Origin of the sequence: uncultured Clostridium sp. (genome assembly GCF_947036855.1) — a bacterium.
Classification (GTDB): domain Bacteria; phylum Bacillota; class Clostridia; order Clostridiales; family Clostridiaceae; genus Sarcina.
In genome coordinates this window covers 1-47,236 of sequence record NZ_CAMQRY010000004.1, presented here as the reverse complement: position 1 = coordinate 47,236, position 47,236 = coordinate 1, and the positions used below count along the sequence as shown (strand labels likewise).

At 29.4% G+C, this 47,236-nt stretch carries 50 protein-coding genes; 44 read left to right on the top strand and 6 right to left on the bottom strand.

The genetic code is table 11. From position 1 onward, the window contains the following. The first annotated feature begins 225 nt into the window (after positions 1–225). From Q0V15_RS01625 to eutH, 7 genes are all read left to right on the top strand, one after another. Positions 226–537, top strand: coding sequence for a PTS sugar transporter subunit IIB (locus Q0V15_RS01625; protein WP_297435345.1), 312 nt, complete (start codon positions 226–228; stop codon positions 535–537). 26 nt (positions 538–563) lie between these two features. Then, complete coding sequence (locus tag Q0V15_RS01620) at positions 564–863, top strand: PTS lactose/cellobiose transporter subunit IIA (RefSeq protein ID WP_297435343.1); 300 nt, start codon at positions 564–566, stop codon at positions 861–863. Between the two features lie 98 nt (positions 864–961). Then, positions 962–1,861, top strand: coding sequence for an N-acetylglucosamine kinase (locus Q0V15_RS01615; protein WP_297435341.1), 900 nt, complete (start codon positions 962–964; stop codon positions 1,859–1,861). Between the two features lie 34 nt (positions 1,862–1,895). Next, positions 1,896–2,984 carry a DUF871 domain-containing protein gene (locus Q0V15_RS01610; protein WP_297435339.1) on the top strand — a complete coding sequence of 363 codons (1,089 nt, stop codon included), beginning with the start codon at positions 1,896–1,898 and terminating at the stop codon, positions 2,982–2,984. Positions 2,985–3,005: 21 nt separating this feature from the next. After that, positions 3,006–4,343: a 6-phospho-beta-glucosidase gene (locus tag Q0V15_RS01605; RefSeq protein WP_297435338.1), complete on the top strand. Its 1,338-nt coding sequence runs from the start codon at positions 3,006–3,008 to the stop codon at positions 4,341–4,343. A 100-nt stretch (positions 4,344–4,443) separates the two neighbouring features. Further along, positions 4,444–5,004, top strand: a complete 561-nt coding sequence (locus tag Q0V15_RS01600) for a GNAT family N-acetyltransferase (RefSeq protein ID WP_297435336.1) — start codon at positions 4,444–4,446, stop codon at positions 5,002–5,004. 24 nt (positions 5,005–5,028) lie between these two features. Beyond that, a complete protein-coding gene (gene eutH, locus Q0V15_RS01595) occupies positions 5,029–6,114 on the top strand; it encodes an ethanolamine utilization protein EutH (RefSeq protein WP_297435334.1) in 1,086 nt (361 codons plus the stop codon). A gap of 50 nt (positions 6,115–6,164) precedes the next feature. Here the strand turns inward: eutH and Q0V15_RS01590 are convergent, their stop codons facing one another. After that, positions 6,165–7,295 (bottom strand): glycosyltransferase family 1 protein, encoded by a 1,131-nt coding sequence (locus Q0V15_RS01590; RefSeq protein WP_297435332.1) that lies wholly within the window; start codon positions 7,293–7,295, stop codon positions 6,165–6,167. Positions 7,296–7,418: 123 nt separating this feature from the next. On the opposite strand from Q0V15_RS01590, the gene Q0V15_RS01585 reads away from it, so the two are divergent. The 3 genes from Q0V15_RS01585 to Q0V15_RS01575 are packed head-to-tail and all read left to right on the top strand — an operon-like array spanning position 7,419 to position 10,148. Beyond that, positions 7,419–8,414, top strand: a complete 996-nt coding sequence (locus Q0V15_RS01585) for a CotS family spore coat protein (protein ID WP_297435330.1) — start codon at positions 7,419–7,421, stop codon at positions 8,412–8,414. 6 nt (positions 8,415–8,420) lie between these two features. Then, on the top strand, positions 8,421–9,104 hold the full coding sequence (locus Q0V15_RS01580) for a hypothetical protein (protein ID WP_297435328.1): 684 nt from the start codon (positions 8,421–8,423) through the stop codon (positions 9,102–9,104). A 9-nt stretch (positions 9,105–9,113) separates the two neighbouring features. Further along, a complete protein-coding gene (locus tag Q0V15_RS01575; RefSeq protein ID WP_297435327.1) occupies positions 9,114–10,148 on the top strand; it encodes a CotS family spore coat protein in 1,035 nt (344 codons plus the stop codon). Positions 10,149–10,188: 40 nt separating this feature from the next. On the opposite strand, the gene Q0V15_RS01570 is transcribed toward Q0V15_RS01575, so the two are convergent. Beyond that, positions 10,189–11,307, bottom strand: a complete 1,119-nt coding sequence (locus Q0V15_RS01570) for a glycosyltransferase family 1 protein (protein WP_297435325.1) — start codon at positions 11,305–11,307, stop codon at positions 10,189–10,191. Positions 11,308–11,413: 106 nt separating this feature from the next. On the opposite strand from Q0V15_RS01570, the gene Q0V15_RS01565 reads away from it, so the two are divergent. The 9 genes from Q0V15_RS01565 (at position 11,414) to rho (ending at position 21,669) form a co-directional block, all read left to right on the top strand. Further along, the gene (locus Q0V15_RS01565) at positions 11,414–12,418 is read left to right on the top strand and encodes a CotS family spore coat protein (protein ID WP_297435323.1); all 1,005 of its coding nucleotides are present in this window, start codon (positions 11,414–11,416) and stop codon (positions 12,416–12,418) included. 110 nt (positions 12,419–12,528) lie between these two features. After that, positions 12,529–13,416 carry a sporulation peptidase YabG gene (yabG, locus tag Q0V15_RS01560; protein WP_297435349.1) on the top strand — a complete coding sequence of 296 codons (888 nt, stop codon included), beginning with the start codon at positions 12,529–12,531 and terminating at the stop codon, positions 13,414–13,416. 174 nt (positions 13,417–13,590) lie between these two features. Continuing rightward, positions 13,591–13,827 (top strand): Veg family protein, encoded by a 237-nt coding sequence (locus tag Q0V15_RS01555; RefSeq protein WP_297435322.1) that lies wholly within the window; start codon positions 13,591–13,593, stop codon positions 13,825–13,827. Between the two features lie 333 nt (positions 13,828–14,160). Then, the gene (locus Q0V15_RS01550; RefSeq protein ID WP_297435320.1) at positions 14,161–15,723 is read left to right on the top strand and encodes an SPOCS domain-containing protein; all 1,563 of its coding nucleotides are present in this window, start codon (positions 14,161–14,163) and stop codon (positions 15,721–15,723) included. Between the two features lie 125 nt (positions 15,724–15,848). Beyond that, positions 15,849–17,588 carry a Mur ligase family protein gene (locus tag Q0V15_RS01545; RefSeq protein ID WP_297435318.1) on the top strand — a complete coding sequence of 580 codons (1,740 nt, stop codon included), beginning with the start codon at positions 15,849–15,851 and terminating at the stop codon, positions 17,586–17,588. A gap of 228 nt (positions 17,589–17,816) precedes the next feature. Further along, positions 17,817–18,668, top strand: a complete 852-nt coding sequence (gene ispE / locus Q0V15_RS01540; RefSeq protein WP_297435316.1) for a 4-(cytidine 5'-diphospho)-2-C-methyl-D-erythritol kinase — start codon at positions 17,817–17,819, stop codon at positions 18,666–18,668. A gap of 86 nt (positions 18,669–18,754) precedes the next feature. After that, positions 18,755–19,378 carry a stage II sporulation protein R gene (gene spoIIR, locus Q0V15_RS01535; RefSeq protein ID WP_297435314.1) on the top strand — a complete coding sequence of 208 codons (624 nt, stop codon included), beginning with the start codon at positions 18,755–18,757 and terminating at the stop codon, positions 19,376–19,378. 23 nt (positions 19,379–19,401) lie between these two features. After that, on the top strand, positions 19,402–19,818 hold the full coding sequence (locus Q0V15_RS01530; protein ID WP_297435312.1) for a DUF1934 domain-containing protein: 417 nt from the start codon (positions 19,402–19,404) through the stop codon (positions 19,816–19,818). Positions 19,819–20,055: 237 nt separating this feature from the next. Next, entirely contained in the window at positions 20,056–21,669 is a 1,614-nt protein-coding gene (gene rho, locus Q0V15_RS01525; RefSeq protein WP_297435310.1) for a transcription termination factor Rho, read from the top strand. Positions 21,670–21,695: 26 nt separating this feature from the next. Here the strand turns inward: rho and Q0V15_RS01520 are convergent, their stop codons facing one another. Both Q0V15_RS01520 and rpmE read right to left on the bottom strand, forming a co-directional pair. Next, on the bottom strand, positions 21,696–22,793 hold the full coding sequence (locus Q0V15_RS01520) for an MGDG synthase family glycosyltransferase (RefSeq protein ID WP_297435308.1): 1,098 nt from the start codon (positions 22,791–22,793) through the stop codon (positions 21,696–21,698). A 129-nt stretch (positions 22,794–22,922) separates the two neighbouring features. Continuing rightward, complete coding sequence (gene rpmE, locus Q0V15_RS01515) at positions 22,923–23,129, bottom strand: 50S ribosomal protein L31 (RefSeq protein ID WP_297435306.1); 207 nt, start codon at positions 23,127–23,129, stop codon at positions 22,923–22,925. A 160-nt stretch (positions 23,130–23,289) separates the two neighbouring features. Here rpmE and Q0V15_RS01510 point away from each other — a divergent pair, with 160 nt between their 5' ends. The 8 genes from Q0V15_RS01510 to wecB all read left to right on the top strand — a co-directional run bounded on the left by Q0V15_RS01510 (position 23,290) and on the right by wecB (position 30,238). Then, positions 23,290–23,871 (top strand): thymidine kinase, encoded by a 582-nt coding sequence (locus Q0V15_RS01510; RefSeq protein ID WP_297435304.1) that lies wholly within the window; start codon positions 23,290–23,292, stop codon positions 23,869–23,871. Positions 23,872–24,064: 193 nt separating this feature from the next. Then, positions 24,065–24,922: a peptide chain release factor N(5)-glutamine methyltransferase gene (gene prmC / locus Q0V15_RS01505; protein ID WP_297435302.1), complete on the top strand. Its 858-nt coding sequence runs from the start codon at positions 24,065–24,067 to the stop codon at positions 24,920–24,922. Between the two features lie 71 nt (positions 24,923–24,993). Beyond that, a complete protein-coding gene (prfA, locus tag Q0V15_RS01500; RefSeq protein WP_297435300.1) occupies positions 24,994–26,073 on the top strand; it encodes a peptide chain release factor 1 in 1,080 nt (359 codons plus the stop codon). 65 nt (positions 26,074–26,138) lie between these two features. Further along, positions 26,139–26,726, top strand: a complete 588-nt coding sequence (locus tag Q0V15_RS01495) for a hypothetical protein (protein WP_297435298.1) — start codon at positions 26,139–26,141, stop codon at positions 26,724–26,726. 28 nt (positions 26,727–26,754) lie between these two features. Continuing rightward, positions 26,755–27,807: an L-threonylcarbamoyladenylate synthase gene (locus tag Q0V15_RS01490; RefSeq protein ID WP_297435347.1), complete on the top strand. Its 1,053-nt coding sequence runs from the start codon at positions 26,755–26,757 to the stop codon at positions 27,805–27,807. A gap of 98 nt (positions 27,808–27,905) precedes the next feature. Further along, on the top strand, positions 27,906–28,355 hold the full coding sequence (rpiB, locus tag Q0V15_RS01485) for a ribose 5-phosphate isomerase B (protein WP_297435296.1): 450 nt from the start codon (positions 27,906–27,908) through the stop codon (positions 28,353–28,355). Between the two features lie 24 nt (positions 28,356–28,379). Continuing rightward, positions 28,380–29,009 carry a uracil phosphoribosyltransferase gene (upp, locus tag Q0V15_RS01480; RefSeq protein WP_297435295.1) on the top strand — a complete coding sequence of 210 codons (630 nt, stop codon included), beginning with the start codon at positions 28,380–28,382 and terminating at the stop codon, positions 29,007–29,009. Between the two features lie 74 nt (positions 29,010–29,083). Further along, on the top strand, positions 29,084–30,238 hold the full coding sequence (gene wecB / locus Q0V15_RS01475; RefSeq protein ID WP_297435293.1) for a non-hydrolyzing UDP-N-acetylglucosamine 2-epimerase: 1,155 nt from the start codon (positions 29,084–29,086) through the stop codon (positions 30,236–30,238). 51 nt (positions 30,239–30,289) lie between these two features. Here wecB and brnQ read toward each other — a convergent pair whose 3' ends face one another. Next, positions 30,290–31,582 carry a branched-chain amino acid transport system II carrier protein gene (brnQ, locus tag Q0V15_RS01470; protein WP_297435291.1) on the bottom strand — a complete coding sequence of 431 codons (1,293 nt, stop codon included), beginning with the start codon at positions 31,580–31,582 and terminating at the stop codon, positions 30,290–30,292. Between the two features lie 244 nt (positions 31,583–31,826). Here brnQ and Q0V15_RS01465 point away from each other — a divergent pair, with 244 nt between their 5' ends. From Q0V15_RS01465 to mreB, 16 genes are all read left to right on the top strand, one after another. Next, entirely contained in the window at positions 31,827–33,005 is a 1,179-nt protein-coding gene (locus Q0V15_RS01465; protein ID WP_297435289.1) for an acetyl-CoA C-acetyltransferase, read from the top strand. A 579-nt stretch (positions 33,006–33,584) separates the two neighbouring features. Then, on the top strand, positions 33,585–33,938 hold the full coding sequence (locus Q0V15_RS01460) for an ATP synthase subunit I (RefSeq protein WP_297435287.1): 354 nt from the start codon (positions 33,585–33,587) through the stop codon (positions 33,936–33,938). A gap of 61 nt (positions 33,939–33,999) precedes the next feature. Next, positions 34,000–34,674, top strand: a complete 675-nt coding sequence (locus Q0V15_RS01455) for a F0F1 ATP synthase subunit A (RefSeq protein WP_297435285.1) — start codon at positions 34,000–34,002, stop codon at positions 34,672–34,674. A 67-nt stretch (positions 34,675–34,741) separates the two neighbouring features. Beyond that, positions 34,742–34,960 carry an ATP synthase F0 subunit C gene (gene atpE, locus Q0V15_RS01450; protein WP_297435283.1) on the top strand — a complete coding sequence of 73 codons (219 nt, stop codon included), beginning with the start codon at positions 34,742–34,744 and terminating at the stop codon, positions 34,958–34,960. A 181-nt stretch (positions 34,961–35,141) separates the two neighbouring features. Further along, positions 35,142–35,621: a F0F1 ATP synthase subunit B gene (locus Q0V15_RS01445; protein ID WP_297435281.1), complete on the top strand. Its 480-nt coding sequence runs from the start codon at positions 35,142–35,144 to the stop codon at positions 35,619–35,621. 2 nt (positions 35,622–35,623) lie between these two features. After that, the gene (locus tag Q0V15_RS01440; RefSeq protein WP_297435279.1) at positions 35,624–35,869 is read left to right on the top strand and encodes a FoF1 ATP synthase subunit delta; all 246 of its coding nucleotides are present in this window, start codon (positions 35,624–35,626) and stop codon (positions 35,867–35,869) included. A 16-nt stretch (positions 35,870–35,885) separates the two neighbouring features. After that, positions 35,886–37,388: a F0F1 ATP synthase subunit alpha gene (gene atpA / locus Q0V15_RS01435; RefSeq protein WP_297435277.1), complete on the top strand. Its 1,503-nt coding sequence runs from the start codon at positions 35,886–35,888 to the stop codon at positions 37,386–37,388. Between the two features lie 51 nt (positions 37,389–37,439). Next, positions 37,440–38,345 carry an ATP synthase F1 subunit gamma gene (gene atpG, locus Q0V15_RS01430; protein ID WP_297435275.1) on the top strand — a complete coding sequence of 302 codons (906 nt, stop codon included), beginning with the start codon at positions 37,440–37,442 and terminating at the stop codon, positions 38,343–38,345. A 21-nt stretch (positions 38,346–38,366) separates the two neighbouring features. Then, positions 38,367–39,761, top strand: coding sequence for a F0F1 ATP synthase subunit beta (atpD, locus tag Q0V15_RS01425; RefSeq protein ID WP_297435273.1), 1,395 nt, complete (start codon positions 38,367–38,369; stop codon positions 39,759–39,761). Between the two features lie 13 nt (positions 39,762–39,774). Beyond that, a complete protein-coding gene (atpC, locus tag Q0V15_RS01420) occupies positions 39,775–40,173 on the top strand; it encodes an ATP synthase F1 subunit epsilon (RefSeq protein ID WP_297435271.1) in 399 nt (132 codons plus the stop codon). A 178-nt stretch (positions 40,174–40,351) separates the two neighbouring features. Beyond that, the gene (locus Q0V15_RS01415) at positions 40,352–40,954 is read left to right on the top strand and encodes a hypothetical protein (RefSeq protein WP_297435269.1); all 603 of its coding nucleotides are present in this window, start codon (positions 40,352–40,354) and stop codon (positions 40,952–40,954) included. 21 nt (positions 40,955–40,975) lie between these two features. Beyond that, the gene (gene murA, locus Q0V15_RS01410; RefSeq protein WP_297435267.1) at positions 40,976–42,241 is read left to right on the top strand and encodes a UDP-N-acetylglucosamine 1-carboxyvinyltransferase; all 1,266 of its coding nucleotides are present in this window, start codon (positions 40,976–40,978) and stop codon (positions 42,239–42,241) included. Positions 42,242–42,351: 110 nt separating this feature from the next. Continuing rightward, on the top strand, positions 42,352–43,470 hold the full coding sequence (spoIID, locus tag Q0V15_RS01405) for a stage II sporulation protein D (RefSeq protein WP_297435265.1): 1,119 nt from the start codon (positions 42,352–42,354) through the stop codon (positions 43,468–43,470). Between the two features lie 150 nt (positions 43,471–43,620). Continuing rightward, complete coding sequence (locus tag Q0V15_RS01400) at positions 43,621–44,343, top strand: M23 family metallopeptidase (RefSeq protein WP_297435263.1); 723 nt, start codon at positions 43,621–43,623, stop codon at positions 44,341–44,343. Between the two features lie 63 nt (positions 44,344–44,406). Next, positions 44,407–44,670: a sporulation transcriptional regulator SpoIIID gene (gene spoIIID, locus Q0V15_RS01395; RefSeq protein ID WP_297435261.1), complete on the top strand. Its 264-nt coding sequence runs from the start codon at positions 44,407–44,409 to the stop codon at positions 44,668–44,670. Between the two features lie 82 nt (positions 44,671–44,752). Continuing rightward, positions 44,753–45,787 carry a rod shape-determining protein MreB gene (gene mreB / locus Q0V15_RS01390; protein WP_297435259.1) on the top strand — a complete coding sequence of 345 codons (1,035 nt, stop codon included), beginning with the start codon at positions 44,753–44,755 and terminating at the stop codon, positions 45,785–45,787. Positions 45,788–45,818: 31 nt separating this feature from the next. Here the strand turns inward: mreB and yyaC are convergent, their stop codons facing one another. After that, on the bottom strand, positions 45,819–46,346 hold the full coding sequence (gene yyaC / locus Q0V15_RS01385; protein ID WP_297435257.1) for a spore protease YyaC: 528 nt from the start codon (positions 46,344–46,346) through the stop codon (positions 45,819–45,821). Positions 46,347–46,447: 101 nt separating this feature from the next. Between yyaC and Q0V15_RS01380 the strand changes: the two genes are divergently transcribed. Further along, entirely contained in the window at positions 46,448–47,041 is a 594-nt protein-coding gene (locus Q0V15_RS01380; protein ID WP_297435255.1) for a hypothetical protein, read from the top strand. Positions 47,042–47,236 lie beyond the last annotated feature (195 nt).

Here is a 47,236-nt window from a genome sequence, read left to right as displayed (position 1 = left end):
TTAATAAACATATATTTGTATAGATAAAACTTGTATTTTATTAAATTTTATCATGTGTATATATGTGTATATAAATTTTTGTTCAAAAGTATAAAGTTAAATTAAAAAAAACTTGAAAAATGAGTAATTCAGTTAGTTTTATTAAAAAGTTTTTTTGGCATATGAATTGCTTATAATAATTAGTGTATACAATTGGGCTTAATAATATTTAGGAGGAATTTATTTATGAAAAAAATATTATTAGTTTGTTCAGCAGGGATGTCAACTTCTTTATTAGTTTCAAAAATGAGGATTTCAGCTAAAGCAAAGGAAATAGATTGCGTTATAAATGCAATTGCTGAAACTGAGATTAATGATTATGATAAAGAATTTGATGTATTACTTTTAGGACCTCAAGTTAGGTTCTTATTAAATAAATTAAAAGAGGAATTTAGTGCAAATGGAGTACCAGTAAGTGTTATAAATACAGTTGATTACGGTACTATGAACGGAGCTAAAGTTTTAAAATATGCACTTGATTTAATAGAAGAAAAATAAAAGAATGGGGTAAAGGAGAGTTTGAAATGGAAGAAATTATCATGAATCTTATTATGTACAGTGGAGAGGCTAGAAGCTATTGTATGGAGGGAATCCAATTAGCTAAAGAGGGAAATGTAGAAGGCGCTAAAGAGTTAATCGAAAAGGCAGCTGCACAACTTGGAGAAGCACATCATTCACAAACAACTTTAATACAAAATGAAGCAGCTGGAAATAAAGCTGAGGTTTCACTATTATTAGTACATGCACAGGATCATTTAATGACATCAATGACTGTTAAAGATCTTGCAATTGAAATAGTTGAGATATATTCAAGAATAAGCTAATTATTAGCTAGATTAGGCTCTAATGGTATTTGCCATTAGGGTTTATTGTCTATAAATAGATAAAAATTTCAGTTTAATTTTAAGAGGGGTGAATTTGTATGATGTATGTTATTGGCGTTGATGGTGGAGGAACTAAAACTGAAACTGTTGCTTATGATTTAAAAGGTAATAAACTTATGTCTGTATTAACTGGATTTGGAAACCTTGTTAATGGTAAAGAGGAAGCTGTTAAAAATATTTTAGATGGTCTAAATAGTGTTTTTAAGAAGTTTTCAAAAGATCAGGTACAAGGGATTTATTTAGGTCTTGCAGGTTCAGAAGTTTCAGATAATGGAAACATAGTTTTTGAAGCTATAAAGAAAGAATTTGAAGTAAGTTCAATTATTATGAATGATAGTGAACTTGCACTTAAAGCCTTATTAAAAGGTGAAAATGGAATATTAACTATTGCAGGAACTGGTTCAATTGCTTTTGGTATTAATGGAGATAAGCAATGGAAAGCAGGTGGCTGGGGTCATCTTTTAGGTGATGAAGGTTCTGCTTATAAGATTTCTATTGAAGGAATCAAAAATATGATTTATGAGAATGATAACAATTTAGAGCATGGTGCATTATCAATTAAGCTTTTAGAAGCTTTAAATATAGATAAAGTTGATGATGTTATAGGTTTTGTTTATTCATCTACAAAGGATGAAATAGCACAACTTGCACAAATTGTTTCAGAACTTGCTGAAAAAGGGGACGAGAAGTCAATTTCAATTATGGTAGAAGAGGGAAAACTTTTAGGGGAAACAACTGTTCAGGTATTTAATAAACTTGGTTTTAATGAGTGCTCAGTAGGGCTTGTTGGTGGAGTTGTTAAAAAATCTAAATTAGTTAGAGAAACTTATGAGGCTTATGTTAGAGAAAAAGCTAATATAATTTCATTTATAGATGAAGATATATCACCAGCAAAGGGTGCGTATTATATTTATAATAAGGAAAATATTTTAGTTTAATATATAAATATATTTATTTTAGGGGGATTTAGAAATGAAAAGACTTGGTATATCAGTATATCCAAACCACACATCTATTGAGGAAAATATAGAGTATATAGAACTTGCTGCAAAATATGGGTTCGAAAGAATATTTACATGTCTTTTATCAGCTGCTGATAAGGAAGTAGAAGAAATAGTTGCAGAGTTTAAGGCAATGGTTGATGTTGCGAATAAACATGGAATGGAAGTTATAGCTGACCTTGATCCAACAGTTTTTAATACACTTGGAGCATCAATTACAGATTTAAAAGTATTTAAGGATATGGGGCTTTCAGGAATTAGACTTGATATGGGGTTTAGTGGAAGTGAAGAGGCAATAATGTCTTATAATAAGCATGGATTAAAGATAGAACTTAATGTTAGTAATGGTACTAAGTATGTTGATAATATACTTTCATATAAGGCTAATCTTCAAAATATTTATGGGTGTCATAATTTTTACCCACATGTTTATACAGGATTATCATATGACCACTTTATAAAGTGTAGTGAGCAATTTAAAGGATTTGGAGTTAAAACTGCTGCTTTTGTTAACTCACCAACAGCTAAATTTGGTCCATGGCCAGTTTCAGAAGGATTATGTACTTTAGAAGAGCATAGAGATATGTCTATAATTGTACAAGCTAAACATTTATTTGCTACAGAGATGATTGATGATGTTATAATAGCTAATTCATTTGCAAGCGAAGAAGAATTAAAAGCTTTAAGTGAATTAAATAAAGAAATGCTTGAGTTCACTGTAGAACTTGAGGATGAAATTAATGAAACAGAGAAGATTATAGTTTTAGATGAGTTCCACTATAATAGAGGAGATAACTCAGAATATATGGCTAGAAGTACTCAAAGTAGAGTTAAGTACAAAGGAACAGCTTTCCCACCTTATAATACACCAGATATTAAAAGAGGGGACATATTAATAGATTCAGACTTATATTCAAGATATGCAGGTGAACTTCAAGTTGCATTAAAAGATATGAAGAATCATGGTAAAACTAATGTTGTAGGGCATATTGTAGAAGAAGAAATTTTCCTTCTTGATTATATTCAGCCTTGGAGTAAATTCGGTTTTAAACTTAAGTAAGTAGTTAGTGGGGTAAAATAAATGAAAAATAGCATTAAGATAGTTACAATTGGGGGCGGTTCATCATATACACCTGAACTTGTTGAGGGATTTATAAAAAGATATGATGTTCTTCCAATAAAAGAACTTTGGCTTGTTGATATAGAAGAGGGAAGAGAAAAGCTTGAAATTGTTGGAGCACTTGCAAAGAGAATGGTTAAAAAAGCTGGAGTTCCTATGGAGATTCATTTAACTCTTGATAGAAGAGAAGCTTTAAAGGATGCAGATTTTGTTACAACTCAACTTAGAGTTGGACTTTTAGATGCAAGAATTAAAGATGAGAGTATTCCATTATCTCATGGAATGATTGGTCAGGAAACTAATGGAGCTGGTGGAATGCTTAAAGCATTTAGAACTATTCCTGTTATTCTTGATATTGATAAAGATATGGCAGAACTTTGCCCAAATGCTTGGATGATAAACTTTACTAATCCAGCAGGAATGGTTACAGAAGCTCTTGTTAGATATGGTATTAATAAAAAAGTTATAGGTCTTTGCAATGTTCCAATTGGAATGGAAAAGGCTGTAGCAAGTATTATGGATGTTGACCATAGCAGAGTTAGAGTTGATTTTGCAGGTCTTAATCATATGGTTTATGGAATGGATATGTATGTAGATGGAAAGAGTGTAAAAGCCGAAGTTATTGAGGGGATTGCACAGGGTAAGCTAGGACAGATTGTTAAGAATATTAAAGATTTTGAATGGGATGCAGAGTTTATAAGAGCGCTTGGTGTTATGCCTTGTCCTTATCATAAATATTATTATCAAAAAGAAGAAATGTTAAAAGATGAAATTGATGAGTTTAAAAAGGGTAAAGCAAGAGGAGAATTTGTAAAGGAAATTGAAAAAGAATTATTTGAACTTTACAAAGATGAAAATCTAACTATTAAGCCACCACAACTTGAAAAAAGAGGTGGGTCTTATTATAGTGATGCAGCTTGTAGACTTATAACTTCAATTTATAATGATACAAGAGATATTCAACCAGTTGATACTAGAAATAATGGAGCAATTCAAGGTATTTCAAATGATTCAGTTGTTGAGATTTCATGTATTATTACAAAGGATGGTCCAAAGCCTATAGTTGTAGGTAAACTTCCAGTAGGAGTTAATGGACTTGTTCAGCAAATCAAAACTTTTGAAAGATTAAGTGTTGAAGCAGCAGTTGAGGGGAATTATGGTAAGGCATTGCTTGCACTTGCAGGAAATCCACTTACTTCATCTGATAAAGTTGCAAAAATTGTTTTAGATGAACTTTTAGAAGCTCATAAAGAATATTTACCAACTTTCAAAAAGTATTTTGAAAAAAAGAATAGTTAAAATATTAGTGTGCTAGGGATTCTTAGTACACTTTTTTTGCAACTTTAAATATAAAATTACATATTTTAATAGTAGGAAATTAAGAGGAGATGATAAATTTATGCCAATAAGTACAAATTTATTTTTATGCTTTCCTACTATGGAGAGTGAGAAGTTTTTTATTAGAGAAGTTAAAGATTGTGACTATTTAGATATTAAAGAAATTTATGATAATCAATTTTTGCATATGTATAATAATGTTCCGTATATTGAAAATAGAGCTGATTCTAAGGATTTAATTTTTGGAGTTAGGGAGAGTTATTATAATAGTGAATCTATTCTTTGGGTTGTTGAGGATAAGACAACAGGTGAGTGTATGGGAATTATAAACTTATCAGAGATATCAGAACTTAGTAGTAAGGGGGAAATAGCTTTTGCACTTAAAGAAGAGAATATAAATAAGGGAATTATGGAAGAGGCTATGTTTGTTGTAACAGAGGAACTAATAAATATTTATTTGTTTAATAGGATAGAGGCAAATATTAACGTAGAAAATATACCACATATAGATGTTTATAATACAGTTTCTTTTGTTATAGAAGGTGAAAGAAATGATTATCTTTATAATGAAGAATTTGACGTTTATATGGATTGTTATATATTTGCGAGAGTAAAAGTTTAAGTTAAGTTGAAAGGTTAGTGTGGTATGGAAAAGTTGATTTTAGTTATTATGTGTATTTTTTTTCTTATGGGTGGAGTAGATTATATTTTAGGAAATAAGTTTGGTCTTGGTGAAAAGTTTAAAGAGGGGATAGAATCAATAGGGCTTTTAGTTTTATCTATGACGGGTATTTATGCTATATCACCTATCATAGGTAAAGTTTTAAGAAATATCTTTGTTCCGATTGGTGAAAAATTTGGTATGGACGTTTCAGTTTTCCCATCTATGTTTTTAGCTATTGATATGGGGGCACTTGGGATAAGTAGTGAGATTTCAAGCAGTGAAGAAATGTACATAGTTTCAGGAGTTATTATTGCATCAACACTTGGGGCAACTCTTAGTTTTTCAGTTCCTTTAGCACTTGGTCTTGTTAAAAAAGAAAGTTCAAGTTTCTTAACTAAGGGAATGATTTATGGAATTGCAACTATGCCTATTGCTCCATTATTTGCTGGGATATATTTAGGTGTAGATTTAAAAAGTCTGGTTGTAAATTTAATTCCTTTATTTATTTTAACTGGAATTTTGATTGTAGGTATACTTAAATATGAGCATATTACTCAAAAGATATTTTCATATTTTTCTAGGGGAATACTTATGATAAGTCTTATAGCGCTTATGCTTATGGGGATTAATTCAATTCTTGGTGTAGAGTTAATTAAAGGTATGATTCCTATAAATGATGCACTTTCTGTTGCTGGAAAGATTGGTATATTTTTAGCAGGGGCTTATCCATTTTTAGAAGTTATAACTAGATTCTTTGGGAAAATATTTTCAGGAATAGCAAAACTTTTAGGAGTTAATAATGATTCTGTTATTAGTATTTTTGCAGGAATGATTAGTAATATAATTATTTTTCAAAACTTTGAGAATTTAGATGATAAGGGGAAAATAATGTGTAGTGCTTTTAGTGTGAGTGGAGCATTTGTTTTAGGTGGGCAACTTGGGTTTGTTGCATCAGAAGTTCCAGATTATATAGGTGTGTATATTATCTCAAAATTACTTGCAGGAATTTGTGCAATTTTGATGGTTATACTTATGAGTTCAAAGAAAAAAGTATATAATAATGTATAGTTTTAAACATGAAAAAGCTCAACAACACTTCAAAATGTTGTTGAGCTTTCTTATTTTTTACCAAGTTTATAAATTTGAGCGTAAGCATCAAGTGTTGTTTTAGCTGTATTCTCCCAAGAAAAGTTTTTTGAAAGTTCAAAGCAAGTTTTAGCATAAGTTTCTCTAAGGGAATTATTATTTAATAGATTTATTAGTTTATCTTCTAAATCATTACTATCGGTTGGATTAAATAGTAAGTCTTTTATTTTCACAACTTCAGGTATTGATGTTAGATTAGATGCAAGTACAGGAGTTCCACAGCTCATTGCTTCTAGTGGTGGAAGTCCAAATCCTTCATAGAATGATGGATATACAAATAAAGTACAGGCACTATATATTGTTGGAAGGTATTCTTCTTCAAGAAATCCTGTGAAAATAATATTATCTTTATTTTTAAGTTTAGAAGCAAGTTCTTGTAGTCTAAGTCCTTCACCTCTTAGTCCACCAACAATTAGTAATTTAGTATTAGAGTTTAATTTTTTTAAGATTCTATCAAAGCTTTCTATAAGTCCTTGTACATTCTTTCTAGGACTAAAACCACCAATATACATTATATAATCACCAGTGAAATTAAACCTCTCCTGCACAGATTTTAAGTCCATAATTTTATTGGAAAGTTTATATTCAGAATTTGCAGCAAGTGGTGTTACAAAGATTCTCTCACTTGGAAAGCTTGGGAAAAATTTTAAGATATCTCTTTTAGAGTATTCTGAAACAGTAAGTATTCCATCACAAGCTTCTATTATGTGTGGAACTTTTTTTATAAAGTTTTTAAGGTAACCAGGTCCTGTTGTTTCAGGTAGAACATATGGTATAAGGTCATGTATTGTTGCTATGTTTAATGTATTTTGGTTATCAGATAGTCCTATACCATTTTGAGGTATATGGAATATGTTAATATTTTTATCATTCGCATATTTTGGCATATAAAATTCTTCAAAAAAAGTTTTATGTTTTTTTGAGCACATAAGTATTTTTGTATTTTCACTTTGGTAATCTTTATAATTTGGTCCTGAGCAAAATAAATGATATTCATTTGTTTTATCAATAGATACAAGTCCATTTAAAAGGTTATGAGTATAAGTGCCAATTCCAGTTCCTCTATACCAGCTAGCACCTCTTGAATCAATAAGTATTTTCATAAAGTGTTCACTTCCCATCTTACTTATAATATTAATAATATTATTAAAGTCCTTTAAGTGTGAATGTAACAAGGTAGAATTTTGCACATATAATGAAATAAATTGTTTTTAGGAGGTTATCTCATGGATTTTGAAATGGTTAAAAGATTAGTTCAAGATAACTATAGAATAACGGTAAGCAAAATTAGTAAGAAGAAAAATGTTTATAAAGTAACAGCAGGTTTTAGAGAGTATTGTTTGAAGGTAATAAAATATGAGTTTGATCATTTTAATTTTATTGTATCTGCAATAAAACATTTAGAAAAATCAGGTTTTAAGAATACACCTAAAATAATTAGAAATAAAAATCATAAAGATTATATAAAGTTTGATGATTGTTACGCTTATTTAACTGAATGGATGGATGTAAAAGAAGTAAGTTATGAGAATGATGATGAACTTTTAAAGACAGCTAAAAAGGTTAAAGAACTACATAGCTTTAGCAAGGGATTTGTTTTAAATGAATCTATGAAGCCTAGAGTTGGATGGGGAACTTGGGACACAGTTTTTGAAACTAGAATATCAGAAATTTTAGATTTTAAAAAAAGAATAGGTCAAAAGGCTCAAAAATCAAAATTTGATGAGTTATACCTTAGTGTGATTGATGAGGAAGTTAAAAAAGGAGAAGAGGCTATTTTAAAAATTAGGGAGAGTAATTATATTGATTATATGAATAAGGAAGTAATGAACCTTAGTTTTTGTCATCATGATTTAGCACATCACAATATATTAATTGGAAATGATGAGGAAGTTAATATAATTGATTTTGATTACTGTATTCTTGATTCACATTTGCATGATTTAGCGAGTCTTTGTATGAGAGCAATGAGAAATGGTAATTGGGAAATAGAGAAGTATGAGTTGATAACAGATGCTTATGGAGAAGTTACAAAAGAAGAAGAGAAAATTATGCTTGGATTTTTGAAGTTCCCACAAGATTTTTGGCAAGTTGGACTTCAATATTACTGGGAACAGTTATCTTGGAGTGAGGAAAGATTTCTTGGAAGACTAACAAATTATATTAGTGATAGAGAAAATAGAAATGATTTTCTTATAGCACTTGAGGAAAGGAGTAAGTAATTTTCTATGAGAAGAGAAGATTTACTACAAAAATTTCTTCTAAGTGAGGATATATATATATCTACGAAAGAAGAAACTAGGGAAAAGTTTGATATCTATAATAGTATTGATTGTATTTCAAGATTTCATAACAGTCTTAAGGGAAAGAAAAATTATACTATTGGTCTTATAAGTGAGGCTGGAAGAATTAGAAGTGAACAGAAAATCTTACTTAGAAGAGTTATAGAATTTTCAAGTGAGGTATCAATAGATTTAAGTGAGCTTATTAAATACTCAAGGGAATGCATTGAATATATTTCAGATGAGGAGTTTATATCTCTTATAGAAAGAGCTTACAAAAATTCAGAGATAACGCTTGGAAAAGTATATCCTAATATTGAGAATAGAGATGATAAGATTTTTGTTTGTGATGTTAGTAAAATTAGATTTGGAATGGTTGAGGATGATTTAATAAAGCTTTTGAGAAGAACTGCACATAAAAAACTAGAAAATGATAGAACTGATATGATAGAAGAATTTCTTTTAAAAGAAGATTTATCAGATATAAGTAGGCGATATATAAAATCTACTTTAGCATTTCCAACAAATATTTTAGTGTATATTTCTAATTGTTATCTTAGAGATTTTAAAGATGAAGAAAAGATAAGAGAAAATATATTAAAGATTAAAGAGCGTTATAGTGTTTTTTAGGAGGGGATTATGATTAGGGTTAAATATAGGGATGCAAAATATCTTTGTAAATATGATTTAGATGTAGAATTTTTTAATGAATTATCACTTAATATAAATGATTTGTGGCCAACACGAAATATTTTTATTTTAGATTGTGATGAAGGTAAAAAAATACTTAAAATAATTAATTATGATGAAGAAAAATTATCTTTTATAACAGAACTTTTAGATTATCTTAAAAAAGGGTATGAGGGTGTTTTAAGTATTAATAAGTTTGAAGATGGAAGGTATCTAGTTGAGAGAAATGGAAGTAAATATATTTTGTTAGATTTGATTGAGGGAATTGAGTGTAATTTAAATAATCCTTTAGATGTAGAAGCAGCATCTAAAGCAATAGCAAAACTTCATATAGCAGGTCTAGGGGTATTAAATAATCTAAGTGAAAGAAGTATGGAGAAAATTTCACTTGGGAATTTAGCAGAAAGATTCAATGAAGGGATTGTAAGTCTTAATAAGTGTAAAAAACTTGCACAGCTTAAAAAGTATAAGAATGAATTTGATGAAATGTTTTTAGCAAATGTTGATTATAATATAATTTCTATGGAACTTGCAGTAGAAAAGTTAGAAAAGAGTAAATATAAAAGTTTATGCTTAGATAAGTCTATTATAACTGTATGCCATAACGATCTTGCATATCATAATATGATAGTAAATGCTGGGTATGTTAATTTTATAGATTTTGATTATTCAAATGTTGACCTTAGGATATTAGATGTTTTTAACTTTACTATAAAAACACTTAAAAAGCATGCTTTCAGTTATGAAGTATATAAAGGAATAATAAGTGATTATAATAGTATTTCGAGGCTTTCAGAAGATGAGATAGAGATATTGAAAATACTAATATTATATCCAAGTGACTTTAATACTATTAGTAGAAATTATTATTTTGCATTAAAGGATTGGAGATATGAGAGTTACTTAAATAAACTTGAAAATAAAATTCTTTATAGAAAAGAGAAAGAACTTTTATTTAATAAAATAGAGCGTGATTCAAATTAGAAAAGTAGCTACTTTTAAAATTATTAAAAGTAGCTACTTTTTATTTTGCGATTTTAGAGTAGGCAAGTATAGTCTCTATCGCAGTACTTCTCCAATTATATTTTGAGGCTTGTTTTAAACCTTTATCTATGAGTATGTTTTTGAATTTTTCATCAGTAAGGATGTTATAAATATTGCTTGCTATATCATCTGAATCATAAGGATTTATAAGTATAGCAGCACCTTCTACGACCTCTGGAATAGATGTTATATTTGAAGTTATAACAGGTATACCAGATGCCATAGCTTCAAGTGGAGGAAGTCCGAATCCTTCGTAGAATGATGGATATACAAGAAGTGATGCAGCATTATAAATTGCAGGCATATGGTTAACTTCTATAAATCCTGTGAAAATAACTTTAGACTCAATACCTAGTTCTATTGCTTTGTTTTTATAAATTTCATATGAAATTCCTTTATGGCCAACTATAACAAGTTTTATATCTTTAGAAAGTTTAGAATAGATAAGGCTAAAAGCTTCAATAATTCCTATTATATTTTTTCGAGGACTAAACCCTCCAACATATAAAATATAATCATTTGAAATACCATAAGTATCACTTATAAATTTTTTACATGCAACTTTATCAAGAACTTTATACTGGCTCTCAGCAGCTAGATGCGTAACAAAAATTTTATCACGTGGGAATCCAAGTGTTTTATGAATATCTTCTTTAGAAAAATTAGAAACAGTTATAATCCCACTTGTGTTTTCTAATATTTTAGGCATTTCAGTATCAAAAAGTTTTAAGTAGTTATCACTAACAGTTTCACGCATTTTAAGTGGAATAATATCATGAAGTGTTATGATTTGTGGGACATCTATGTTTTCTATAATACCTATACCATTTTGTGGTGTGTGATAAATATTTGAATCAAGTTCAATATTGTTTGGTTCTTTTATATCATTCCAAAAATTTTTTTTCATTAGTTTTTCTGAAAAGGTTAATCTAAGATTAGAATTTAAATTAATATCAAGTTCTGAATTTTCAGAGATAAAAAGGTTATATTCATTTATTATATCTATATTATTTATATTGTTTAGCAGTTGATAAGTATAGTTCCCTATACCTGTTCCTCTATAAAGAGTTGATGCTCTGCCATCTATTGAAATCTTCATTATAAATCCTTTCAGTATAGCTATATATTCATTATATTATTTATTAGAAGAATTTGTTAATAAATAAAGGTAGATTGACATATAAATATATAGGGGGTGAATAATTATGATGAGGGAATTAGAAATTGAGCGACAGTTTGACATAAAAATAGAATCACAGAAGCCGAGCAAAGGGATTTATCACCTTAAAACTAATAAAGGGGATAGGTGTTTAAAAAGAATAAATTATGGAACTCAAAAATTATTATTTGTATATGGGGCTAAGGAACATCTTATAAGTAATGGGTTTGAGAATGTAGATAGATACTATTTAAATACAGAGGAAGAGCCATTTGCATTAGTAAATGAAGATTTATATACTTTATCAGAGTGGATTGAAGGTAGAGAGTGTGATTTTCACAGTCTTGATGATGTAAAACTTGCAGCAGAGCATTTAGCATTATTACATGAGGCAAGTAAAGGATATGATCCACCAGAAAATTCAAAACTTAAAACAGATATAGGCAGATGGCCTACTCTTATGGATAAGAGAATTAAAGCACTTTCAAAAATGAGAGATATGGCTAGAAAGAAGAACATAAAGCAAGATTTTGATTTAACTTATGTGAAAACAGTAGATTTTTATAGAAATTTAGCTATAAGAGCATCAAAGCTATTATTAAGTTCTGAGTATAATACAATTTGTGAAAAAAGTGAGGAAGAAAAAGTATTTTGTCATCATGACTACACATATCATAATATAGTTATAGATGCTAATAATAAACTTCATATTTTAGATTTTGATTATTGTAAAAGAGAAATAAGAACATTCGATATAGCTAATTTTATGATAAAAGTTCTTAAAAAAGTTGATTGGGATATTGAATATGCAAAGGCTATTATAGAAACATATAATAGTGTATCAAAAATTGAAGAAGCAGAATATAAAATTATATTAGTATTTCTACTTTTTCCACAAAGATATTGGAGACTTGCTAATAGACATTATTATAATGAAGTAACTTGGGCAAATAATACTTTTTCTAAGAAGATACAAAATATAATAAATGAGAAAGATTTATATATGCAATTCATTGATGATTTTAAAAAAGAGTACAATATTTTAGAATAGATTAAGAAAGTAATGAGAATGAAAATTTCTTATTACTTTTTTATTTTTAGAACAAAAAATATAGAGGTAGCATAGTATAATCTTATATGTTTAAAAAAGAGGTGATACTTATGGATGTTGGAGATTATGTTGTTAGAAAATCATATGGAAAAGATGTTATTTTTAAAATAATTGATATTAAAAAGAATGATGATGGCAGTGTTACCTATATATTAAAAGGCAATAGTATAAGAATACTTGCAGATGCTAGAGTAGATGACTTAGAAGAGGTTAATAACGATTTTGAAACAGATATGGATAAAATGTTTAATACTAGAGTTAATAAAGTTATAAAAAATGCTATAAGTAGAAGAGGTGATGGGGGAAAACCTCCCAGTATCAAAAAAGATAGAGGTGGAAAATCAGCAAAAATAGTTAAAAAAGACAATTTAGTTTTTGGTAGACCAGGAAAAATTCTTCATATTGATGGAGATGTTGATTATCTAGATAATTGTTTGAAGGTTTATAAGCAATTACAGCTTGAAGCCGAAGGGTTTGCTATTAGTGAAAGTGAGCAACCAATAAAAATTTTAGAAATTGTTAAGTTAGTTAAGCCAGACATAGTTGTGTTAACAGGACATGATGGTCTATTTAAACATAAAGGTGATTATTTAGATGAAAGCAGTTATAGAAATTCTAAGTTTTTTATAGAAGCTGTCAAAATACTTAGAGGATATAATTCAAGTTATGATGAACTTGTTATTTTTGCAGGTGCATGTCAATCTTTTTATGAGGGGATTTTAGATGCAGGTGCAAATTATGCTAGTTCACCAAGTCGTGTGCTGATACATTGTCTTGATCCAGTGTTTATTTGCGAAAAAGTTGCATATACAGGACTTGATAAGGTTGTAGCAATTACAGAAGTCATAGAGAATACTATTACTGGTATAAAAGGGATTGGTGGGCTTCAAACAAGAGGGAAATATAGAGAAGGTTACCCAAAATCTCAATATATATAATAGTTTAGGAAAAAATAGATTTTTTTGAATAAAATCCTGAAAAACGCTAATAATAACTGAGAAATGTTAAAAAAAATATATTGACAAAAATATTACTTTGGTGATAAAATATATAATTTGATTGACATCCAAAGATTTACAGTATATACTAAAATGAAGAAAGAGGGTGTTAAAATGGAGAAAAATAGAACAGTATCTTCTATAAAGAAAACATTAGAGAGCCATCTAGGTGAGAAAGTTATGCTTAAAGCTAACGGAGGCAGAAAAAGAGTTTTAGTCAATGAGGGAGTACTTGAGAGTGTTTATGCAAGTATTTTTGTAATTAGATTAGAAAAAGATACGCAAAGAACGGTAACATATAGTTATTCAGACGTACTTACAAATACAGTTCAATTAGATTTTGAAATTTAATAGAATATAGTAAAAAAAGCTCCTCTGGCGAACAGGGGTTTTTTTTTGCGTAAAAAAAGAAAGATGGTGGGTTTCCATCTTTCAACTATGGTATAAAAGGGTATTGAGAATTTATGAGAGGTTATATGGTCAATAACCACCTTAATAATACGACATTTTCTGATAAGTGTCAACTGAAAAAGAGTTAAAATTCGACAAAAAATGATATAAGATTTGTAATGTGAAAGTTTAGTTATAAAAAAATCGATATATTCTAAAAAAAATTTCAAAAAAGTGGAATTAAAATAGATTTAGTTTTATATATTATAGTAGGTAGAATATAGGAGGTACGATATGGCTAATTTAGATCTTATAAAAGAAAATGTAGAACTTCAAATACAGGTTGGAAGGAGTTCGAATGTAGATATACTTCAAGAAGAGTATCTTATATCAGACACACTTCCAGATGTAGGAAGAATTTTATCGGTTGATGTTGATAAAAAAATAACTAAAGCAGAAGTTTTTGATGGGAAAGTACTTGTTGAAGCTGATGTTAGATTTAGCATTATTTACTTATCAGAAGAAGAAGATGGTAGCGGAGTAAATACAGCTGTCTATAAAAATAAGTTATCAAACTTCATAGACATATTAGGTGCTGAGCAAGGTATGCTTTGCAATGTGGAGTGTGAGCTAGAACATATAAATTCGACTCTTGTTAATGAAAGAAAGATAAATATTGAAGCTTATTTTAAATCAGTAGCAGATGTTTATAAGCAAGAAGAATTTAATTTTGTTAAAAGTGTAGATAATAGAAATGATATTCAGGTTATTAAAAAGACTGAAAAAGTAGATAAATTTATCTATACAGGATCAAAAAGAATTTCGGAAAAATCAGAATTAGAGGTTAGTATGGATAAAGGTCAAGTTGAAAAAATTATTAAATTTGATTATTTAGTTCATAAAAAAGATGTTAGGATTACTGATGATAAAATAAGATATTCTTGTTATATTAATGTTGATTTAATGTATAAGTCATTAGATTCAAAAGAACTGAATTTATTAAATAAAGATATCTTTATATCAGATGAAGAAGATATAGTTGGTCTTAATTCAGAGTATAATTGTGATTATGACTTTAAGGTTGCTAATGCAGACTTTTCAGTGAATCAAAATGATTTAGGTGAAGATAGAATAATAGTTTTAAATTTTGATATTAATACAAATGTAAAAGTTTCAAAATTAGAAGAAATAGAAGTTATTGAAGATGCTTATTCACCAGAGAAGAGTTTAAACCTTATAAAAGAAAAGGCAGAGTTTAAAATTAGACTTGGCGAAGGCTTTACAGAGGCAATTTCTAAAGAGAATATAAGTGTTGAGGGTGATGAACCAGTTCAGATAATAAGTACCAGAGGTGAGGTTGTTTCTGTTGACTCTAAAATTTCAGGAAGCAATATAAATATTGATGGAATATTAAAAGTTAAATGTCTTTATAAAACTATAAATGCAGATGTTGGGTATGGAGCTTTAGATGTTGAACTTCCGTTTTCAGCATGTATAGAGATAGCAAATTTAACAGACGAAATGGAAGTTTGTATTAAATCTACGCTAGAGAGCTTAGAATCAGCTATAGAAGCTGGAACAATAGCACTTAAGGGAATAATATCATTTAATGCAAAAGCTTTATATAAAGAAGTTAAAGAGTATATTCATTGTATAGAAGAAGATGAAGAAGAAAATGTTGAACCTAAGAAAGCATCAGTTGTTATTTATGTAATTCAGTGTGGAGATACTATTTGGAAACTTGCTAAAAAGTATAAAACTACAATGGAATCAATAGCTACTATAAATGGAATTGATTTAGAAGATGAGCTTATGATTGGTACAAAAATTATAATACCAGGAAGAGCTATAATTTAAGTTTAATAGTTTGAATTAAGAACACATAAAACATTTGTTTTATGTGTTCTTTTTTTGTATGGAAAAATAAAAAAATGGTAAAAATAAATAGAAGGTAGAATACTGTTTGAGGAGGGGAATTAAAAGTGAAAATACTTATGGACGAAAAGTTTAGTACAAGCAAAGAACTATTAAAAATAAAATTGCAAGGACCATCTACAAGAGCTATATATAATAGTGCAAAAGCTGAAGGATTGCCTATTATTGAAATTGGTAATGGGATTTATCAAATTGGATATGGAGAGAAGGGAAGAGTTTTTAATGATACGATAGGAAGCAATACAAGTGCTATTGCAGTTGAGATATGTAGAGATAAGTGTATAACTAAAAAGATATTAGAAATGAATAGTATTCCAGTTGTGAAAGGTGAATGTGTTGATGATAATACAAAACTTTTAGAAATTGCACATTGTAAAGGCTATCCAGTAGTTTTAAAGCCACAATTTGGTTCAAATGGCTCTGGTGTAGTTGTTAATATAAAAAGTGATATAGAGCTTCTTAAGGCTTATGAACTGATATCAGAAAAAACAAAAGATATTATAATAGAGGAATTTATTGAGGGTAGAGATTATAGGGTTTGTGTTGTAGATTATAAAGTTGTGGCAGTATCTCAAAGAATACGACCATATGTAATTGGAGATGGGATTAAAACTATAAAAGAATTAATTGATGATTTAAATAAAGATATTTTAAGAGGTATGAATTGTGAAAGACCATTAACCAAGATTAAGCTTAGTAAAGAGCTTGATATTTATTTGAAGAAAAATAAGCATGATATAAATGAAATTATAAAAAAGGATGTAAAAGTTATACTAAGAGAAAATGCTAATTTATCAACAGGTGGATTTGCAGAAGATGCTACAGATTTAATAAGTGAAGAAAATATTAAAATATGTGAAAGAGCAGCTAAAGCGTTAGGTCTTGATATATGTGGAATTGATATATGTACAAATAATATATCAAAGTCATTAGAGTTATATGGAGGTATTATTGAGGTGAATGCAGCACCAGAAATAAGAATGCATGAATGCCCAACAAAAGGACTAGCAAGAAATGTTTCAAAGGAAATACTAAAGAGTATGTATAAAACAGGCTTTGATAATATACCACTTATATCATTAATAGGAACTAGTGGGAAAGCTATAACAACAAGGCTTATTTCATATGTAATATCACTTATGGGATATACTGTGGGGATGAGGACAATGGATGAAGTTTCTATTGGAGAAGATATTATATCAAAAAGTGATACAGCGAGTAAAAGTATTAAGTCAGTTTTAATTAATAAGGAAGTAGAGTTTGCAATTTTAGAAAGTAGTAAAGCGGAAATTATGAAAAGCGGTTTAGAGTATGATATAGCAGATGTTGGAGTGATAAATAATAATTTAGATGAAAGTAAGGAAGAAGATTATGATAGTGATAAGTCAGTAAGTATGGAATCTTTAGTTATTGAAAGTGTAAAAAAAGATGGATATGCAGTTATAAATGCTGATGATTGTCAGAGTAAGTTTATGATTGAAATAGCTAGGTTACATGAGGTTAAAACAATATTATTTTCAGTAAATAAAGATAATAAATATATATTAGAAAATAAAAGGATGGGGAACCCTACTGTGTATCTAGATGATGAATTTATAGCTGTGCATAATAGAAATAAGGAATATAAGATTTGTGATTATAGATATATGCCAATAATGTTAGAAGATGAGTGCAATAAATATAATGCCTTAGCAGCTTGCTCGGCACTTGTTGGTATAAATATGGATTATGCTATTATATCAAAAGGTTTTTTAGAGTTTGAAAATCGTGTGAAAGATGATATCTAAACTTTGATGAAAGTCTTACGAATATAACAATAATAACTTTCTATGAAAAGTATAGTGAAAATATTAAAATGGTAAATAGTTAATAAATTTAATAGGAAAAAAATATTAATATTTTGAAGGAACAGAAAAAAATCTGTTTCTTTATTTAATTTTCCTTTATATTTAGATTATAAAACATTATAATAAGCTTAATAAATCAGTTAACTTTACTAGAAAGGTTGTAGAGATATGAAGAGAAAGGCATACGCAAAAATAAATATTGCCCTTGATGCGGTTGGAAAAAGAGAAGATGGATATCATTTACTTAGAATGATAATGCAAACAGTGGATATATATGATGAAATTGAACTTAAAAAAAATAATACTAATAAAATAAATGTAACTACAGATAAATATTATTTACCGACAGATGAGAAAAATTTAGCGTTTAAAGCAGCAAAGTTATTTAAAGATACCTATGGAATAAAAGATGGGGTTGATATTAGTATAAAGAAAAACATTCCAGTTTCAGCTGGTATGGCAGGTGGTAGCAGTGATGCAGCAACTGTTTTATTTTTAATGAATAAAGTATTTAATAAAAATATTAGTAAGACCTCTTTAGAAAAGCTTGCAGTTAAGATTGGTGCTGATGTACCTTATTGTATAGATGGTGGAACTGCACTTTGTGAAGGTATTGGTGAAAAAATTACAAAGTTAAAACCTTTCAAAGATAAAATATTAATTGTTGTTAAGCCTAATTTTGGAGTTTCAACAAAGGATATTTATAGAGATTTAGATATAACAAAGATTCATAAGCATGCAGATATTGATGGAATCATTAGATGTATGGGCAGAGATGAGTTATATGGAGTTTCTACAAGAATGAGAAATGTACTAGAGAATGTAACTATTAAAAAACATAGAGTTATAAGAGAAATAAAAGATGAAATGAGAAATGCAGGTGCTGTTGGAACAATGATGAGCGGTAGTGGACCAACTGTTTTTGGATTCTTTGAAGATATGTTAGTTGCTCAAAAGGCATATGATAGAATGAAAAGTTTATACTCGCATAATGATGTTTTTATAACAAGAACTATATAAAATAAAAATATTTTTTGAAATTTAGAATAAAGTGTATAAAAAAAACACTCCTTGGCTATTATTTAGTTATCAGGGGGTGTTTTAATATGAAAAAAATAATTTTAGGTATAGTAAGTTTAGTAATATTAATAGGTGGCTTTATAGCTATAAATGGAAATAGTGTACAAGTTACAAGTATGGAAGGTATAAGTGAAAAGATAATTAGATTTCATGTTCTTGCAAATAGTGATTCAGATAAGGATCAAGAGTTAAAGCTTAAAGTAAGAGATGAAGTTATAGGATATATGACACCAATATTAAATGAATCAAAATCTTTAAATGAGTCAAGAGAACTTTTATTAAGCAATCAAGAAAAGGTTATAGAGATTGCAAAAGAAGTTATAAAAAAAGAAGGATATGACTATGACGTAAATGTAGAACTTGCTATGACAAATTTCCCAGTAAAAACATATGGTAATGTTACACTTCCACAGGGAGAGTATGAAGCATTTAGAGTTTTAATAGGTGAGGCTAAAGGTGAAAATTGGTGGTGTGTTATGTTTCCACCATTATGTTTTATAGATATGAGCAAAGGGCAGATTAGTTATGAAAAAAGTGAAGAGCAGTTATCAGGGGTTTTAACAGAAGAGGAACAAAGTTTGATAACAGACTCAGAAGATAGTAAAATAGAATTTAGGTTTAAAATAGCAGATTTATTTAAAAATAAATAGCAAATTAATAAGAGGTGATATAAATGATTAAAAAAGCGAATATTTCAATATCAAGTATGCAAATGAATGATAAAGATCAGGTTGTAGAAGTTATAACTCCAGGAACTTTTGAGATTTTAGAAAATGGATTTAAAGCTACATATGAAGAAAGTGAAATTTCAGGAATGCAAGGAACAATGACTAGCATTATTATTGCTGATGAAAAAGTTATATTAGAAAGAACTGGTAGTACAGAAACAGTAATGACATTTGAGAAAAGTGGAAGTAATGTATGTTTGTATAATACTCCATATGGTGTATTAGAAATGACAACAAATACAAATGACTTAGCTATAGAGATTACTGAAAATGGTGGGAAAGTGAAAATTGAGTACGATTTAGTGGTTTCAGGACAAGATTCTATAAGTACAAGTCTTAAGCTTGATATTAAAGTTATATAACAATGGATGTTATATAACTTAATTTTTTTATAACAAGATATTTAATAAATATCTTGTTTAATACAGATAATAAGTATTATAATTAGAGTAATATTTAGAAAAAATTATAGTTATACATATAATTCTTCTTCAAATTTCAGAGTGAATCATATCTTAAATATTTATATAGATTGAAGTTTATATAATAAAATCCTGATTATATTTCCCAAAAATAAAAAAATAGGAGGTGCTTATTTAGTGAGTAATTATGAGAAAATGACTCTTGTTGAGTTAAAAGTAATCGCTAAAGAGTTAAGCATTAAAAACATATCTAAAAAGAAAAAAAGTGAGTTAATAGAGGCTATAAAAGAAGTTAAACCTGCTGATTTAATAAATGCACAAGAAAATTCATTAGAACAAAATACAATTGAAAAAGATGGTATTGTTCTAAGAGAAAAAATATCAGTAAAAGTTACAGAACCAGTAAAAGGCATAGAATCAGAAGTTAAAGCTAAAGTGTATCATAATCCATATCAAGATAGAAATTACGATAATAGAGTTAAAAAAATTAATGTATCAGAAAATAATCAAGATATTGAACTTAATAATACAGAGAATAAAGTGATTAATAATCCATATAGAGATAGAAATTATGATAATAGGGTTAGTAGTCCAGAAAAAAGTATTGATGAAAGTATCGATATAAATGAAAAGAAAGAAGAATTTAAAACACTTGTTAGTACATCAGAGAATTCAAGAGGAATACTTGAAATACTAGAGAGTAATAGTTTTGGTTTTTTAAGAGGTCAAAATTATTTAACAGGTGATGATGATATATATGTTTCACCATCTCAAATAAGAAGATTTAATCTTAGAACTGGTGATGAAGTTATAGGGAAGGTTAGAGAAGCAAAAGATGGAGAGAAGTTTAGAGCACTTTTATATGTTGAAAAAATAAATGGTGATATGCCAGAAGTTGCTATAAATAGAAAAAGTTTTGAAAAACTTACACCTATATATCCAAATGAAAGATTAAGACTTGAAACTGATTTTAGTGGAGATGTAAGTTCAAGACTTATGGATATAGTTTGCCCAATCGGTAAGGGACAAAGAGGGATGATAGTTGCACCTCCTAAAGCTGGTAAAACTACAATGCTTAAAAGAGTTGCACAAAATTTAATGAAAAATTATCCAGATATAACACTTATAATGCTTTTAGTTGATGAAAGACCTGAAGAGGTAACTGATATGAAAAGAAGTATAAGAGGAGAAGTTATTTATTCAACATTTGATGAAGAACCACAAAACCATGCAAAAGTTTCAAGAATTGTTTTAGAGAGAGCAAAAAGACTTGTTGAACATGGGAAAGATGTTATAATTCTTATGGATTCACTTACCAGACTTTCAAGAGCTTATAACTTAACAGTAACACCAAGTGGTAGAACTTTATCAGGAGGGCTTGACCCAGGTGCTTTAGTAATGCCTAAAAAATTCTTTGGAGCAGCTAGAAACATAGAAGAAGGTGGAAGTCTTACAATTCTTGCAACAGCTTTAGTTGATACAGGAAGTAGAATGGATGATATGATATTTGAGGAATTTAAGGGAACTGGTAATATGGAAGTTCATCTTGATAGAAAACTTCAAGAGAGAAGAATATTCCCAGCAATTGATATTTATAAATCGGGAACAAGAAAAGATAATTTATTACTTGATTCAGATGAGAGAGTAGTTGCTGATGCAATAAGAAAAACTATGTATAGAGAAGAACAAGCAGAGAGTACAACAGAAAGATTAATTAATTTATTATATAAAACAAAAAATAATAAAGAATTTATTGAAATGTATAGAGCTCTGATGAATAAGCAAAAATAAAAAAAACCTCAAAGTTAAATTAGAATTTAACTTTGGGGTTTTTTATTGCTTAAATCATTAAAAAGCTGAATAGTTTGGTCTATTGAATAATTTTCTGATAGACGTTTCATATTAAGTTTTAGTGATTGTAATTTTTCAGGATTTAAAATTAAATCATTTATTATACTATTTAGTGTAGTTAGATTTTTAACTCTGATAGCAGCCTGTTCTCTAACTAAAAGTTTAGAATTATCTGTTTCCTGTCCTGGAATTACAAATGGGATTATCATTGGTAGCGCTTTATGTATAGATTCTGTTGTTGTTAGCCCACCAGGTTTAGTTATGATAAGATCCATTGAATCCATAATAGTTGATACTTCTGTTGTAAACCCAAAGATTTTTAAGTTCGGATTATTTGGATATTTAGATTCAAGCGAATTTTTAAGCTCTATATTTTTACCACAAATTAATGTTATTTTTATATCATTAGTATTAGTCACTAAGTGTTTTAAAACTTTTGAAATTCCAGAAAGACCCATACTACCACCCATAACTAATATATTAAATGGTCTAGGATTAGTTTTAGGAGTTTCATATCTAGCATAAAAGGCTTGACCGACAGGTATACCTATTGGAAAAACATTTTCACTTAAAACACCAAAGCGAGTAAGTTCTTGTTTAGTATACTCACTACCAGTTATATAAGCATTAATTTGATCGCTATAATAGGTATAGTGAGGTTTAAAATCAGTAATTATAGAAACTGTAGGAATATTGATAATTCCTTTCCTAGATAAAGCCCCTAAAATACAAACCGCAAGTGGGTGAGTACAGGCAATAACATCAGGATTAAACTTATTTATATAATCAACAGTCTTTTTTATAGGTTCACGAAGAAAAAATTCTAGAACACTATTAACTGGTTTGAAATCGCTAATAGCATAGCAAAATCCATATATGTAAGGAAAGATTTTAGCTGATAATTCATACCCACCAACTACAAAGTCATTTACAGTTTTACTTTTTTCTAAAAAATCGAATATATCAACTTCATCATATTCAGTTTTAAGAATTTCTTTTAAAGATTTAGCTGCTTGATTATGGCCTTCACCAGTAGCAGTAGTTAAAATTAAAATTTTTCGCATAAAATTATTCACTCTTTCATTCATTTAAAATTTAATTAATATAATAACATATAAGGTCGTTACTTAAAAGAAATTATAGATGCTATTAAGAAAAAATGGGAAAGACTAAGTCTTTCCCATTTTAAAATATTATTTGTTAAGGTTAAATCTTTTGTTGAATTTATCAACTCTTCCACCGATATCAACAAGTTTTTGTTTACCTGTGTAGAATGGGTGACATTTAGCACATATATCAACTTTTAATTCTTCTTTAACTGATCCTGTTTCGAATGTGTTTCCACATGCGCACTTAACCACCGCGTTAGCGTGGTATACTGGATGTATGCCTTCTTTCATGATTTTCACCTCTTTAATTTCAATTTAAATTGTGTCGTAGAGACACAACTACTGTAAAGTATAGCATGAGAGAGGAAAATCGTCAATAGTTTAAAAGAGCTTAGATTTAGGGTATAATTTAAAAAAAGATATTTATTTTTAAAAGAGGGAGAGTTACATAATGAGTAAATTATATTTTAGATATGGAGCTATGAATTCAGGGAAATCAACACACCTTATGCAGGTTGCACATAATTATGAAGAAAGAGGAATGAGTGTTCTTTTATTAAAGCCGTCTGTTGATGAAAAAGGTGGGGATAAGGTTGTTTCAAGACTTGGAGTGGATAGAAAAGTAGATATGCTTATAGGTGATAATGATAATATTTTAGAACTATTATCAGATTATATGGGAGAAAATAAACCGAGTTGTATAATTGTTGATGAGGTTCAATTTTTAAAGGAGCATCATATAAATGAGTTATTTCAAATTGCCGTTGAAAATAGTGTGCCTGTAATTTGTTATGGACTTAGAACAGATTTTCTAATGAATGGATTTGAAGGAAGTAAAAGATTACTTCTTATAGCACATAGTATAGAAGAAATGAAAACTATATGTAATTGTGGAAATAAAGCAATATTAAATGCTAGAAAGATAAATGGAAGATATATTTTTGAAGGTGAGCAAGTTGCGATAGATTTAATTGGAGATGTTGAGTATCAATCTTTATGTGGAGAATGTTATTTTAAATTTAAGAAAAATTAATTAAGTTACTTATAAAATATAAGCGTATATTATGGTAAGGATTATTTTTTATTTTAATAATTTTTAGTATTAGAAGTATATTTATATGAAATATTAACATATATAACTAGAATTGAAAGTTAGGTAATTATATTATTAATAATAAATAAGTACACTTGCACTTAAAGAAACAAAAGAAGCAGAGGAGTTAGATGTGAAAAAAACAATAAGAGAATTATTAAATAATGCAAATCAAGTATTTAAGGAAGCAAAAATTGAAAGTTATATATTAGATGCACAACTTTTAATGTGTCATGTGTTAAAAGAAAATAAGCTTTGGCTTATGATGAATGCACGGGAAACAATTGAGCTTGATAAAGAAAATGAGTTTAATGTATTAGTTGAAAAAAGAAAAACTAAATACCCAATGAATTATATTCTTGGAACGGCTGAGTTTATGGGAATTGATTTTATTGTTGAGGATGGTGTGTTGATACCAAGACCAGATACAGAAATTTTAGTAGAAGAAGTTCTTAAAAATATTGAAAAATATGAAGAACTTGATATATGTGATTTATGTTGTGGTAGTGGAGCAATAGGTCTTTCAATAGCAAATTATAGATCAAAAGTAAAAGTTGATTTGCTTGATATTGATAATGTACCTAAAAAAGTTACAGAACTTAATATAAAAAACTTAGAACTTTCAGATAGAACAAAATTTATACAAAGTGATTTATTTGCTAATGTATCTAATAAAGGGTATGATATAATAGTTTCCAATCCACCTTATATTAGGGAGGATGTTATAGAAACTCTTATGGAAGATGTTAAAAATTATGAGCCTCATTTAGCACTAGCAGGTGGTGAAGATGGTCTTATATTTTATAGGGAAATTACAAAAGAGAGCGTTAGTTTACTAAAAGGTAAAAAAATATTAGCTTTTGAAATAGGGCATGACCAAGGTGAGGATGTAAAAATTATTATGAAAAATAATGGTTTTGGAAATATAGTGATAATAAAGGATTTAGCAAGTCTAGATAGAGTTGTTATTGGTAATTTAATTATTGAATAATAATTGAATAATATAAGAAATTTATGTTATAATAAAAAAATATGAAAATCTACAGTACGGAGTGATATAAAATGCTAGAAAGATTAAGTTTTATCGAGACTAAGTATGATGAGTTATCAATTAAAATAAGTGATCCTTCAATCATGTCTAACCAGAGTGAGTGGAGAAAGTTATGTAAGGAACATTCAGACTTAGAGATAATAGTGAATAAGTATAGAGAGTATAGAGATACTTTAGAAGAGTTAGAAGGTAGTAAAGAAATTTTAGCAGAAGAAACAGATCAAGAAATGAGAGAGATGGTTCATGCTGAAATAAAAGAATTAGCAGAAAAACAGGAAACTTTAGAGAGTGATATACAAGTATTACTTCTTCCAAAGGACCCTAATGATGACAAGAACGTATTCGTTGAGATAAGAGCTGGTGCTGGTGGAGATGAAGCTGCACTATTTGCATCAAACTTATTTAGAATGTATACAAAATATGCAGAAAAACATAGATGGAGCCCTGAAATAATGAGTATCAATGAAAATGACATCGGTGGATGTAAAGAAGTTGTATTTATGATTAAAGGTGAAGGTGCTTACTCAAAACTTAAGTATGAGAGTGGAGTTCACAGAGTACAAAGAGTTCCAGATACAGAGAGTTCAGGAAGAATACATACTTCAACAGCTACTGTAGCTGTACTTCCAGAAGTTGATGATGTTGAAATTGTTATTGAAGACAAAGATCTTAAAATTGATGTTTTCAGAGCTTCAGGAAATGGTGGACAGTGTGTTAATACAACTGATTCAGCTGTAAGAATGACTCATTTACCTTCAGGACTTGTTGTTTCATGTCAAGATGAAAAATCACAGCTTAAAAATAAAGCAAAAGCACTTAAGGTGTTACAAGCTAGATTATATGATATAGCTGAGAGAGAAAGACATGATGGAATAGCTGAAGATAGAAAAAGTCAGGTTGGAACTGGTGATAGAAGTGAGAAGATAAGAACTTATAACTATCCACAAGGAAGAGTTACAGATCATAGAATAAAATTAACACTTTATAAACTTGAGTCATTCTTAAATGGGGATATTGATGAAATACTTAATGCCCTAATTACTGAAGATCAAGCTCAAAGAATGCAAAATATGGGTAATACGGAGTCTTAATTTTTATAGCCTTACATGAAAATGTAGGGCTTTATTTTTAATGAAATATTGTGGGGAGAAACAGAATGTATATAGATAAAGCGTTAAAAAAACAGAGTGCAGCTTATAAAAGATTTAATGTTTTTATGATTTTTATACTTATATTATTACCACTTGTTGTATTTGGTCTTGGGGTTAATGGTGGAATTATTGATATAGCATTAATTACAATAGAGATAATTATAATAGCGTGTATATTTATAATGAAGGATAGAACTGTTTTAAATTATACGTGTAATAATAGTATTTTAAAACTTAAACAAGGGGTGCTTAGCCCATATAGAAAAATTTCATGCGATAAAATAAAATTAATACATACAGAAAATAAATCAGGTGATATAGATTTAGTAATAGTTACAACAACAAGGATAGGGAACAGACAACTTAGACTTGTTGGAAGAAGTTTTTTAAATAGATATCCTATGGCAGCTAAAGAATATAGAAAAGTAAAAAAACTAAATGAAAATAAAAATTATTTTTATTTGGTAATAAAAAATGGTGGATATAAAAAATATCATTTACTTGATGATATTTATAAAAGTTCAGTAACAGCAACTTTTACATCAGATACAATTGAAAATATAAAAATTTCAAGATCTCAAAAAGAAATTTAATAGAGGGAAGAGAAGAGAGATGATTAAAGTGGAAACAAAAAAAGCATATATAAATGATATAGTTAAAGACTTTAAATATTTAGATGAAGCAGCAAAGATTATTAAAGAGGGTGGAATAGTGGCATTTCCAACAGAAACAGTTTATGGTCTTGGAGCTAATGCACTTGATTCAGAGGCTGTTTTGAAAATTTTTAAGGCTAAAGGTAGACCTCAAGATAATCCATTGATAGTTCATGTGGCATCTAAAGATATATCAGAGTATGTAACAGATATACCTAAAATAGCAGAAAAGCTTATGGAAAAATTTTGGCCAGGACCATTAACTTTAATATTTAAGAAGAGAGATATAATTCCAAGTATGACTTCAGCAGGGCTTGATAGTATTGGTCTTAGAATGCCAAGTGATGAAATTGCACTTGAGCTTATAAGAAAATCTGGAAAACCAATAGCAGCACCATCAGCAAATATATCAGGAAGACCTAGTCCGACTGATATGAATAGATGTGTTGAAGATTTAGAGGGAAAAGCAAATTATATTCTTGGTGGAGAAAGAAGCTTTGTTGGAGTTGAGTCAACAATAGTAGATTTAACAGTTAATCCACCTTGTATTCTTAGACCAGGTGGTGTTACTTTAGAAGATTTAAGAGAAGTTGATGAAGAAATTTATATAGATAAAGCCCTTTTAGAAGAAAAAGCAATGGGTGATTTAAAGCCTAAAGCACCTGGAATGAAATATAAACATTATGCACCTAATGCTAAAGTTAGAGTTATTAGAGGCGAAAATGATAAAATGCTTGAAAAAATTGGAGAAATGGTGCATAATTACAAGGATGAAGATTTAAAGGTTGGCGTTATGGCAACTGATGAAACAAAAGATTTCTATGGAGATACTTTTGTAATAAGCCTTGGAAAAAGAGAAGATTTAACAGAGATTGCTAAATCACTTTTTGAAGCTTTAAGAAAATTTGATGATGAGGGCGTGGATATAATTCTTAGCGAATCATTTGAAGAAAAAGGTCTTGGCATAGCTATTATGAATAGATTAAAAAAATCCTGTGGATTTGATATAATAGATGTGTAGAGGCTACTTAATAGCTTAGTTATGCAAAATTGAAGAAGGTAAATTAGCTTTTACTCTTCTTTTTTTTATATATTTTTAAAACATAGGAGGGATTTTACATGAGAATAGCAATAGGTTGCGATCATGGTGGATTTTTATTAAAAACTGAAGTAATGGCACATTTAAAATCAAAAGGTTTTGAGTGTAAGGACTTTGGTGCATATAGCGAAGAGTCTTGTGATTACCCAGATATATCAATAAAAGTTGCAGAATCAGTCGCTTCAAAAGAATGTGAACTTGGAGTTTTAGTTTGTGGAACTGGGATAGGAATATCAATAGCTGCAAATAAAGTTCCAGGAATAAGAGCTGCTTTATGTGGAGATACTTTTAGTGCAAAAGCTACAAGACAACATAATAATGCAAATATTCTTGCTTTAGGGCAAAGGGTAACAGGAACAGGTCTTGCTTTAGAAATAGTTGATGCCTTCTTCTCAAGTGAATTTGAGGGTGGAAGACATGAAAATAGAATCAGTAAGATTTCTGCTATAGAAGAAAAATATTCAAAATAAAAAATACGCTTGGAGGAAATTAATATGAGTAAGGTAGTTGAAATATCACATCCATTAATATTACACAAATTAACAATAATAAGAGATAAGAATACAGGTGCTAAAGATTTTAGAGAACTTGTTGAAGAAGTATCAATGCTTATGGCTTATGAAGTAACAAGAGAGCTTCAAATGAAAGAAATTGAAATTGAAACTCCAGTATGTGTAACAAAGCAAAAAGTTTTAGCAGGTAAGAAAATGGCGATAGTACCAATTCTTAGAGCTGGACTTGGAATGGTTGATGGTATGCTTAAGTTAATACCAGCAGCTAAAGTTGGTCATATCGGTTTATATAGAGATGAAGAAACTTTACAACCAGTTGAGTATTTCTGTAAATTACCTCAAGATATTGATGAGAGAGACGTTATAGTAGTAGACCCAATGCTTGCTACTGGTGGTTCAGCAGCAGATGCTATTGGATTATTAAAAGAAAAAGGTGCTAAAAGCATTAAGCTTATGTGCTTAATTTCTTCACCAGAAGGTGTTGCAGCGGTTCAAAAGGCTCATCCAGATGTTGATATATATCTAGGTTCAATTGATGAAAAATTAAATGAACATGGATATATAGTTCCAGGACTAGGTGATGCAGGAGATAGATTGTTCGGTACAAAATAGTTTATAGTTAAAATAACATGAAATAATGGAGTTTATATTAAACTCCATTATTTTACTATTAGGGAGGATTTAGAATGGAAAAGATTAAAATATTAACGATATTTGGAACAAGACCTGAAGCTATAAAAATGGCTCCACTTGTTAAAGCTTTAGAAAAAAGAAGTGAAATTGAATCAAAGGTATGTGTAACAGCACAACATAGAGAGATGCTTGATCAAGTTTTAGAATTATTTGAAATAAAACCTGAATTTGATTTAGATATAATGAAAACAAGACAATCTCTTACAGGAATAACAAATAGAATTCTTGAAGGATTAGAGGAGTTATTCATAAGTGAAAAACCAGATATGATACTTGTTCATGGAGATACTACAACAACATTTTCAAGTGGACTTGCAGCATTTTACCAACAGATAAGAGTTGGACATGTAGAAGCTGGTCTTAGAACATTTGATAAGTATTTCCCATTCCCTGAAGAAATGAATAGAAAGCTTACTGGTGCTTTAGCTGATTTACACTTTGCACCAACACAAGGGTCTAAAAATAATCTATTAAGAGAAGGAATAAGTGAGTCAGATGTATATATAACAGGAAATACAGTAATTGATGCTATGGCACATACTGTTGAAGAAAATTATGTGTTTGATACTGATGAGTTAAATAAAATAGATTTTGAAAATAAAAAAGTTATTATGGTTACAGCTCACAGAAGAGAAAACTGGGGAGAGGGAATAGATAATATATGTGATTCATTAGCTACTATAGTTGAAGAAAATAAAGATGTAGAGCTAGTATATCTTGTGCATTTAAATCCTATAGTTAAAGATGTAGTACATGCAAAACTTGGTGGAAAAGAAAGAGTACACCTGTTGGCACCACTTGATACAAAAGAAACACATAACTTAATGAATAAATGTTTCATGGTAATGACAGATTCAGGTGGACTTCAAGAGGAAGCTCCACATCTTGGAAAACCAGTTCTTGTTTTAAGAGGAGTTACAGAAAGACCAGAAGCAGTTGAAGCTGGAACAGTTAAACTTGTTGGAACAGATGTAGATGTAATCTTAAAAGAAGCTAATGCTTTAATAAATGATGAAGCTTATTATGCACAAATGAGCAAATCAGTAAATCCATATGGAGATGGTAATGCATCAGAAAGAATAGTTGATGCAATACTTAAGTATTATGGAAAGAATGATAATGAAGTAGAAGAGTTTATAAGTAAATAAAATTATAACCCCACACAAATTTGTGTGGGGTTATTTTTATAGTTTATTTACTTATATAGCTGACTTTTGAATAGTTTTCTTGTTATTTAAATTAGTGCTTTTTCTAGGTGAATAATTACTAATTAAAAATACTATTACAAAGGGAATAATCCATCCAAACCCTATATTCGTAAGTGGAATGTAGTTCATGATATTGCTTATATTTGGAATTACATCAAGAATACTAAAAACTAATGTGATATATGCACAAAGTTTGAAAACTAAAGCATCTTTTATTATTGGTTTTAGCAGACTTAATATTATTACAACGATTGTTACAGGGTAAGCAACATTTAAGATAATAACTGATATAGAAATTATTTTGTTTAGCCCAATACTAGCTATTATTCCAGTGATAATTAACATAGAAATAACGGCTACATTATATTTAATTTTATTATTTGAAATTCTAACAAAAAAATCTGCACTAGCAGATAATAATCCGATAGAAGTTGCAAAGCATCCAATAGCAAGTACAATTTCAATAGCAATAGTTCCTATATTTCCAAGAAGTCTATCTGAAATCATAAGAAGTAGTGATGAGTTTGATAAATTATTACCTAAAGTTCCAGTTCTAGAACCAAGGTATATAAGCCCACCATAAACAACACAAAGACCAATCATAGCAAGAATAGAGGACTTAACTACAAGCATTATTTTATCTTCTCTTTTATAACCTTTTTTACTGATAGAAGACATTATAAGACTTGCAAAAATTATAGAAGCAATAGTATCCATTGTCTGGTATCCCTCTGTTAAAGCTTTAGAGAAAGAATTTATAGGATTAAAATTTGAATATGTACTAACAGGGTCAATAATTCCTTTAACAATTAATCCAATTAAAATAATTAAAAGAATAGGTGTTAAATATGTACCAACAAGCTCAATAATTCCAGATGGTCTAATAACTAAGAAAAATACTATTATTAAAAATACTATTAAAAATTCAATTATATTAGAATGTGGAAAGTTTGGTTTAACAGCTAATGCAAAAGTTGTAGCAGCTGTTCGAGGTAGTGCAAGTAATGGTCCAATTAAAAGGACTAATGCAATTGAAAATATTTTTGAAAAGTTTTTACCTATGGGTAAAGATAATTCTTCGAATTTTCCATGATTTTTCATACAAGCAACAAGACCAAGCATTGGTATAAATACACCAGTGGCACAAAATCCAATTATACCTAAATAAAATTCAGTTCCAACTGCTTGTCCAAGTTTTGGTGGAAATATTAAGTTCCCAGCTCCGAAGAATAGAGAAAACAAGGCAAATCCTATAATTATAAAATCTTTTGTTTTTTTATTCATAAATTTTCCTTTCTATATATTTATAAGCTGATATAAATATGAGTTTATTATATTTTGAGTCAGTTACATAATAACAAAAATGAAAAATAAAAACAAATTAGAAACAGAATGATGATTTGTTCATAAAAATAGTTTTATTTAAAGTTTGTATAAATTTTAACAAAGTATTGAATAAAAGAAATTTAATGGGTATAATGGGATTATATTGAAAAATATAAGTAAGTGTTTTAGGGGGATATGAGAAATGAGAGATGTAGTTATAGTAAGTGCAGTTAGAACAGCACTTGGTACTTTTGGTGGGAGTTTAAAGGATATTTCAGCTGTTGATTTGGGTGCATTAGTAATAAAGGAAGCAGTAAGTAGAGCTGGAGTTCCAGTAGAACAAATTGATGAGGTATTAATGGGGAATGTTATACAAGCTGGTCTTGGACAAAATGTAGCAAGACAGGCAGCGGTTAAGGCAGGACTTCCAGTAGAAGTTCCAGCAATGACTATAAATAAAGTATGTGGTTCAGGGCTTAGAACTGTTTCACTTGCAGCTCAAATGATAAAAGCTGGTGATGCAGATATAATTGTAGCTGGTGGAATGGAAAATATGTCACAAGGACCTTATGTTTTAAATACAGCTAGATATGGTCAAAGAATGGGTAATGGTCAGATGGTAGATACAATGGTAAATGATGCATTAACAGATGCATTTGAAGGTTATCATATGGGTATAACTGCTGAAAATATAGCAGAAAAATGGGAACTTACAAGAGAAATGCAAGATGAATTTGCAGCAAATTCTCAAAATAAAGCAGAAGCAGCTATAAAGGCTGGAAAATTTAAAGATGAAATAGTTCCAGTTGTTATACCTCAAAGAAAAGGTGAGCCAATAGTATTTGATACAGATGAGTTCCCAAGATCAGGGGTAACAGCAGCGGGTCTTGCAAAACTTAGACCAGCATTTAAAAAAGGTGGAACAGTAACAGCGGCAAACTCTTCAGGAATTAATGATGGAGCGGCAGCAGTTGTAGTTATGAGTGCTGAAAAAGCTGAAGAACTTGGAATAAAGCCAATGGTTAAAATTTTATCATATGGTTCAAAAGGACTTGATCCATCAATAATGGGATATGGACCATTTGCAGCAACTAAGAAAGCTTTAGAAGGGACAGGACTTACAGTTAATGATTTAGATTTAATTGAAGCAAATGAAGCTTTTGCAGCTCAAAGTTTAGCAGTAGCTAAAGATTTAGAGTTTGATATGAGTAAAGTTAATGTTAATGGTGGAGCTATAGCAATTGGACATCCAGTTGGAGCTTCAGGAACAAGAATACTTGTAACATTACTTCATGAAATGCAAAGAACAGATGCAAAGAGAGGACTAGCTACTCTTTGTATAGGTGGTGGACTTGGAACTGCATTAATAGTTGAAAAGTAAAATATAGTCAAGGGCAATTTATTTCTAAGAAGTCTAATATGATATTAGGCTTCTTTTTTTGAAAAAAATTTAAAGAAACTAACATAAAAATATATGAAATGAGGAAAAAAAGCATATTTTTTAGTAAAAGTAACAAGAAATATCTATTTTTATAAAAAAAGTTACAAAAATAAAAATAAAAATATGAAATAAAAATATTTATATACTTCAAGCGTAATTTAAATTAGATAAGAGATAAAATATATGTGTGAAATAAATTCATTAAAATAGTTAAAAAATTAACATATTACTAAAAAAAAAGCTATAATAGTGATATATAGATATAAGGTTGAAAAAGTATATTGATTTAAAGTATTAATAAAAATAGAATATTCTGAAAATTGCAAGTTTAGCTAGTTGTAAAATCTTTTTAAACAGAATATGAAGTAAACGTTAATAAAATGGAGTAAATTTAAAATATTAGCAATATAAACGCTTTAAATTGCTAAATACTCAAAAATATAGCTAAAATATAGGTTTTTAAAAAATTAACTTTCAACATATAATAACTTGAGGATATTCCCAAGTAGGAGGTAAGAAGTGGACAAGAGAAAAAAAGATATGATTTTATTCGTTTCGAAGACAAATTTAATAATGGCTTTTCTTGTAGCTCTAATTATTTCTTTTTTTGATATATTTATGGCAATAGCATTTATAGCTGGAACAATTACGGCACTTATAAATTTTATTATTAACGCTTATGTGGTTGATAAAGCTTTTAAAGGTATCAAAAAAAAAGCTAGGATATTTATCCAACTAAGTTTTGTGATAAGAATGTTACTTATTTTAGGAGTAGCAGTATTATTTCGAGGGAATCATATAAATCTTATAATTTATTTAGTAGGTTTTATATTCCATCAAGTAGCAATATTTATTTATGCTAGAAAAAAATAGTTATATCTTATATATTGCAATACATAACTAAAAATTAAATATAAGAGAGGGAGTGAATTAGATGCATATATTTGAACCTATGTTCACTATAAAACTTGGTTCTTTAGTTTTACCAAGTTTCCTAATAATGCAATGGGCCGTAATGTTACTTATAATCATTGTAGCTGCTATTATAACAGCAAAGATGACTATGAAACCAGGGAAAGTCCAGGCAGTAGCAGAGATGTTCTACGAATCAGTTGAAAAAATTGTAGTAGGTAATATAGGAAAAAGCGGAGCGAAGTTCATACCATTTATTGGAACACTTATGATATACATATTACTATTAAACTATGTTGGTTTATTAGGTATAGCTCCACCAACTAAAAATCTTAACATAACTGCTGGTTTTGCAATCGTTGTATTCTTAGTAGTACATGGAAATGCAATAGCAGAAAGAGGAATAGTTGGCTATATTAAAGGATACTTCAGTCACGGTATTGCAATGTTACCATTAAACTTAATGGAAACAGTAATATTCCCAGTATCTTTAGCATTAAGACTTTTCGGTAATATGCTAGCGGCGGCAATCGTCTTAGAGTTAGTATACGAAGGTCTTGCACACATAACATGGGCAGCCCAAATAGGGTTACCAATAATAGCACACGGATTCTTCGACGTATTTGACGGAACAATCCAAATGATAGTGTTTGTAATGTTAACTGTTATTAATATTAAAATAGTTGCAAAACACTAGAATTAACTAATTTAATCTAATTTAATCAAAATCTAAAATAAAAATTAAAATCAGGAGGTATCTTATAATGGATATGACAGTATTAGCAGCAGGAATCGCGGTATTAGCAGGTATAGGAGCAGGAGTTGGAATAGGGATAGCAACAGGAAGAGCAACAGAAGCAATCGCTAGACAACCAGAAGCATCAGATAAGATCCAAAGTTTATTCATAATGGGAGCTGGTCTTTCAGAGGCTACAGCTATTTATGGATTCGTAGTAGCAATAATATTATTATTCGTTAAATAATTTTTATTTAACAAGTAAATTATAAAATAATGAAATCAGCCGATAAAATTAGTTATAAACTATAAAATTTTCGGCTTTTTTAGATGTTTAATTAGTATTTTAAACATTATTTATTTAAGTAATCAGTAAATTTATGAAAATAAAAACAATTATTTAAATGCTACGAAGGGAGAATTTACATATGGAATTTAAATGGCAAACTATGGTGGCTGCAATAGTCAACTTACTTATATTAGTCTTTATATTAAGACATTTCTTCTGGGCTAAAGTAAAAAAAGCTATACAAGATAGACAAGATGCTATCAATGAAAAATTAGCAAGTGCAGATAGAGCTAGAGAAGAAGCAGCAAAGCTAAAAGCTAAAAATGAAGAAATTTTAAAAGCAGCTCAAGAAGAAGGTAAAAGAATCATAGCAGAAAAGAAAACTGCTGCTGAGGAACTTTACAATAAGATTGTTGCTAAGGCAGAAGTTGATGCAGCAGATTTAAAAGTTAAAGCTAATGAGCAAATAGCTATAGATGTAGCTAAAGCACAACTTACTCTTAAAGAGCAAGTTATTGATTTAGCTACAGAGTTATCTAAGAAAGCAATAGAAGGATCAATGGATGAAGAAAAGCATAGAGCTGTCATCGATACATATATCGAGAAAGTAGGTATGTAATTATGATTTCAGGAAATAAGAGTATTTATAAAGGTATAGTTAAAACAGTTGTACCTTTAACAGATGCACAAGTTACAAAACTATTAGCTAAATTAGAAGCTAAATATAATAAAAAAATTGAACTTAAGCAAATAATCGATAAAAATATTATCGGTGGACTTTATATTCAAGTTGAAAATGAATTTATAGATGCAACTGTAAATTCACAGTACAAAGAGATGAAAGAGTTAATGCTTAATAGAAAATAAAAGGTGGTGAGTCTATATGCATATTAAAACAGATGGATTATCTTCAGAATTAAAAGAAGAAGTTAAAGGTTATAAGAAAGAGCTAAAAACAATAGACTCAGGGACTATAATAGAAGTTGGAGACGGTGTTGCTAGAGTTGACGGTCTTAACAGTTGTATGCAAGGAGAACTTATTGAGTTCGAAAATGGTACAGTTGGAATGGCTCTTAACTTAGAGAATGATAACGTTGGAGTTGTATTATTAGGAACTGAAAAAGGTTTAGGTGAAGGTACAAAAGCTCAAAGTACAGGGAAAGTTGCAGAAGTACCAGTTGGTGAAGCATTCCTTGGAAGAGTTGTTGACGCTTTAGGAAACCCTATAGATGGAAAAGGAACTATAGCAAATGATGGTTTTAGACCAGTTGAAGCAAAAGCTCCAGCAGTTTTAGATAGAACTCCAGTTCATCAACCAATGCAAACAGGAATCAAAGCTATTGATGCTATGATACCAGTTGGTAAAGGTCAAAGAGAACTTATAATTGGTGATGCAGGAACAGGTAAAACAGCAGTTGGACTTGATTCAATAATCAACCAAAAAGGTAAAAATGTTAAGTGTGTATATGTTGCTATAGGACAAAAGCAATCAAATGTTGCTAATGTTTACAACATATTAAATGAAGCAGGAGCTATGGAGTATACTACAATAGTTTCAGCAGCAGCATCAGAAGCAGCAGCACTTCAATTTATAGCACCTTATGCTGGAGTGGCAATGGCTGAGTACTTCATGTGGAAGGGTGATGATGTTTTAATAGTTTATGATGATTTATCAAAGCAAGCTGTAGCATATAGAACATTATCATTACTACTTAGAAGATCACCAGGTAGAGAAGCTTACCCAGGAGATGTATTCTACATTCACTCAAGATTATTAGAGAGAGCAGCTAAGCTTTCTTATGAAAATGGTGGTGGTTCAATAACTGCTTTACCAATAATCGAAACATTAGCAGGAGATGTAGCAGCATATGTTCCAACAAATGTTATTTCAATAACAGATGGTCAAATATTCTTAGAAAAATCATTATTTGATGCAGGACAAAAGCCAGCTATTAATCCAGGGATATCAGTTTCAAGAGTTGGTGGAAGTGCTCAAACTAAAGCTATGAAGCAAGTTGCTAAAAGCTTAAGACTTGACCTTGCACAATTTAAAGAACTTGAGTCATTCTCACAATTCGGAGCAGAGCTTGATAAAGATACTGCAGACAGAATTGAAAAAGGAAAGAGAGTTCAAGAAGTTTTAAAACAAAATGAGTTCTCACCAAGAGATGTTTCAGAGCAGGTTGTAGTTATGTACGCTGCTATAAATGATTACTTAAGTGATATAGAAGTTGGAAATGTAGTTAAATTCGAAAGAGAATTTGTAGAATTTATGCATTCAAACTACCCTAACATACTTAGCTCAATAGATGGTGAAGCTAAGATAATAGATTCAACAGAAGCAGATTTAAAAGTTGCTATAGTTGAGTTCAAAAAAAATTTTTAGGATAAGCATAGCTTTTTAAGCTATGCCATCTTTTAAGATAGGAGGTGTAGTATGCCAGCAGGTGGATTATTAGCTTTAAAAAATAGAGTTAAGAGTGTTAAAACAACTAAGAAAACAACTAAGGCTATGTCGCTTATTTCTGCTTCAAAGATGAAAAAAGCAAGAGTTAAGCTTAAGCAAAATGAAGTTTACTTTAGTAATTTAAAACATATGGGAAATAAAATATTTATGATCTCAGACAATCCAGAGAAAAATATATTAGCAATGGATAATTTAGAAGATAAAAAATTATACGTAGTTCTTGCTTCAGATACAGGTTTATGTGGTGGTTTTAATGGTAATGGATTATCATATTTAGCACATAAAGCAAATAATAACAATCAGGAAATGAAAGAAATTTCTGTTATATTATCAGGTAAAAGAGCGAGATATTATGCTAATAAGCATGGATTCACTAAGGTGAAAGAATATAAAGACCCTAATGATAGAATTACTATAAAAGAAGCAAGAGTAATGGCTTCAGACTTAGTTGATTTATTCTTACACAAAGGTTATGGAGAAATTAGTTTAGTTTATACAAAGTTTATTAGTGCCGGTAAGCAAAATGTAGTTGAAGAAAAGATATTACCATTTGCTTTAGGTGAGACTAATGAAGTGATAGAAGAACTAGATTATGATATGGAACCATATTCAGAAGAAGTAGTTTCTGATTACATAATGAGACAAATTGAAGCACAACTTATAAATGCTGTATATCATTCAAAAACTAGTGAACATAGTGCAAGAATGATGGCGATGGACAATGCAACAAAAAATGCAGGGAAAATGGCTATTGAACTTGAAGCTAAGTACAATAGATTAAGACAGGGTGCTATTACACAGGAAATTGCTGAAATTATCGGTGGATTAGAAGCAAGTAAAAAGAAGAAGAAGAAAAAAGAAGAAATAAAAAAATAAGAGGCAAAGGAGGTAGTTTAGATGTCAAAGAATATAGGTAAAGTTGTTCAGGTTTTAGGACCAGTTGTTGATATGAGATTCGAAGATAAAGTACCTGGTATATATAATGCTATTGAAATAGAATTAAACGGGCAAATACTTACTTGTGAAGTAGCACAACATATAGGAAATAAAACAGTTAGAGCAATTGCTATGGATTTAACAGAAGGACTACAAAGAGGATTAGAAGTTGTTGATACAGGTAATCCTATTTCAGTACCAGTAGGGGAAGCAGTTTTAGGAAGAGTATTTGACGTTCTTGGAAACCCAATAGATGGGAAAGGTCCAATTGAGACTGAGAAAAGAATGCCAATACATAGAGCAGCTCCATCTTTCTTTGAGCAATCAATCAAACCAGAAATGTTTGAAACAGGAATAAAAGTTATAGATTTAATGGCTCCATACCAAATGGGTGGAAAAACTGGTCTATTTGGAGGAGCTGGAGTTGGTAAAACAGTACTTATACAAGAGCTTATCCATAACATAGCTAAAGGACACGGTGGATTATCAGTATTCGCTGGAGTTGGGGAAAGATCAAGAGAAGGTAAAGACCTTATACTTGAGATGACAGATTCAGAAGTTATCCATAAAGCTGCATTAGTATTTGGACAAATGAATGAATCACCAGGAGCTAGAATGAGAGTTGCTTTAACAGCACTTACAATGGCAGAAAACTTCAGAGATCAAGGACAAGACGTTCTTGTATTTATAGATAATATCTTTAGATATTCTCAAGCTGGATCAGAAGTTTCAGCTTTACTTGGAAGAATACCATCAGCAGTTGGATACCAACCAACACTTGCTAATGAAATGGGAGACTTACAAGAAAGAATAACATCAACAAAGAAAGGATCTATAACATCAGTTCAAGCAGTTTATGTTCCAGCTGATGACTTAACAGATCCAGCACCAGCTAATACATTTGCTCACTTAGATTCTAAAACTGTTCTTGCTAGAGCATTAACAGAAATCGGAATTTATCCAGCAGTTGACCCATTAGCATCATCATCAAGAATCTTACAACCAAAAGTTGTTGGAGAAGAGCATTATGAAACAGCTATGAGAGTTAAAACAATATTAGCTAGATATGCAGAACTTCAAGATATAATAGCTATCCTTGGATTAGAAGAATTATCAGATGAAGATAAAAAAGTTGTTGCAAGAGCTAGAAGAATTCAAAAGTTCTTCTCACAACCACTTCATGTTGCTGAGCAATTTAACGGATTCCCAGGACTATATGTTCCAGTATCAGAAACTATCAGAAGTTTTAAAGAAATCTTAGAAGGAAAGTATGATCACTTACCAGAAGGGTTATTCTTAGACTGTGGAGCTGTAGAAGACGTTGTAGAAAAAGCTAAAGCTAAAGGAATAATCTAATAGGAGGTTAGTTATGAAGGTATTTAACCTACTAATATCAACACCAGAAGAAATGTTCTTCGAAGGTGATGTTAGATCAATAAAAGCTAAAACATCTTTTGGACAATTCCAAATGCTTGCAGATTTTGAGCCTTTTGTAGCTTCATTAAGACCATGTATACTTACATTGGTTGATGAAAATGGAACTTCAAAGCAATATGCTATTTCAGAAGGAATTATTGAAACTAAAGGTGACAGTGTTGTCATCTGTGTTAATACAATAGAAGCTAAAGAAAGCATTAACTTAGAAAAAGCAGAAGAATCAAAAGTTCGTGCAGAGCAAAGAGTTAATTCAAAAGATTATAAAATAGAAAAAGATAGAGCTAAAAATGCTTTAGATAGAGCTAAAGCAAGAATAGAATTATCAAAATAAGAAGTAGTAGGTACAGTATTGTACCTACTACTTTTTTGTTTTGATATAGTAAAATACTAAATGTCATTTGCACATAATATTCACAAATATAAGGACTTTAGAATATCTTTATAATATAAAAAGAAAATGATTATTTTACAGAAAAATGGATATACTTACCTGATAGAGAGGTGAGTTTATGAAAAAAATGGTTTCATTTATTATGTTATATGTATTTGTAGGAATTTTTTTAGGTTCAGGAGCTAGTTATAGTAAAATAGAATATTATGATAGTGTTAGAACAGAACACAATATCATAGAGCAAGGGATAAAAGTACAATATAAGGATGATATTTCACCACAAGAGTTAAAAGAGTTCTTAGGTATAACTGGTGAATTAAAAATATATGGAAAAAATATAGCATATAAGCATAATGATGAAAAGTTTTTGATTGAATTAAAATATATAGATTCATTTGTTGAATTAGAAATAATACTTAAAGATAATAAAACAGATATAGAGGAATTAGAAAAAATATTTAAAGATAAATTTAAAGATAAAAAAAACCTAGATATTTTTACCTATATTAAAGGTAAAGTAAATGATAACCATAATTTAAAAAGCATTAATTTAGAAGGGAATTATAATGTTAAAAGTATTGAAAATTTAGAAATAGATAATGGATATACTGGAGTTATAACTTTGAAAAATAATGAACAGTTAAATTATGCAATTAAAAATTATGGAAAGGACGACAATTATATAATTGTTGGAAGCCCTGTAATATTCATTTCGTATTAGGAAGAATAATGGAGGACTTATATGAAAAAGATAGTAATTAAAGGTGGAAATTTATTAAGTGGTGAAGTTGATATAAGTGTAGCTAAAAATGCAGTTTTACCAATAATGGCAGCTACAATTCTTTCAGATGATATTATTAAAATAGAAGAATGTCCTATGCTTGAAGATGTACGTATACTTAGTGAAATACTATTAGATGTAGGGTGCGAGGTTGATTTTGATAAACAAGATGGTAGTTTGAATATATGCAGTAATGGTATAAAAAAATATACAGCTGATTGTGATTTAGTGCAAATGCTTAGAGGGTCATTTTTAATTATGGGACCTATGATTGCGAAGTATAAAAAATTTACATTAGCATGTCCAGGAGGTTGCCAAATAGGTAGTAGACCAATAGATTTGCACTTAAAAGGTTTTGAAGCACTTGGTGCAAAAGTAACACAAAGTTATGGATTTATCGAAATTACAGGAGAAAATTTACATGGTGGAAATATATATTTAGATTTTCCATCAGTTGGTGCAACTGAAAATATAATGATGCTTGCATCACTTACTAAAGGTAGAACAATTATAGGCAATCCAGCATTAGAACCAGAGATTGAGGATTTAGCAAATTTTCTTAATGCTATGGGAGCAAGAGTTCAGTTTAATGTTAATTCAAGTATTATAATTGATGGAGTAGAAAGTTTAAGTGGAGTAAGCTACAAACCTATATATGATAGGATTGAAGCAGGGACATTTATGGTAGCGGCTGCAATTACTAAGTCACAGATTAGGCTTAATGGAGTTAATGAAGAACATTTAAAACCAGTTATAGAAAAATTAAGAGAAATAGGTTGTAGTATAGAAATTGAGGCTGGTGGTGATATAGCAATAGTTAATGGTGGAAGCATAATTGGAAATACTGATATTAAAACATTACCACACCCAGGATATCCAACAGATATGCAATCACAGATGATGACATTGTTAAGTATAGGAATTGGAACTAGTATAATTGAAGAAAATATTTTTGAAAATAGATTTATGAATGTTGCAGAACTTAGAAAAATGGGTGCGAATATTAAAATAAAAGGCACTACAGCAATAATAGAAGGCACTGAAAGATTGTTTGGAACAACAGTAAAGGCTTGTGATTTAAGGTCGGGAGCAGCACTTATTATTGCAGGACTTATAGCCGATGGTGAAACTATTATAGAAGATATTCATCATATAGATAGAGGCTATGTAACTATTGAAGAGAAATTTAGACTCTTAGGAGCAGATATAAAAAGAATTAATATGTAGCGTTAAGTGAGTAAATTTTTACTCACTTATTTTTATATTATGTAATATATGATAATAGACGATACATATATATGTAGAGAATATATCTAAAGTGTAAGAGGGAAATTATTATGAAAAAAATAAATTTAAGCAAAATAAAAATCATATTAAGAAATTTTATAAATCTATCTATAAAAACTATAAAAAATATCAATATATCTAAGTTTAAGCATTTAATAACTATTGCTATAGTATTAATTTTAATATTTTTAATCCCGATAGTTTTTGGAAGTATGAGTAATGGAAGTTATGAAAAAATAAATCAAACTGAAAAAAACAATGCGATAAATAAATTTTCTTTAGGAAAAGGTAAGTTAATTGATATAGATACATCTATTGTTAAAGTTTATACGAGTGATAAAGTTATAAAAGAAGTTAATTTAGAAGATTATGTGAAGGGTGTTGTGAGTACAGAATTGCCACTTTCATTTGAAGTGGAAGCTATGAAGGCTCAGGGGATACTTGCAAGAACTTTTGTGCTTAGTAAAATGATTACACCATGTAGCACAGCAAAAGAGCATGGTGGAGTAATTTGTGATACGGTACATTGCCAAGTATATAAACCAATGGAAGAAAGAATAAGTACTATGGGAAGCAAATCAGATAAGTTTAGGGAAAAAGTTGAATCTGCGGTAAATAAAACAAAGAATGAAGTATTAACATATGAGGGGTTACTAGTTAGATATCCACAATATTTTTCAATGAGTTCTGGTAAGACTGAAAATGGTAGTGATGTTTTTAAAACAGATGCTAAATATTTAAAATCAGTTGTAAGTGTTTGGGATGAAGATTTACCGAATTTTAACGTTACAACAGAATATAGTAATAGCGAGTTTGTACAAATAGTAAATAATAAATATCCTAAAGCAAATTTACAAGAGAGTAATTTGAAAAGTTTAGTTAAGATACTAAGTAGAACTGATGGGGGAAGTGTTGAGCAAATAAGACTTGGTGATGTTTCTATAAAAGGTACTGATTTTAGAATGATGTTTAATATTAGATCTGCAAATTTTACAATAGATTTTGGTGATGGTGTAAAAATAAATTGTAAGGGATATGGTCATGGTGTAGGAATGAGTCAGTGGGGAGCTAATTCTATGGCAAAAGAGGGAAATGACTTTGAAGAAATTATTAAACATTATTATACGGGAGTAGAAATAACAAATATAAAAAATACAAGGGTTGAGTAGAAAAAGACTGTAATTTATTTGAAAAAAATAGATTGCAGTCTTTTTTTGCTTTTATTTGAAAAAAAATGACGAAATAAAAGTATAAAAAACTTAAAAGTATGTGTATTAATTATAGATTTATAGGACAGACTATTAAACGGAGGTGTTGACATGGAAAAAATAATGGAGTTTTTAAAAAGAAATAGTTTTTATGTAATTTTAAGTGTTTGCTTAGTAGTATTGGGTGCTGTTGCATTAGCGACAGGAAGCAATAAAGGTGAGGAAACAGCAAAGAAGCCTGTTGCTACAAATGTAGAGAAGGGTGAGGAAGAAACAGGTAAACAAATCGAAGGTGCTGAACTTGTTAAAGATGAAGAAATAGAAAAACAAGAGAAGGCTAAAGATGAAAAAACATCAATAAAGGAAGAGACAGAAGTTCAAACAAATGCTAAACCAAGCTCAGAGTTTATAGATCCAGTAAAAGATGGTCTAGTAACAAGAGAGTTTAATATAACACCAAGAATTGAAAAAGATGGAAAGTCAGCAAATGTTTATAAAGGTATTGATATTGAAGCTATAAAAGGTACGGATGTAGTATCAATTGCTGATGGAGAAGTTTTACAAGCTCAAAGTGGAGATTCAAGAGAAGGTAACTATGTAACTATAAAACAAGCAAATGGAATAGTAGTTATGTATGGAAACTTAGATTCAAAGTTGAATGTTAAACAAGGGGATAAAATTACTCAAGGAACAGTAGTTGGAAAAGTTGGAGCATCAATAAAAGGTAATCCAACAGATAGAGTATCAAAAGAGTATTTATTATTACATGTTGAAAAGGAAAGAGAAGCTATTAATCCTTTAGATGTATTTAAAAATTTGAAAATTAAAAAATAATTAAAAGCCAGTCTATTTTAAAATAGGCTGGCTAATAATTAACTATTTTAGGAGGATGTATTTATGAAAGATTATATTGAAGAGAGAGTTTTAGAAGTGGCAAAATATATAATAGATTCTAAATCTACAATAAGAAGAACAGCTAAAATTTTTGGCGTGAGTAAAAGTACAATACATAAAGATATGACTGAGAGATTACCGAAAATAAATGTAACGATTGCAGATGAAGCTAAGTTTATTTTAGATATAAATAAATCAGAGCGGCATATAAGAGGTGGTAATGCCACAAAATTAAAATATAAAGTAGTTGATGGTAGACTATTATAAGTATATAATGGGTATAATGAGAAAAAATGTAAAATAAGATAGAAAAAGATAGGAATATGAAAAGGAATGGGGAGTGCAAAATATGTGGTTTTTTAATAATGGATCGGATATGGGGATAGATTTAGGTACGGCAACTGTGCTTGTTCATGTAAAAGGTAAAGGTATAGTAGTTCAAGAACCATCTGTAGTAGCAATTGATAAAAATAGAAATCAAGTTTTAGCTGTTGGTGAAGAAGCAAGACAAATGATAGGAAGAACACCAGGAAATATAGTAGCAATTAGACCACTTAGAAATGGTGTAATATCAGATTATGATGTAACAGAAAAAATGCTTCAATATTTTATAAAAAGGTGTACAGGTAAAACAAGACTTGGAGCACCAAGAGTAATGATATGTATACCATCACAAGCAACAGAGGTTGAAAAAAGAGCAGTAATGGATGCAGCAAGAAATTCAGGGGCTAGAAGTGTGTATCTTGTAGAAGAACCACTTGCGGCAGCAGTTGGAGCTGGAATAGATATTTCAGAACCAAATGGAAGAATGGTTGTGGATATTGGTGGTGGTACATGTGATATAGCAGTAATTTCACTTGGTGGAATAGTTGTTAGATCATCTTTAAAAGTTGCTGGAGATACTTTTGATGAAGCTATAATAAGATATGTTAGAACTTATTATAAGCTAATGATTGGTGAAAGAACAGCAGAAGAACTAAAAATAAAAGTTGGGTCTGCAGTAGAAGGACTAAGAGCTGAAAAATTAGCTATAAAAGGTAGGAATTTAGTTACTGGACTACCTGATGAAGTTATAATTTCATCAGAACAAGTAAGAGAAGCTGTGGCTGACTCTGTAAAAGCAATAGCTGATAATTTACACTCAGTGTTAGAAAGAACACCACCAGAGCTTGCAGCAGATATAATGGAAGCTGGGATATTAATGACTGGTGGAGGAGCACTTTTATATGGTTTAGATAAATATTTAGAGGATATGACAGGAGTATCAGTCAGAGTTGCAGAAGGTGCTATTAGTTGTGTAGCTAATGGAGTTGGACAAATATTAGAAGTATATTCAAAAATGAATGTAAGTATGGAAGAAGAAGAAGTTAAACTTATAAAATAAGAAAAACACTAGTTTAAAGCTAGTGTTTTTCTTATTTTATAATATTATTTAATGAATATGCAGTAAGTAATGAGTTGCTAATAGTATTAGCCATATCCATTATTAAACTTAATCTAATTGATTTATTAGAGAATGCTTCATATTTGTTAGATTCATCAACGATTCCAATTATTGATAAATCACCAATTGATGGTAGAACTTTTCCAACCCCTTTTCCAGGCTTTAATGGATCGTGTCTAAGGTGGATTTCACCAATTGCGGATGATGAGCCAAGGCAAGCGTCTATTGCTATTATAGTCTTGTTTTGGAATTTTTTTTGGATTTTTGGAACTTCTATATTTATATTAAGTGCATGTATAGGGTTTTTTAAATCTCCAAATACAGGAAGTGGAAAGTTTTTATCTTTTAAAATAGTACCTATTAAAGGGCCAAGACAGTCACCTATACACTTGTCGGTACCTATACAAACAATTATAGCATTATCAATATAGTCTTTTAAAGAGTGTGCTAAATTAAAATATGCTAATGGATCTGAGTAATAAATTTTAACTTTATTCAAGAACTCGCCTCCTTTATAAATATATATGAAAAAAAATAGAATCATATAAGTATAAAATTAGTAAAATTGACCATCATTAATAATACGAGGTGATATATTATATGAAGAAAAAATACTTATCGATACTACTTATTTTTATTACATTAATTTTAAGTGTAGAAATGATTATTTCTAATAATAGAGAAGAGGAAGAGTATATATTTACAGCTAATGATAAAAATGAAAATAAGATATTAGAGACAGATGTAAATAAATTTTTTGAAGATTTAGATACTCAAAAAAGTAATGAGAGTAAAAAGAATAATACTAATGAGGATATCAAAATTGAAAATATAGAGTATAATAATAAAGAAGATATAAAAGAAGATATTATAAAAGTTGAAGAGTTTGATGAGAGTAAAGATATAAAAAATATAAATAAAACTAAAAAGGAAGAAATATTTAAAGTTGATAAAAATAAAATTTTAAGTATTATGCCAAATAGCGAAAAAATGAAATTAGTAAAACTTTTTTCTAAGTTATCAATGAGTGATTATGCATTTGTATTAGATAGTATAAAAAATGATAGTGAGATAAAATGTATAACAAAAATAGATGAAGTGTTGTCTAAAAGGTTAGAAATAAAAGATTATAAGGTAGCTAGAGATATATTTGATAAATATATAAATTTAAACGTTATAAAAAAAATGAATTAATAATTAAATGGAAGAAAAAAGGCGAAAATGAGATATATACAAATTTAATTTGATTATATGGATAAAATCTGATTTGAAATGATGCTTAAGAAGTTATATACTAACTATTGTCGGTTAGAGAAACACGCTAATGACAATAAAATATGCTGGCATGGCTCAATTGGCAGAGCAGCTGATTTGTAATCAGCAGGTTAT

Coding starts and splice junctions, on each gene's coding strand:
- rpmE (WP_297435306.1), bottom strand. CDS start 23,129: ATGAAAGAAGGCATACATCCAGTATACCACGCTAACGCGGTGGTTAAG.
- atpA (WP_297435277.1), top strand. CDS start 35,886: ATGCATATTAAAACAGATGGATTATCTTCAGAATTAAAAGAAGAAGTT.
- atpD (WP_297435273.1), top strand. CDS start 38,367: ATGTCAAAGAATATAGGTAAAGTTGTTCAGGTTTTAGGACCAGTTGTT.
- Q0V15_RS01580 (WP_297435328.1), top strand. CDS start 8,421: ATGAGAAGAGAAGATTTACTACAAAAATTTCTTCTAAGTGAGGATATA.
- mreB (WP_297435259.1), top strand. CDS start 44,753: ATGTGGTTTTTTAATAATGGATCGGATATGGGGATAGATTTAGGTACG.
- yabG (WP_297435349.1), top strand. CDS start 12,529: ATGGATGTTGGAGATTATGTTGTTAGAAAATCATATGGAAAAGATGTT.
- Q0V15_RS01445 (WP_297435281.1), top strand. CDS start 35,142: ATGGAATTTAAATGGCAAACTATGGTGGCTGCAATAGTCAACTTACTT.
- Q0V15_RS01440 (WP_297435279.1), top strand. CDS start 35,624: ATGATTTCAGGAAATAAGAGTATTTATAAAGGTATAGTTAAAACAGTT.
- spoIID (WP_297435265.1), top strand. CDS start 42,352: ATGAAAAAAATAAATTTAAGCAAAATAAAAATCATATTAAGAAATTTT.
- Q0V15_RS01620 (WP_297435343.1), top strand. CDS start 564: ATGGAAGAAATTATCATGAATCTTATTATGTACAGTGGAGAGGCTAGA.
- Q0V15_RS01550 (WP_297435320.1), top strand. CDS start 14,161: ATGGCTAATTTAGATCTTATAAAAGAAAATGTAGAACTTCAAATACAG.
- Q0V15_RS01455 (WP_297435285.1), top strand. CDS start 34,000: ATGCATATATTTGAACCTATGTTCACTATAAAACTTGGTTCTTTAGTT.
- spoIIID (WP_297435261.1), top strand. CDS start 44,407: ATGAAAGATTATATTGAAGAGAGAGTTTTAGAAGTGGCAAAATATATA.
- Q0V15_RS01585 (WP_297435330.1), top strand. CDS start 7,419: ATGGATTTTGAAATGGTTAAAAGATTAGTTCAAGATAACTATAGAATA.
- Q0V15_RS01575 (WP_297435327.1), top strand. CDS start 9,114: ATGATTAGGGTTAAATATAGGGATGCAAAATATCTTTGTAAATATGAT.
- Q0V15_RS01380 (WP_297435255.1), top strand. CDS start 46,448: ATGAAGAAAAAATACTTATCGATACTACTTATTTTTATTACATTAATT.
- Q0V15_RS01495 (WP_297435298.1), top strand. CDS start 26,139: ATGTATATAGATAAAGCGTTAAAAAAACAGAGTGCAGCTTATAAAAGA.
- Q0V15_RS01465 (WP_297435289.1), top strand. CDS start 31,827: ATGAGAGATGTAGTTATAGTAAGTGCAGTTAGAACAGCACTTGGTACT.
- eutH (WP_297435334.1), top strand. CDS start 5,029: ATGGAAAAGTTGATTTTAGTTATTATGTGTATTTTTTTTCTTATGGGT.
- Q0V15_RS01590 (WP_297435332.1), bottom strand. CDS start 7,295: ATGAAAATACTTATTGATTCAAGAGGTGCTAGCTGGTATAGAGGAACT.
- Q0V15_RS01520 (WP_297435308.1), bottom strand. CDS start 22,793: ATGCGAAAAATTTTAATTTTAACTACTGCTACTGGTGAAGGCCATAAT.
- Q0V15_RS01570 (WP_297435325.1), bottom strand. CDS start 11,307: ATGAAGATTTCAATAGATGGCAGAGCATCAACTCTTTATAGAGGAACA.
- atpG (WP_297435275.1), top strand. CDS start 37,440: ATGCCAGCAGGTGGATTATTAGCTTTAAAAAATAGAGTTAAGAGTGTT.
- ispE (WP_297435316.1), top strand. CDS start 17,817: ATGAAGAGAAAGGCATACGCAAAAATAAATATTGCCCTTGATGCGGTT.
- atpC (WP_297435271.1), top strand. CDS start 39,775: ATGAAGGTATTTAACCTACTAATATCAACACCAGAAGAAATGTTCTTC.
- brnQ (WP_297435291.1), bottom strand. CDS start 31,582: ATGAATAAAAAAACAAAAGATTTTATAATTATAGGATTTGCCTTGTTT.
- Q0V15_RS01510 (WP_297435304.1), top strand. CDS start 23,290: ATGAGTAAATTATATTTTAGATATGGAGCTATGAATTCAGGGAAATCA.
- Q0V15_RS01530 (WP_297435312.1), top strand. CDS start 19,402: ATGATTAAAAAAGCGAATATTTCAATATCAAGTATGCAAATGAATGAT.
- Q0V15_RS01625 (WP_297435345.1), top strand. CDS start 226: ATGAAAAAAATATTATTAGTTTGTTCAGCAGGGATGTCAACTTCTTTA.
- Q0V15_RS01415 (WP_297435269.1), top strand. CDS start 40,352: ATGAAAAAAATGGTTTCATTTATTATGTTATATGTATTTGTAGGAATT.
- murA (WP_297435267.1), top strand. CDS start 40,976: ATGAAAAAGATAGTAATTAAAGGTGGAAATTTATTAAGTGGTGAAGTT.
- Q0V15_RS01555 (WP_297435322.1), top strand. CDS start 13,591: ATGGAGAAAAATAGAACAGTATCTTCTATAAAGAAAACATTAGAGAGC.
- rpiB (WP_297435296.1), top strand. CDS start 27,906: ATGAGAATAGCAATAGGTTGCGATCATGGTGGATTTTTATTAAAAACT.
- Q0V15_RS01605 (WP_297435338.1), top strand. CDS start 3,006: ATGAAAAATAGCATTAAGATAGTTACAATTGGGGGCGGTTCATCATAT.
- wecB (WP_297435293.1), top strand. CDS start 29,084: ATGGAAAAGATTAAAATATTAACGATATTTGGAACAAGACCTGAAGCT.
- spoIIR (WP_297435314.1), top strand. CDS start 18,755: ATGAAAAAAATAATTTTAGGTATAGTAAGTTTAGTAATATTAATAGGT.
- Q0V15_RS01565 (WP_297435323.1), top strand. CDS start 11,414: ATGATGAGGGAATTAGAAATTGAGCGACAGTTTGACATAAAAATAGAA.
- Q0V15_RS01600 (WP_297435336.1), top strand. CDS start 4,444: ATGCCAATAAGTACAAATTTATTTTTATGCTTTCCTACTATGGAGAGT.
- Q0V15_RS01610 (WP_297435339.1), top strand. CDS start 1,896: ATGAAAAGACTTGGTATATCAGTATATCCAAACCACACATCTATTGAG.
- prfA (WP_297435300.1), top strand. CDS start 24,994: ATGCTAGAAAGATTAAGTTTTATCGAGACTAAGTATGATGAGTTATCA.
- Q0V15_RS01400 (WP_297435263.1), top strand. CDS start 43,621: ATGGAAAAAATAATGGAGTTTTTAAAAAGAAATAGTTTTTATGTAATT.
- upp (WP_297435295.1), top strand. CDS start 28,380: ATGAGTAAGGTAGTTGAAATATCACATCCATTAATATTACACAAATTA.
- atpE (WP_297435283.1), top strand. CDS start 34,742: ATGGATATGACAGTATTAGCAGCAGGAATCGCGGTATTAGCAGGTATA.
- Q0V15_RS01615 (WP_297435341.1), top strand. CDS start 962: ATGATGTATGTTATTGGCGTTGATGGTGGAGGAACTAAAACTGAAACT.